Source organism: Enterobacter sp. Sphag1F, from assembly GCF_014193275.1.
Lineage (GTDB): Bacteria > Pseudomonadota > Gammaproteobacteria > Enterobacterales > Enterobacteriaceae > Pantoea > Pantoea symbiotica.
In genome coordinates this window covers 1-51,407 of sequence record NZ_JACHZD010000011.1, presented here as the reverse complement: position 1 = coordinate 51,407, position 51,407 = coordinate 1, and the positions used below count along the sequence as shown (strand labels likewise).

General features: G+C 52.5%; 73 protein-coding genes (1 of these 73 running past the window's edge). 59 read left to right on the top strand and 14 right to left on the bottom strand.

Going from position 1 to position 51,407, the window contains the following annotated elements; all coding sequences use genetic code 11:
* Both FHW71_RS23555 and FHW71_RS23550 read left to right on the top strand, forming a co-directional pair.
* Nucleotides 1-457, top strand: the 3' portion of a protein-coding gene (locus tag FHW71_RS23555) for an aminodeoxychorismate synthase component II (RefSeq protein WP_179453217.1). The gene continues 119 nt to the left of window position 1, outside the view; 457 of the gene's 576 nt are visible here — the last part of the coding sequence; its start codon lies off the left edge, out of view; it ends in the stop codon at nt 455-457.
* A gap of 87 nt (nt 458-544) precedes the next feature.
* Nucleotides 545-1,765: an aspartate aminotransferase family protein gene (locus FHW71_RS23550; protein WP_061719716.1), complete on the top strand. Its 1,221-nt coding sequence runs from the start codon at nt 545-547 to the stop codon at nt 1,763-1,765.
* Here the strand turns inward: FHW71_RS23550 and FHW71_RS23545 are convergent.
* Nucleotides 1,762-3,840, bottom strand: a complete 2,079-nt coding sequence (locus FHW71_RS23545) for a YccS/YhfK family putative transporter (protein ID WP_179453216.1) — start codon at nt 3,838-3,840, stop codon at nt 1,762-1,764. The two genes, FHW71_RS23550 and FHW71_RS23545, sit on opposite strands and share 4 nt — an antisense overlap.
* 58 nt (nt 3,841-3,898) lie before the next feature.
* Entirely contained in the window at nt 3,899-4,531 is a 633-nt protein-coding gene (gene crp / locus FHW71_RS23540; protein ID WP_003852956.1) for a cAMP-activated global transcriptional regulator CRP, read from the bottom strand.
* A 304-nt stretch (nt 4,532-4,835) separates the two neighbouring features.
* On the opposite strand from crp, the gene FHW71_RS23535 reads away from it, so the two are divergent.
* Nucleotides 4,836-5,240: an OsmC family protein gene (locus FHW71_RS23535; protein WP_179453215.1), complete on the top strand. Its 405-nt coding sequence runs from the start codon at nt 4,836-4,838 to the stop codon at nt 5,238-5,240.
* A 51-nt stretch (nt 5,241-5,291) separates the two neighbouring features.
* Here the strand turns inward: FHW71_RS23535 and FHW71_RS23530 are convergent, their stop codons facing one another.
* From FHW71_RS23530 to FHW71_RS23520, 3 genes are all read right to left on the bottom strand, one after another.
* Nucleotides 5,292-6,161, bottom strand: coding sequence for a phosphoribulokinase (locus FHW71_RS23530; protein ID WP_008101816.1), 870 nt, complete (start codon nt 6,159-6,161; stop codon nt 5,292-5,294).
* A 61-nt stretch (nt 6,162-6,222) separates the two neighbouring features.
* Nucleotides 6,223-6,441: a YheU family protein gene (locus tag FHW71_RS23525; RefSeq protein WP_008101818.1), complete on the bottom strand. Its 219-nt coding sequence runs from the start codon at nt 6,439-6,441 to the stop codon at nt 6,223-6,225.
* Nucleotides 6,438-7,460, bottom strand: coding sequence for a hydrolase (locus FHW71_RS23520; protein ID WP_179453214.1), 1,023 nt, complete (start codon nt 7,458-7,460; stop codon nt 6,438-6,440). The genes FHW71_RS23525 and FHW71_RS23520 overlap by 4 nt, the downstream gene beginning before the upstream one ends.
* 60 nt (nt 7,461-7,520) lie before the next feature.
* Between FHW71_RS23520 and FHW71_RS23515 the strand changes: the two genes are divergently transcribed.
* Nucleotides 7,521-8,123, top strand: a complete 603-nt coding sequence (locus tag FHW71_RS23515; RefSeq protein WP_179453213.1) for a LysE family translocator — start codon at nt 7,521-7,523, stop codon at nt 8,121-8,123.
* Nucleotide 8,124: 1 nt separating this feature from the next.
* Here the strand turns inward: FHW71_RS23515 and FHW71_RS23510 are convergent, their stop codons facing one another.
* Complete coding sequence (locus tag FHW71_RS23510; protein WP_008101823.1) at nt 8,125-9,105, bottom strand: LacI family DNA-binding transcriptional regulator; 981 nt, start codon at nt 9,103-9,105, stop codon at nt 8,125-8,127.
* A gap of 236 nt (nt 9,106-9,341) precedes the next feature.
* Here FHW71_RS23510 and tauA point away from each other — a divergent pair, with 236 nt between their 5' ends.
* From tauA to tauD, 4 genes are read left to right on the top strand one after another with little or no spacing between them, the layout of a single operon-like run.
* Nucleotides 9,342-10,319, top strand: a complete 978-nt coding sequence (tauA, locus tag FHW71_RS23505; protein ID WP_179453212.1) for a taurine ABC transporter substrate-binding protein — start codon at nt 9,342-9,344, stop codon at nt 10,317-10,319.
* 11 nt (nt 10,320-10,330) lie between these two features.
* On the top strand, nt 10,331-11,098 hold the full coding sequence (gene tauB, locus FHW71_RS23500) for a taurine ABC transporter ATP-binding subunit (protein ID WP_179453211.1): 768 nt from the start codon (nt 10,331-10,333) through the stop codon (nt 11,096-11,098).
* A complete protein-coding gene (gene tauC / locus FHW71_RS23495) occupies nt 11,095-11,922 on the top strand; it encodes a taurine ABC transporter permease TauC (RefSeq protein ID WP_179453210.1) in 828 nt (275 codons plus the stop codon). The genes tauB and tauC overlap by 4 nt, the downstream gene beginning before the upstream one ends.
* A complete protein-coding gene (gene tauD / locus FHW71_RS23490) occupies nt 11,919-12,758 on the top strand; it encodes a taurine dioxygenase (RefSeq protein WP_154157202.1) in 840 nt (279 codons plus the stop codon). The genes tauC and tauD overlap by 4 nt, the downstream gene beginning before the upstream one ends.
* Before the next feature lie 85 nt (nt 12,759-12,843).
* Here the strand turns inward: tauD and FHW71_RS23485 are convergent, their stop codons facing one another.
* Nucleotides 12,844-14,748: an ABC transporter ATP-binding protein gene (locus FHW71_RS23485; RefSeq protein ID WP_179453209.1), complete on the bottom strand. Its 1,905-nt coding sequence runs from the start codon at nt 14,746-14,748 to the stop codon at nt 12,844-12,846.
* A 114-nt stretch (nt 14,749-14,862) separates the two neighbouring features.
* On the opposite strand from FHW71_RS23485, the gene kefG reads away from it, so the two are divergent.
* The 4 genes from kefG to slyD all read left to right on the top strand — a co-directional run bounded on the left by kefG (nt 14,863) and on the right by slyD (nt 18,202).
* Nucleotides 14,863-15,414 carry a glutathione-regulated potassium-efflux system ancillary protein KefG gene (gene kefG / locus FHW71_RS23480; protein ID WP_061719708.1) on the top strand — a complete coding sequence of 184 codons (552 nt, stop codon included), beginning with the start codon at nt 14,863-14,865 and terminating at the stop codon, nt 15,412-15,414.
* Nucleotides 15,414-17,216, top strand: coding sequence for a glutathione-regulated potassium-efflux system protein KefB (gene kefB, locus FHW71_RS23475; protein WP_008101837.1), 1,803 nt, complete (start codon nt 15,414-15,416; stop codon nt 17,214-17,216). Before kefG ends, kefB begins: the two co-directional genes overlap by 1 nt.
* A 45-nt stretch (nt 17,217-17,261) precedes the next feature.
* A complete protein-coding gene (locus FHW71_RS23470; protein ID WP_179453208.1) occupies nt 17,262-17,456 on the top strand; it encodes a YheV family putative zinc ribbon protein in 195 nt (64 codons plus the stop codon).
* A 191-nt stretch (nt 17,457-17,647) separates the two neighbouring features.
* The gene (slyD, locus tag FHW71_RS23465; protein ID WP_049851962.1) at nt 17,648-18,202 is read left to right on the top strand and encodes a peptidylprolyl isomerase; all 555 of its coding nucleotides are present in this window, start codon (nt 17,648-17,650) and stop codon (nt 18,200-18,202) included.
* 43 nt (nt 18,203-18,245) lie between these two features.
* On the opposite strand, the gene FHW71_RS23460 is transcribed toward slyD, so the two are convergent.
* Nucleotides 18,246-18,464 carry a protein SlyX gene (locus FHW71_RS23460; RefSeq protein ID WP_008102200.1) on the bottom strand — a complete coding sequence of 73 codons (219 nt, stop codon included), beginning with the start codon at nt 18,462-18,464 and terminating at the stop codon, nt 18,246-18,248.
* Between the two features lie 280 nt (nt 18,465-18,744).
* On the opposite strand from FHW71_RS23460, the gene fkpA reads away from it, so the two are divergent.
* From fkpA to FHW71_RS23250, 42 genes are all read left to right on the top strand, one after another.
* Nucleotides 18,745-19,575 (top strand): FKBP-type peptidyl-prolyl cis-trans isomerase, encoded by an 831-nt coding sequence (fkpA, locus tag FHW71_RS23455; RefSeq protein ID WP_008102198.1) that lies wholly within the window; start codon nt 18,745-18,747, stop codon nt 19,573-19,575.
* 174 nt (nt 19,576-19,749) lie between these two features.
* Nucleotides 19,750-20,472, top strand: a complete 723-nt coding sequence (locus tag FHW71_RS23450; protein ID WP_007886240.1) for a transcriptional regulator — start codon at nt 19,750-19,752, stop codon at nt 20,470-20,472.
* Complete coding sequence (gene tusD, locus FHW71_RS23445) at nt 20,472-20,858, top strand: sulfurtransferase complex subunit TusD (protein WP_179453207.1); 387 nt, start codon at nt 20,472-20,474, stop codon at nt 20,856-20,858. Before FHW71_RS23450 ends, tusD begins: the two co-directional genes overlap by 1 nt.
* Nucleotides 20,858-21,217, top strand: coding sequence for a sulfurtransferase complex subunit TusC (gene tusC / locus FHW71_RS23440; RefSeq protein ID WP_179453206.1), 360 nt, complete (start codon nt 20,858-20,860; stop codon nt 21,215-21,217). Before tusD ends, tusC begins: the two co-directional genes overlap by 1 nt.
* 9 nt (nt 21,218-21,226) lie before the next feature.
* Nucleotides 21,227-21,514 (top strand): sulfurtransferase complex subunit TusB, encoded by a 288-nt coding sequence (gene tusB, locus FHW71_RS23435; RefSeq protein WP_061719703.1) that lies wholly within the window; start codon nt 21,227-21,229, stop codon nt 21,512-21,514.
* Between the two features lie 126 nt (nt 21,515-21,640).
* Nucleotides 21,641-22,015, top strand: coding sequence for a 30S ribosomal protein S12 (gene rpsL / locus FHW71_RS23430; RefSeq protein ID WP_006120575.1), 375 nt, complete (start codon nt 21,641-21,643; stop codon nt 22,013-22,015).
* A 96-nt stretch (nt 22,016-22,111) separates the two neighbouring features.
* Nucleotides 22,112-22,582 (top strand): 30S ribosomal protein S7, encoded by a 471-nt coding sequence (gene rpsG / locus FHW71_RS23425; RefSeq protein WP_007886246.1) that lies wholly within the window; start codon nt 22,112-22,114, stop codon nt 22,580-22,582.
* Between the two features lie 93 nt (nt 22,583-22,675).
* Nucleotides 22,676-24,790, top strand: coding sequence for an elongation factor G (fusA, locus tag FHW71_RS23420; protein ID WP_008102189.1), 2,115 nt, complete (start codon nt 22,676-22,678; stop codon nt 24,788-24,790).
* 69 nt (nt 24,791-24,859) lie between these two features.
* On the top strand, nt 24,860-26,044 hold the full coding sequence (gene tuf, locus FHW71_RS23415) for an elongation factor Tu (RefSeq protein WP_179453205.1): 1,185 nt from the start codon (nt 24,860-24,862) through the stop codon (nt 26,042-26,044).
* 178 nt (nt 26,045-26,222) lie between these two features.
* Entirely contained in the window at nt 26,223-26,417 is a 195-nt protein-coding gene (gene bfd / locus FHW71_RS23410) for a bacterioferritin-associated ferredoxin (protein ID WP_008104746.1), read from the top strand.
* A 103-nt stretch (nt 26,418-26,520) separates the two neighbouring features.
* Nucleotides 26,521-27,003, top strand: coding sequence for a bacterioferritin (bfr, locus tag FHW71_RS23405; protein WP_179453204.1), 483 nt, complete (start codon nt 26,521-26,523; stop codon nt 27,001-27,003).
* A 321-nt stretch (nt 27,004-27,324) separates the two neighbouring features.
* Nucleotides 27,325-27,636: a 30S ribosomal protein S10 gene (gene rpsJ / locus FHW71_RS23400; protein WP_006120582.1), complete on the top strand. Its 312-nt coding sequence runs from the start codon at nt 27,325-27,327 to the stop codon at nt 27,634-27,636.
* Nucleotides 27,637-27,668: 32 nt separating this feature from the next.
* Nucleotides 27,669-28,295 carry a 50S ribosomal protein L3 gene (gene rplC / locus FHW71_RS23395; protein WP_008104741.1) on the top strand — a complete coding sequence of 209 codons (627 nt, stop codon included), beginning with the start codon at nt 27,669-27,671 and terminating at the stop codon, nt 28,293-28,295.
* A gap of 10 nt (nt 28,296-28,305) precedes the next feature.
* Entirely contained in the window at nt 28,306-28,911 is a 606-nt protein-coding gene (gene rplD / locus FHW71_RS23390) for a 50S ribosomal protein L4 (RefSeq protein WP_007891650.1), read from the top strand.
* The gene (rplW, locus tag FHW71_RS23385) at nt 28,908-29,210 is read left to right on the top strand and encodes a 50S ribosomal protein L23 (protein WP_007891652.1); all 303 of its coding nucleotides are present in this window, start codon (nt 28,908-28,910) and stop codon (nt 29,208-29,210) included. The genes rplD and rplW overlap by 4 nt, the downstream gene beginning before the upstream one ends.
* Nucleotides 29,211-29,227: 17 nt before the next feature.
* Nucleotides 29,228-30,049, top strand: coding sequence for a 50S ribosomal protein L2 (gene rplB / locus FHW71_RS23380; RefSeq protein WP_007891654.1), 822 nt, complete (start codon nt 29,228-29,230; stop codon nt 30,047-30,049).
* A 16-nt stretch (nt 30,050-30,065) separates the two neighbouring features.
* Entirely contained in the window at nt 30,066-30,344 is a 279-nt protein-coding gene (rpsS, locus tag FHW71_RS23375; RefSeq protein WP_001138115.1) for a 30S ribosomal protein S19, read from the top strand.
* A 13-nt stretch (nt 30,345-30,357) separates the two neighbouring features.
* Entirely contained in the window at nt 30,358-30,690 is a 333-nt protein-coding gene (gene rplV, locus FHW71_RS23370; protein WP_007891659.1) for a 50S ribosomal protein L22, read from the top strand.
* 17 nt (nt 30,691-30,707) lie between these two features.
* Nucleotides 30,708-31,406, top strand: coding sequence for a 30S ribosomal protein S3 (gene rpsC, locus FHW71_RS23365; protein WP_007891660.1), 699 nt, complete (start codon nt 30,708-30,710; stop codon nt 31,404-31,406).
* Between the two features lie 12 nt (nt 31,407-31,418).
* Entirely contained in the window at nt 31,419-31,829 is a 411-nt protein-coding gene (gene rplP, locus FHW71_RS23360) for a 50S ribosomal protein L16 (RefSeq protein ID WP_002438716.1), read from the top strand.
* Nucleotides 31,829-32,017 (top strand): 50S ribosomal protein L29, encoded by a 189-nt coding sequence (rpmC, locus tag FHW71_RS23355; protein WP_007891662.1) that lies wholly within the window; start codon nt 31,829-31,831, stop codon nt 32,015-32,017. The genes rplP and rpmC overlap by 1 nt, the downstream gene beginning before the upstream one ends.
* On the top strand, nt 32,017-32,271 hold the full coding sequence (rpsQ, locus tag FHW71_RS23350) for a 30S ribosomal protein S17 (RefSeq protein ID WP_008104738.1): 255 nt from the start codon (nt 32,017-32,019) through the stop codon (nt 32,269-32,271). The genes rpmC and rpsQ overlap by 1 nt, the downstream gene beginning before the upstream one ends.
* A 169-nt stretch (nt 32,272-32,440) precedes the next feature.
* Nucleotides 32,441-32,812: a 50S ribosomal protein L14 gene (rplN, locus tag FHW71_RS23345; protein ID WP_006120590.1), complete on the top strand. Its 372-nt coding sequence runs from the start codon at nt 32,441-32,443 to the stop codon at nt 32,810-32,812.
* 10 nt (nt 32,813-32,822) lie between these two features.
* A complete protein-coding gene (gene rplX / locus FHW71_RS23340) occupies nt 32,823-33,137 on the top strand; it encodes a 50S ribosomal protein L24 (RefSeq protein WP_007891664.1) in 315 nt (104 codons plus the stop codon).
* A 14-nt stretch (nt 33,138-33,151) separates the two neighbouring features.
* A complete protein-coding gene (gene rplE / locus FHW71_RS23335; protein ID WP_007891665.1) occupies nt 33,152-33,691 on the top strand; it encodes a 50S ribosomal protein L5 in 540 nt (179 codons plus the stop codon).
* A gap of 14 nt (nt 33,692-33,705) precedes the next feature.
* Nucleotides 33,706-34,011, top strand: coding sequence for a 30S ribosomal protein S14 (gene rpsN / locus FHW71_RS23330; RefSeq protein ID WP_007891666.1), 306 nt, complete (start codon nt 33,706-33,708; stop codon nt 34,009-34,011).
* A gap of 32 nt (nt 34,012-34,043) precedes the next feature.
* On the top strand, nt 34,044-34,436 hold the full coding sequence (rpsH, locus tag FHW71_RS23325) for a 30S ribosomal protein S8 (RefSeq protein ID WP_007891668.1): 393 nt from the start codon (nt 34,044-34,046) through the stop codon (nt 34,434-34,436).
* A 13-nt stretch (nt 34,437-34,449) separates the two neighbouring features.
* Nucleotides 34,450-34,983: a 50S ribosomal protein L6 gene (gene rplF, locus FHW71_RS23320; protein ID WP_008104735.1), complete on the top strand. Its 534-nt coding sequence runs from the start codon at nt 34,450-34,452 to the stop codon at nt 34,981-34,983.
* Nucleotides 34,984-34,992: 9 nt separating this feature from the next.
* Nucleotides 34,993-35,346, top strand: a complete 354-nt coding sequence (gene rplR / locus FHW71_RS23315) for a 50S ribosomal protein L18 (protein ID WP_008104733.1) — start codon at nt 34,993-34,995, stop codon at nt 35,344-35,346.
* Nucleotides 35,347-35,360: 14 nt separating this feature from the next.
* A complete protein-coding gene (gene rpsE / locus FHW71_RS23310) occupies nt 35,361-35,861 on the top strand; it encodes a 30S ribosomal protein S5 (protein WP_007891679.1) in 501 nt (166 codons plus the stop codon).
* A gap of 5 nt (nt 35,862-35,866) precedes the next feature.
* Nucleotides 35,867-36,046 (top strand): 50S ribosomal protein L30, encoded by a 180-nt coding sequence (gene rpmD, locus FHW71_RS23305; RefSeq protein WP_007891681.1) that lies wholly within the window; start codon nt 35,867-35,869, stop codon nt 36,044-36,046.
* 3 nt (nt 36,047-36,049) lie between these two features.
* On the top strand, nt 36,050-36,484 hold the full coding sequence (rplO, locus tag FHW71_RS23300; protein ID WP_007891684.1) for a 50S ribosomal protein L15: 435 nt from the start codon (nt 36,050-36,052) through the stop codon (nt 36,482-36,484).
* 7 nt (nt 36,485-36,491) lie between these two features.
* Nucleotides 36,492-37,823: a preprotein translocase subunit SecY gene (secY, locus tag FHW71_RS23295; RefSeq protein ID WP_007891686.1), complete on the top strand. Its 1,332-nt coding sequence runs from the start codon at nt 36,492-36,494 to the stop codon at nt 37,821-37,823.
* A 32-nt stretch (nt 37,824-37,855) separates the two neighbouring features.
* Nucleotides 37,856-37,972: a 50S ribosomal protein L36 gene (gene rpmJ, locus FHW71_RS23290; RefSeq protein WP_004160566.1), complete on the top strand. Its 117-nt coding sequence runs from the start codon at nt 37,856-37,858 to the stop codon at nt 37,970-37,972.
* A 146-nt stretch (nt 37,973-38,118) separates the two neighbouring features.
* Nucleotides 38,119-38,475 carry a 30S ribosomal protein S13 gene (gene rpsM / locus FHW71_RS23285; protein ID WP_034830736.1) on the top strand — a complete coding sequence of 119 codons (357 nt, stop codon included), beginning with the start codon at nt 38,119-38,121 and terminating at the stop codon, nt 38,473-38,475.
* 16 nt (nt 38,476-38,491) lie between these two features.
* Nucleotides 38,492-38,881, top strand: coding sequence for a 30S ribosomal protein S11 (gene rpsK / locus FHW71_RS23280; RefSeq protein ID WP_004160563.1), 390 nt, complete (start codon nt 38,492-38,494; stop codon nt 38,879-38,881).
* Nucleotides 38,882-38,913: 32 nt separating this feature from the next.
* Nucleotides 38,914-39,534 carry a 30S ribosomal protein S4 gene (rpsD, locus tag FHW71_RS23275; RefSeq protein ID WP_007891687.1) on the top strand — a complete coding sequence of 207 codons (621 nt, stop codon included), beginning with the start codon at nt 38,914-38,916 and terminating at the stop codon, nt 39,532-39,534.
* A 25-nt stretch (nt 39,535-39,559) separates the two neighbouring features.
* A complete protein-coding gene (rpoA, locus tag FHW71_RS23270) occupies nt 39,560-40,549 on the top strand; it encodes a DNA-directed RNA polymerase subunit alpha (protein ID WP_007891688.1) in 990 nt (329 codons plus the stop codon).
* Between the two features lie 40 nt (nt 40,550-40,589).
* Nucleotides 40,590-40,976: a 50S ribosomal protein L17 gene (gene rplQ, locus FHW71_RS23265; RefSeq protein ID WP_008104728.1), complete on the top strand. Its 387-nt coding sequence runs from the start codon at nt 40,590-40,592 to the stop codon at nt 40,974-40,976.
* Between the two features lie 112 nt (nt 40,977-41,088).
* Entirely contained in the window at nt 41,089-41,460 is a 372-nt protein-coding gene (locus tag FHW71_RS23260) for a DUF1992 domain-containing protein (protein WP_179453203.1), read from the top strand.
* A 1-nt stretch (nt 41,461) separates the two neighbouring features.
* Entirely contained in the window at nt 41,462-41,899 is a 438-nt protein-coding gene (gene zntR, locus FHW71_RS23255; RefSeq protein WP_008104724.1) for a Zn(2+)-responsive transcriptional regulator, read from the top strand.
* A 50-nt stretch (nt 41,900-41,949) separates the two neighbouring features.
* Nucleotides 41,950-42,201, top strand: a complete 252-nt coding sequence (locus tag FHW71_RS23250) for a ribosome alternative rescue factor ArfA (RefSeq protein ID WP_179453202.1) — start codon at nt 41,950-41,952, stop codon at nt 42,199-42,201.
* On the opposite strand, the gene mscL is transcribed toward FHW71_RS23250, so the two are convergent.
* The 5 genes from mscL to def all read right to left on the bottom strand — a co-directional run bounded on the left by mscL (nt 42,186) and on the right by def (nt 46,928).
* Complete coding sequence (gene mscL, locus FHW71_RS23245; protein ID WP_008104721.1) at nt 42,186-42,599, bottom strand: large-conductance mechanosensitive channel protein MscL; 414 nt, start codon at nt 42,597-42,599, stop codon at nt 42,186-42,188. The two genes, FHW71_RS23250 and mscL, sit on opposite strands and share 16 nt — an antisense overlap.
* A 110-nt stretch (nt 42,600-42,709) precedes the next feature.
* Nucleotides 42,710-44,086: a Trk system potassium transporter TrkA gene (gene trkA, locus FHW71_RS23240; RefSeq protein ID WP_007891694.1), complete on the bottom strand. Its 1,377-nt coding sequence runs from the start codon at nt 44,084-44,086 to the stop codon at nt 42,710-42,712.
* Between the two features lie 31 nt (nt 44,087-44,117).
* Nucleotides 44,118-45,404, bottom strand: coding sequence for a 16S rRNA (cytosine(967)-C(5))-methyltransferase RsmB (rsmB, locus tag FHW71_RS23235; RefSeq protein WP_179453201.1), 1,287 nt, complete (start codon nt 45,402-45,404; stop codon nt 44,118-44,120).
* A 45-nt stretch (nt 45,405-45,449) separates the two neighbouring features.
* A complete protein-coding gene (fmt, locus tag FHW71_RS23230) occupies nt 45,450-46,394 on the bottom strand; it encodes a methionyl-tRNA formyltransferase (protein ID WP_179453200.1) in 945 nt (314 codons plus the stop codon).
* Nucleotides 46,395-46,415: 21 nt separating this feature from the next.
* Entirely contained in the window at nt 46,416-46,928 is a 513-nt protein-coding gene (gene def / locus FHW71_RS23225) for a peptide deformylase (protein WP_008104717.1), read from the bottom strand.
* 115 nt (nt 46,929-47,043) lie between these two features.
* On the opposite strand from def, the gene dprA reads away from it, so the two are divergent.
* The 5 genes from dprA to aroE are packed head-to-tail and all read left to right on the top strand — an operon-like array spanning nt 47,044 to nt 50,592.
* Entirely contained in the window at nt 47,044-48,168 is a 1,125-nt protein-coding gene (dprA, locus tag FHW71_RS23220; protein ID WP_008104714.1) for a DNA-protecting protein DprA, read from the top strand.
* Complete coding sequence (gene smg / locus FHW71_RS23215; protein WP_179453199.1) at nt 48,140-48,613, top strand: DUF494 family protein Smg; 474 nt, start codon at nt 48,140-48,142, stop codon at nt 48,611-48,613. Before dprA ends, smg begins: the two co-directional genes overlap by 29 nt.
* Nucleotides 48,614-48,640: 27 nt before the next feature.
* Entirely contained in the window at nt 48,641-49,195 is a 555-nt protein-coding gene (locus FHW71_RS23210; protein WP_061719694.1) for a type I DNA topoisomerase, read from the top strand.
* The gene (gene tsaC, locus FHW71_RS23205; RefSeq protein WP_179453198.1) at nt 49,192-49,767 is read left to right on the top strand and encodes an L-threonylcarbamoyladenylate synthase type 1 TsaC; all 576 of its coding nucleotides are present in this window, start codon (nt 49,192-49,194) and stop codon (nt 49,765-49,767) included. Before FHW71_RS23210 ends, tsaC begins: the two co-directional genes overlap by 4 nt.
* Nucleotides 49,768-49,770: 3 nt before the next feature.
* Nucleotides 49,771-50,592 (top strand): shikimate dehydrogenase, encoded by an 822-nt coding sequence (gene aroE / locus FHW71_RS23200; protein WP_179453197.1) that lies wholly within the window; start codon nt 49,771-49,773, stop codon nt 50,590-50,592.
* Between the two features lie 9 nt (nt 50,593-50,601).
* Here aroE and FHW71_RS23195 read toward each other — a convergent pair whose 3' ends face one another.
* Nucleotides 50,602-51,156 (bottom strand): gamma carbonic anhydrase family protein, encoded by a 555-nt coding sequence (locus FHW71_RS23195; protein WP_179453196.1) that lies wholly within the window; start codon nt 51,154-51,156, stop codon nt 50,602-50,604.
* Nucleotides 51,157-51,407: the final 251 nt, after the last annotated feature.

Sequence of the window (51,407 nt, the reverse complement as noted above, 5' to 3'; positions counted from 1 at the left end):
AGCGCTGCCGCTGACGCATCTGGTGATTTCGCCGGGTCCGTGTACGCCGGATCAATCTGGCATCTCGCTCGCGGCGATTCGCCATTTCGCCGGACGCGTGCCGATCCTCGGCGTTTGCCTTGGGCATCAGGCGATTGCGCAAGCTTACGGTGCGCAAGTGGTGCGCGCGCGCCAGGTGATGCACGGCAAAACCTCGCTGATCCAGCACACTAATCAAGGTGTGTTTCGCGATCTGAATAATCCGCTTACCGTGACGCGCTATCACTCATTGATTGTGGCGCGCGATACGCTGCCCGCTGAGTTTGAAGTCACCGCGTGGACCCTGCGCGACGACCAGCCGGATGAGATCATGGGTTTCCGCCATCGCACTTTGTCGCTGGAAGGCGTGCAGTTCCATCCGGAAAGCATCCTCAGTGAGCAAGGGCATCAGCTGCTGGCTAATTTCCTCAACGCGTAACTTATGTTTGCCTTCGTGTGATTTTTTATGCATATTTTGTGATTATATTTTCACATCAGCTCAACAAATAACCCGATGAGGTCATCAATGGCAGCGGAAAAACTAGCGGTAACCCGGGAAACGTTCGATAACGTTATTTTGCCTGTTTATGCACCTGCGCAGTTTGTGCCGGTAAAAGGTAAAGGCAGCCGAGTGTGGGATCAGCAGGGCAAAGAGTATATCGATTTCTCTGGCGGGATCGCGGTGACTGCATTGGGCCATTGTCATCCGGCGCTGGTGGAAACGCTGAAAGCGCAGGGCGAAACGCTGTGGCACACCAGCAACGTGTTCACCAACGAACCGGCGCTGCGTCTGGCGAGTAAATTGATTGCCGCGACCTTTGCCGATCGGGTGTTTTTCGGTAACTCCGGCGCTGAAGCCAACGAAGCGGCATTCAAGTTGGCGCGTTATTACGCCTGCAAAAAACACAGCCCGTTCAAAAGCAAAATCATCGCCTTCCATAACGCTTTCCACGGCCGCACGCTGTTCACCGTGTCGGTTGGCGGCCAGCCGAAATACTCCGATGGCTTCGGTCCAAAACCGGCGGATATCGTGCATGTGCCGTTCAACGATCTCGATGCGGTGAAAGCGGTGATTGATGATCACACCTGCGCCATCGTGGTCGAGCCGATTCAGGGTGAAGGCGGCGTGATGCCGGCCACGCCAGAGTTTATGCAAGGTCTGCGCGCGCTGTGCGATGAACATAATGCACTGCTGGTACTCGATGAAGTGCAGAGCGGCATGGGACGTAGCGGCAAACTGTTTGCGTATGAGCATTACGGTATCAAGCCCGATATTATTACCAGCGCGAAAGCGCTGGGCGGCGGTTTCCCGGTGAGTGCGATGTTGACCACCAACGAAATCGCCTCAGTAATGGCGCCAGGCGTACACGGCACCACTTACGGCGGTAATCCGCTGGCCTGTGCCATCGCTGAAACTGCGCTGGATATCATCAATACGCCAGAAGTGCTGGAAGGTGTGGAAGCGCGTCGTCAGCAGTTTGTTGAAGCGCTGCAAGCCATCGATAGTAAGTTCGATATCTTCAGCGAGATTCGCGGCAAAGGTCTGCTGATTGGTGCCGCGCTGAAGCCGCAGTTCGCCAGCAAGGCGCGTGACATCCTCAATGCTTCCGCCGCAGAAGGATTGATGATTCTCACCGCCGGCACCGACGTGATTCGTTTTGTGCCGTCGCTGGTGATTGAACCTACCGATATCGCTGAAGGCATGACGCGTTTCGCCAGCGCGATTGAAAAGGTGCTGGCTGCTTAATCCGCTTTCGGACGTAACACCTTGAGCCAGCGACCATGATGTGGTCGCTGGCTCCACGCCAGCGATGAGATGGTATGCATCACGCTGAGGTGCTGCAAAATCCGCTTCACATGCTGTTCGACAATCGTCACCGGCCCTTCATTGAGATTCTCCGGCGCTTCCAGAATATTGCTGTCGTTGCCTGGCCCGTCATACGCCAGCCGCTGCTGACAACGCTGCAGCGCGATTTCACAGGATTGCAGATAACGTTCCGCCAGCTTGGCCGTCAACATGGTGTGCTCACGCGCCAGAATCGTCATGGCGTTAATATGCTCGACGATAAATTGACTGTGCGTGACCCACATGCGCATATCTTTCAGGTATTGCAGGTTAAAGCCCGGCTCGCTCGATGCCTGGTTCAATGAGTTGAACAGCGCGTTGTGCGCCTGATTGACCTTCATGCGCTGATATGCCAGTTTCTCCGGCGACTGTTCCGGGCCTAACAGCATTCGCAGCGCTTCCTGATAGGCTTCCAGCGCATCGTGCGCGTTCTTGCGCAGCAGCCCGCTTTGCCACTGCGGCCACAGCCAAATCATCCCGGCGAAGGCAATCAAACAACCCATCAAGGTATCCATCATGCGCGGCAGCAGAAACTGTGCACCGTTGAGCGACAGCAGCTGCAGCGAATACACCGCCGTGACGGTGAAGCCAATCATCGACCAGCCGTAATATTTCCGCGTGATCAGATAACTCGCCAGCGTGATCCCCAGCATAAACAGCAGCGTGATTGATTCCGGCACCGCCAGCCGTAACGAGGCGGCGGCGATCAGCAAACCGGCAAAGGTGCCTAGCGCACGGTGCTGGATGCGCACGCGCGTCGCGCTGTAACCGTTCTGGCTGACGAACATGATGGTCATCAGAATCCAGTAAGGTTTGGGGATGTTGAAGAACAGCGCCAGTGAGCTGCCAAACATCAGCATCACGGCGAAGCGTGCCGCGGTGCGTAACGCGGTGGATTTGAATGACAAATAACTGCGCAGCGCCGGTAACAGCGGCAAACGGCGCTGGCGATCGGCCATCAGGTCACGCGTATAGAGCGGCTTCTGCGTACGCAACACGCGGGCGATGCGGCTGAAGTGATACAGGCAGAAGTTGCCGACCGGATTATCCGGATGCTGGCGCGCAATTTTCTCCAGCGCGCCGAGCTGTTTCTCCATGTGGAAACGGTCTGGCAGCTGATGGTAGAGAATCGCATCCGCCAGCACGCGCAGCCGCGCCGAGATGATTTTGGCGTTCCAGCGAATCACCGCTTCGGCGTGGCTCTCTTCAACCAGCTTCTGCACCTCTTCCGGCTGATGCAAACTCACCGAGATGTGTTCCTGTAAATCCAGCGCCACCTGGAAAGCGCGCGTCAGGCGTTTGTGGCTGTTATCGCGGCTGGCCGACAGCATATGCATTTGCTGGTAACAGGTGGTGATGAGATCGACCGCCTTTTGCTGACGTGCTAGCAGCGGCGGCAGCGCTTTTTCCGGATCGGTCAGCTGCGTCAGTAAGGTGTATTTGGCATCGCAATAATCCGCCAGTTCGCGGAACAGCAGGCTAAGCGATTCGCGCATCGGCTGCTCTTTCCACAGCCAGAACCAGAACCAGTTGAATAAGCCGTACCACAGCGTGCCGCCAATGTAGAGCAACGGCGGCACCCACATCGGCATGCGTCCCACTAAGCTGAGCGTAAAGATAGCGGCGATGAGCGTTGCGGGCAGCAAGCGCGCATGCAGCGGACCGATTTCACCGGTCACGCCAATCAGCAGCGGCAGCGCCAGCAAAATCAGCGGCAGCGGAATCTGGTAGGCGGTAAGGATTTGCATCAGGAAACTGCCGGTGGCAAACAGCGAACCACCCACAATCAGGCGTTTGAAGAAGCGTTTGTGCGGCGTATCCAGCCCCGCCATGTTGCAGCAGGCAGGCACTAACGAGAACAGCAGACCTTTTTGCAGATCGCCAAACAGCCAGCCGAGAGCCACAGGCAGGCACAGCACCAGCGTTTGCCGCAGCGCATAGTTAACTTCGGGATGATAGATGATTCGACGCCACATCAGCTCATCGCAAATAGAAACGGCGCGATGTTGCCATCACGCCGTGGGTGAGAAGAAATTAGCGGGTGCCGTAAACGACGATGGTTTTACCGTGTGCGGAGATCAGGTTCTGATCTTCCAGCATTTTCAGGATACGACCCACGGTTTCGCGTGAGCAGCCCACGATCTGACCAATCTCCTGGCGGGTGATTTTGATTTGCATCCCGTCTGGGTGGGTCATCGCATCTGGCTGTTTGGCCAGATTTAGCAGCGTTTGCGCGATACGTCCGGTTACATCGAGGAAGGCAAGGTTGCCCACTTTCTCAGATGTGACTTGCAGACGACGCGCCATTTGCGACGAAAGTCGCATTAAAATATCCGGGTTTACCTGAATCAGCTGACGGAATTTTTTGTATGAAATTTCAGCCACTTCGCAGGCAGACTTCGCACGTACCCAGGCACTACGTTCCTGGCCTTCTTCGAAAAGACCGAGTTCGCCGATGAAATCTCCCTGATTGAGGTAGGAGAGAATCATCTCTTTGCCTTCTTCATCTTTAATCAGTACCGCTACGGAACCTTTTACGATGTAGTACAGCGTTTCCGCTTTCTCACCCTGATGGATGAGCGTGCTTTTGGATGGATATTTGTGAATATGGCAATGGGACAGGAACCATTCGAGTGTAGGGTCTGTTTGCGGTTTGCCGAGAACCATTCGCTATTATCCTCTGTTGTAATCGTGCCCAAAATACAGGGGGCATTTTTCCCTGTCAGGCGGTTTAATCGTCGAGCGTTTCCAGTAAAGGAAAAATTATTCCGGGTGGACTCTTAAGCTACGCTTTTGATTCTTCCGGCCTTCGTCTGTGATGACGAAAATATTTTCAGCACTGTTTGTAGCACAGCTTTTGCGAGCTGTCTTGTGTTGTCTCGCTTCAGCAGAAGGGGGATTACTCTGGATTGCTGTTTGTCAGGTGAAAGCGTACTCTGGCGGCAAAACCGCCGCTTCAGGAGAGAGAATAATGCAGGCACGAGTGAAATGGGTGGAAGGTCTTACCTTTCTCGGAGAATCCTCATCTGGCCATCAAGTATTAATGGACGGTAATTCCGGTGATAAAGCGCCAAGTCCAATGGAGATGGTGCTGATGGCCGCAGGCGGTTGTAGTGCCATTGATGTGGTTTCGATCCTGCAAAAAGGGCGCAGCGATGTGGCCGATTGCGAAGTGAAGCTCACCTCAGAACGCCGTGAAGAAGCGCCACGCATTTTTACCACCATCAACCTGCATTTTATTGTCAGCGGCAAAGCGTTGAGCGATAAAGCGGTTGCGCGCGCGGTTGACTTGTCGGCGGAAAAATATTGCTCGGTGGCGATCATGCTTGGTAAAAGCGTGGAAATTACCCACAGCTATGAGGTTGTCGAGTTGTAATCGGTCGTAGGGGAGGCATTCATGCCTCCCTTTTCACAGCCCGCACCAAGCCTATTCAATTCGCTTCCCTTCAATCAGTCTCTGCACCAGCGGCAGCATAATCAGCTCCATCGCCAATCCCATTTTGCCGCCCGGCACCACCAGCGTATTGATGTGGGAAATAAACGATCCCTGAATCATCGCCAGCAGATAGGGGAAGGCGATGCCTTCCAGACCACGGAAATGAATCACCACGAAGCTTTCATCGAGCGACGGAATTTCGCGGGCGGCAAACGGGTTTGAGGTATCAACGGTCGGCACGCGCTGGAAGTTAATGTGGGTGCGCGAGAACTGTGGCGTGATGAAGTTAATGTAATCCTCCATCGAACGTACCACCGAATCCATTACTGCTTCGCGTGAATGGCCGCGCTCGCCGGTGTCACGCACCAGCTTCTGAATCCACTCAAGGTTAACAATCGGCACCACGCCAACCAGCAGATCGACATGCTCCGCCACATTTTGCTGCTGCGTGACCACGCCGCCGTGCAAGCCTTCATAAAACAGCACATCGGTGTTTTCCGGCAGCGGCTGCCACGGCGTGAAAGTGCCCGGCACCTGATTCCACGGCACCGCTTCATCGTAGGTGTGCAGATATTTGCGTGATTCGCCGAGGCCGGTTTGGCCGTAATGTTTGAACGTCTGCTCAAGCAGGCCGAAGTCGTTGGCTTCCGGGCCGAAGTAGCTGATGTGGCGACCGAGATCGCGCGCTTTGCGGATCGCCATGTCCATTTCCGGACGCGTGAAGCGATGGAAACTGTCGCCCTCGAGTTCCGCCGCATGCAGGTTCAGCTGCTGGAAAATCTTGCGGAAGGCGAGGCTGGTGGTGGTGGTTCCGGCGCCGCTGGAACCGGTGACGGCAATAATTGGATGCCTGGCTGACATAACAGAGCTCCCTGTGAAGTCCGGCGATGAGCATTGTTACCACGAATTGCCGCGGGGCGCATCAGCCGCGGAATTCACCCTTTGGCATAATATTGATCGATTCATGCAGTTCCGACCACACCAGCACCACGTCGCCGCGCTCCAGCTGGCGGCGCACGTCGGCGACTTTTTGCAGCAAACTGCGTTCCTGCTCGCCGTAATCGGTGCCTTCACGTAACACGAAGGTTTCAATCAGGTTTTCCAGCGTCTCCGCTTCGAGTTCTTGCCAGGGAATAATCACAATTCAACATCCAGATAGGTTGAGAGCCAGTCGGGCACGCGCTGTTCCAGCCACATTTTCGGTTTAAGCAAGGTGCCGCCGACGAAACCGACGTGGCCGCCTTGCTGCGTCAGCTGATACTGAATGGAGGCTGACAGCTGGTCAGGTTGCGGGATCACGGCATCGGTCATAAAGGGATCGTCTTGCGCATGAATGATCAGCAGCGGTTTACGCACGCCGGTGAGCAGCGGCATCGCGCTGGCTCGTTGATAATAGTCGCTGGCGTCAATAAAACCGTGCGCACGTGCGGTTATCGCATCATCAAATTCGCGTAAGCGACGGAAAGCGCGTAACTGGCTAAGATCAACCGGCAGCGTGCCGGGCCAGGCGTGCAGTTTGCGCGTAGCGTTCTTTTTTAGCCGCGTCAGCAAATAGTGCTGATAGAAGCGCGAAAAGCCAACATCCAGTTTGCCGCTGCACGGCTCCAGTGCCAGCGGCGCTGAGATGGCGATGGCGGCATCAATCGGCACATCGTGACCTTGCTGACCCAGCAGACAAGCGAGCATGTTGCCGCCCAGCGAAACGCCGACAGCGGCGGTCGGCACGCTGCCCCATTCTCGCTGCAGCCAGTTAAGGAAGTAGGTGGCGTCTTCGGTTTCACCGGAGTGATAGATGCGCTTTAAGCGATTAGGCTCGCCGCTGCAGCCGCGAAAGTGCATCACCACCGCCAGCCAGCCACGCGCCTGACACGCCTGCATTAGGCCGTGCGCATACGGGCTGCGAAAGCTGCCTTCCAGGCCGTGAAACATCACCATGCGCGGTTTATGACGCGCCTGCGCCGGATCTTCACTCCACGCTAAATCGACAAAATCGCCGTCCGGCAGGTCAAGACGCTGCCAGTGCGGACGCAACGTGACGCGGCGGCGCAGAATGCGCGGCAGCAGCGTTTGCAGATGCGCGTTACTGAATCCGCGCAGTGGTTTAAAGCGCTCGCCGCTGGGGCGATCAAAATAGCTTTGGTAAAGGCTTGTCTGATGCATAAGTCGCTGATAGCTTCGATGGGTTGTTCGCTTTACTGGGTGAGGAGCACCCGAATATACATGGAACTGAGTCTTTTTTTATCAATGTTAGGTTTTCTTTGGGTCGCGGCCATCACGCCCGGGCCCAATAATATGTTACTTACCGCCTCGGGTGCTAATTTTGGCTTCCTGCGCACCATACCGCTGCTCATTGGTATCATGATTGGTATGCAAGTCATGTTGCTGATGGTGGCATTTGGCATCGGCGGCCTCATCCTGCTTTATCCTTCGCTGCATCTGGTCCTGAAGATTGCCGGTAGCCTTTATCTGCTGTGGCTGGCGTGGAAAATCGCCAGTGCCGAGTATGAAAAGCTGGAAACCGATGATGTGACGGTAAAGCAGATGCCGTTCTGGCAAGGCGGCTTGCTGCAGCTAATCAACCCAAAAGCCTGGCTTATGGCGCTCGGTGCGGTGGCCAGCTTCAGCCTGGCGGGCAGCGAATATCTGCATTCGGTGCTGGCGATCAGCCTCGGCATGTTCATGGTAAATGTGGTTTCCGGGGTGATTTGGATGGGCTTTGGCTCGCTGATTGGACGTCTGCTGCGCAGCCCACGCGCGTGGAAAATGTTCAATCTGGCGATGGGCTTGCTCACCGCTGCGTGCGTATTGCTGATTTGGCGCTGAGTTAACTGGAAGCGCGTTCAACGCGCTTCCACGGCAACACTTCATGTACTACCGACGAGTTGGGCTGGCGGATGCGTTGCAGCAGCAGCTGTACGCTGCGCACACCCATGCGATTCATCGGCTGCTCAATCGTCGTCAGCGGTGGATTCAGGCTGCTGGTAAAGTTGATGCCATCAAATCCCACCACCGCTAAATCTTCCGGCACGCGTAAACCCGCTTCCAGCGCTGCGTGTATTACGCCAACCGCCAACACATCCGACACCGCAAACACTGCATCCGGCCGTTCCGGCTGCGTCAGCAGTTCGCGCAAGGCCGCACTGCCCGACTCGCAGGTGACATTCTCGGCGTAGGCCACGCCGCACCAGCTGAGTTCGAGTTGCTCCAGCGCCGCGCGATATCCCTCTTCACGCTTATGCGAATAGAGGTAGCGCATATCACAGTTGACCAGCGCAATACGGCGTCGGCCTTTGCTCGCCAGATAACGCACGGTTTCGAAAGCCGCTTCTTTATTATCAATCGCCACGCTTGAGGCGGCGATCGCCGGATCGTATTCGGCGCACTGCACCCAAGGCGCATCGCCAATCAATTCCTTTAGCTCCTGCAAACTGCTGGCGGCATCCATGGTGATCACGCCGTCGACCACTTTGCCGGTGAGCAGGGCGATGTAGGCCGCTTCGCGCCGCAGCTGCGATCCTGAGTTACACAGCAGAATATGGTAACCCTGCGCTTCCGCTTCGGCTTCAATGCCCTGAACCACGCGCGAGCAGAACGGATTGGTGATGTCAGGGATCAGCACTAACAACATATGGCTTTGCGAGGTGCGTAGCTGGCGCGCCAGTAAGTTGGGCTGATAGTCGCAGATGTCGATGGCCGCCAGCACTTTGGCGCGCGTATCCGGGCGCACGCCGGGATTCTGGTTCAATACCCGTGAAACGGTGGCTTTGGACACGCCAGCCAGGTGCGCGACTTTCTCAATCGACATGGATTCAGGACCGCTCGTTAAGAGTGAAAAATGAGATGTCTATCAATATCACAGCTGCTATGTGAGCGCGTGACATATTTACCGATTTCCCTTTTCTTTCCATTTGCACTTTCTGCATAGCCTTGCCCGATGTTGATCTAAGAACGGATCGTCATTAGGGATAATTTTTAATTCCTTTATGAAATTACTCTTGCTGGAGAAACTGCGCAGACAAAAACACATTGGGGTGAATGATGATGGCGATGAAAAAAACAATAACGGCAGTCGCAGCGGCTCTGGCCCTGATGGCGTTCCAGGCGCAAGCGGTCAACGTTACCGTGGCGTATCAGACGTCGGCGGAACCGGCCAAAGTGGCGCAGGCGGATAACACCTTTGCCAAAGAGAGCGGTGCTACCGTCGACTGGCGCAAATTTGATAGCGGAGCCAGCGTGTTGCGTGCTCTGGCATCGGGCGACGTCCAGATTGGCAATATCGGTTCCAGCCCGCTGGCGGTCGCCGCTACGCAAAAGCTGCCGATTGAAGCTTTCCTGCTGGCCTCACAGCTCGGTAACTCCGAAGCGCTGGTGGTGAAGAAAACCATCAAAGATCCTAAAGACCTGATTGGCAAGCGCATCGCCGTGCCGTTCATCTCGACGACGCACTATAGCTTCCTCGCTGCGCTCAAGCATTGGGGCATCAAGCCTTCGCAAGTGACCTTAGTCAACCTGCAGCCACCGGCGATTATTGCCGCCTGGAAGCGCGGTGACATCGACGGTGCTTACGTCTGGTCGCCGGCGGTAAATGAGCTGGAAAAAGATGGCAAGGTGCTGACGGATTCCTCGCAGGTTGGCAAGTGGGGCGCGCCAACGCTTGATGTGTGGGTGGTGCGTAAAGACTTTGCACAGCAGCATCCAGAAATCGTCACCGCCTTTGCCCGCAGCGCCGTCGAAGCGCAGCAAGCTTACATTGCCAATCCGGATCAATGGCTGAAGCAGTCAGACAATCTGAGCAAGCTGGCGCGCCTGAGCGGTGTACCCGAAGCGGATGTGCCGGTGCTGGTGAAAGGCAACACCTATCTCACCGCGCAGCAACAGGTGGAGCAGCTCGGCAAGCCGGTGAACAAGGCGATTGTCGATACCGCCGGCTTCCTGAAAGAGCAGGGCAAAGTGCCAGAAGCAGATAGCGATTACAGCAGCTTCGTTACCACGCGCTTCGTTGCACCCTTAGCGAAATAACCGGAGGCCGTATGCTTAACATCACCAATCTCAATGCGCGTTACGCCGGACAACCCGCGCTGCAGGACATTAACCTGCAGCTGGGCAGCCGAGACCTGCTGGTGGTGTTAGGCCCTTCCGGCTGTGGCAAAACCACGCTGCTGAACCTCATCGCCGGCTTTCTGCCGCTGGAATCCGGCAGCATTACGCTGGATGGCAAAAAGGTAGAAGGGCCGGGCGCGGAGCGCGGCGTGGTGTTTCAGAATGAAGGCTTGCTGCCGTGGCGCAACGTGATTGATAACGTGTCGTTCGGCTTGCAACTGGCGGGGATGGCGAAGGCGGAGCGCCATACCCTTGCACGCCGTTTGATCCGCAAAGTAGGACTGGAAGGTGCAGAAAAGCGTTTTATCTGGCAGCTCTCTGGGGGTCAACGTCAGCGCGTGGGCATTGCGCGTGCGCTGGCGGCTGATCCTCAGTTGCTGCTGTTAGATGAGCCGTTCGGTGCGCTGGACGCCTTTACCCGCGAACAGATGCAAACCCTGCTGCTAACGCTGTGGCGTGATACCGGCAAACAGATTCTGCTGATCACTCACGACATCGAAGAAGCGGTGTTCCTCGCCAGCGAACTGATGCTGCTGTCGCCGGGACCGGGCCGCATAGTGGAACGTTTGAAACTCGACTTCGGTCAGCGCTTCGCCGCCGGGGAACCGTGCCGCAGCATCAAATCCGATCCGGCGTTTATCGAACGTCGCGAATATGTACTGAATCAGGTGTTTTCCCAGCGTGAGGCGTTTATATGAGTGCGGTGATTGATGAGAAAACCCAAGCGCGTCGTCGCGCTCTGCGCTGGCCGTTCTCGCGCCAGTTCTCACTTAGCCTGCTCAGCGTTGGTCTGTTGCTGCTGTTGTGGTGGGCGATAACCGCGCTCGGTTTAGTGGCGCCGCTGTTTTTACCGCCGCCGCAAGTGGTGCTGCAGAAGCTGATATTGATTGCCAGCCCGCAAGGCTTTATGGATGCCACGCTTTGGCAGCATCTGGGTGCCAGTTTGGCGCGTATGCTGGTGGCGCTGTTCTTTGCCGCGCTGATTGGCATTCCGGTCGGGATTGCCATGGGTCTGAGCCCGGCGATTCGCGGCTTGCTTGATCCGCTGATCGAACTCTATCGCCCGGTGCCGCCGCTGGCCTATCTGCCGCTGATGGTGATTTGGTTTGGCATCGGCGAAACCTCGAAGATTTTACTGATTTATCTGGCGATTTTCGCGCCGGTGACCTTATCGACGCTGGCAGGCGTGAAGAATGCCCAGCAGGTACGCATTCGCGCGGCACAGGCGCTGGGCGCATCGCGCTGGCAGCTGCTGCGCTTCGTGATTCTGCCCGGCGCGCTGCCGGAAATCCTCACCGGCTTGCGCATTGGTCTCGGCGTAGGTTGGTCAACGCTGGTGGCGGCGGAATTGATTGCCGCTACGCGTGGACTCGGCTTTATGGTGCAGTCGGCCGGTGAGTTCCTCGCCACCGACGTGGTGCTGGCCGGTATCGCCGTGATTGCCCTGATTGCCTTTGGCTTAGAACTGGGTCTGCGCGCCTTGCAGCGCCGACTGACGCCCTGGAATGGAGAACAGCAATGAACGAACGACTTTCTTTTACCGCTTTGGGCCCGAATATCGGGGCGCAGGTTAGCGATGTCGATCTCAGCCGTCCGCTGAGCGATGCCCAGTTTGAACAGCTTTATCATGGCCTGCTGCGCCATCAGGTGCTGTTCCTGCGCAATCAGGTGATCACCCCGGAACAGCAGCGCGCGCTGGCGATTCGCTTTGGCGATCTGCATATCCATCCTGTCTATCCGCATGCGGAAGGCGTGGAAGAGATCATCGTGCTGGATACCCATCAGGATAATCCGCCGGATAATGACAACTGGCACACCGATGTCACCTTTATTCAAACACCGCCGGCGATTGCGATTCTGGCTTCCAAGCTATTGCCGGAGAGCGGCGGCGATACCTTGTGGTCAACCGGCATTGCGGCCTATGAAGCGCTTTCTGAGCCGTTTAAGACGCTGTTGAATGGGCTGCAGGCGGAGCACGACTTTAAGAAGTCGTTCCAGGAGTACAAATACCGTAAAACTGAGGAAGAGCATCAGCGTTGGCAGCAAGCGGTGGCGAAGAATCCGCCGGTGCAGCATCCGGTGATTCGTACCCATCCGGTCAGCGGACGCAAGGCGCTGTTTGTCAACGAAGGTTTTACCACGCGTTTGCTGGGTTTGAGCGAAAAAGAGAGCGATGCGCTGCTTAACTTCCTGTTCTGGCATAGCGCTAAACCGGAGTTCCAGGTGCGCTGGCGCTGGCAGGAGAATGATGTGGCGATCTGGGATAACCGCGTGACGCAGCATTATGCCAATGCGGATTATTATCCGGCGCGGAGAGTAATGCATCGTGCGACGGTGTTGGGGGATAAGCCGTTTTGATGAGTCCAGGTCGGCATGAATGCCGACCCTACAACTGCCTGCGGGCGCGTAGGGTCAGCATTTATGCTGACCGGAAAGACTGCACTTAACCCGCCAGCATCTGCTCCAGCTGTTCCTGCGCATCCAGCCACGCCATTTCGACCTCTTCCAGCGCGGCTTTACTCTCGGCCTGACGCTGCAGCGCCACGTTCAAGTCGGCTTTGCGGCTCTGATCGTAAATCGCGCTGTCGGCTAACTGCGCTTCGGCATCGCTGAGCTGGCCCTGCCACTTCGCCATCTGCTTCTCAAGCTTTTCGATCTCTTTGCGCAGCGGCTGTGTTTGTGCACGCAGTTCGGCGTCGCGGCGTTTCTGGTCTTTACGCGATTGCGCGCTGTTGCCGTTATCCTGCTTCGGCGCGGCATCCTGTTGCGCTTGCTGCTTCTGCAGATCGCTCAGCCACTGCTGATAATCTTCCAGATCGCCCTCAAACACATCGACCTTGCCGTCGTGCACCAGATAGAGATCGTCAGTGGTGGCGCGCAGCAGATGACGATCGTGCGAGACCACCACCAACGCGCCTTCGAAATCAATCAGCGCTTCGGTCAGCGCCTGACGCATATCGAGATCGAGGTGGTTAGTCGGTTCATCAAGCAGCAGCAGATTCGGACGCTGCCAGACAATCAATGCCAGCACCAGACGCGCTTTTTCGCCGCCGGAGAAACGTTCGGTGATTTCGCTGACTTTATCGCCCTGGAAGCCGAAGCCGCCAAGATAGTCGCGCAGCTGCTGCTCAAGGACTTTCGGCGCGATGCGTGATAAATGCTGCAACGGTGATTCATCGGCGCGCAGATATTCCAGCTGATGCTGGGCGAAGTAACCGAGCTTGATGCCTTTCGCCAGGCCAACTTTGCCATCCAGCGCCTCGAGCTCACCGGCGAGCAGTTTGATTAGCGTCGATTTACCCGCGCCGTTACGGCCCAGCAAGCCAATACGCGAACCCGGCACAAGGTTGAGTTTGATGGCGTCGAGAATGATGCGTTCGCCATAACCGGCGGTGACGCGCTCCATCTTCAATAACGGATTCGGCAAGCTTTCTGGCGCGCGGAAACTGAAGCTGAACGGGTTATCGACGTGCGCCGGCGCAATCAGCTCCATGCGCTCCAGCATTTTAATGCGGCTCTGCGCCTGTTTCGCTTTGGTGGCCTGCGCGCGGAAGCGATCAATATACTTCTGCAGGTGCGCCACTTTTTCCTGCTGGCTCTGGAACAGCGCCTGCTGTTGCGCCAGCTTGGCGACGCGTTGACGTTCGAACGAGCTGTAGTTGCCGGTGTATTCAAACATCGTTTGCTGTTCGATGTGGATGATCTTATCGACCACCGGATCGAGAAAGTCGCGGTCGTGCGAAATCAGCACCAGCGTGCCTTCGTAGCTTTTCAGCCAGCGTTCAAGCCAGATCACTGCATCGAGATCGAGGTGGTTGGTCGGTTCATCGAGCAGCAGCAGATCGGAACGGCACACCAGCGCCTGCGCAAGGTTAAGGCGCATGCGCCAGCCACCGGAGAAGTCACTCACCGGCCGCATTAATTGTTCCTGGCTAAAGCCCAAACCGTGCAACAAACTTGAGGCGCGAGCAGGTATGCTCCAGGCCTGAATCGCGTCCAGCTTGCCGTGCACCAAGGCGATGGCGTTGCCATCGTTGCGCGCATTGGCGTCGGCTAATTCGGATTCAAGCTGACGATATTCACGGTCGCCGTCGATAACATACTCCAGCGCGGGTTTGCTCAGCGCCGGGGTTTCCTGATTGACCCACGCCAACGCCCAGTTGCTCGGGAAGGTGGCGTTACCTGCATCGCTGCTGATTTCGCCCTTCAGCAATGACAGCAGCGTTGATTTGCCGCAACCATTTTTGCCCACTAGACCAACTTTCTGGCCTGGGTTAATGGTGGCTGTTGCGTTATCCAGCAGCACGTTGGTGCCGCGGCGAATTTGTAGTGCTGAAAAGACAATCATAAGCGCCGTATCGTCAGAATATGTTAATTTACCGGCAACATAATTCGAGAAAATTTGTTGCGTCGAGCATGGTAGCGGAATTCCTGTGCCGTGACGACGCTTTGGAGGGGAACGATGTCGCAGCCACCCAAAATATTGCTGCTTTACGCCCATCCGGAATCACAGGATTCGATTGCTAATCGGGTTTTGCTGCAGTCGGCTATGGAACTGGACCACGTCACGGTGCACGATTTATACGCCCACTATCCGGATTTCTTTATTGATATTCACTATGAGCAACAATTGCTGCGCGAACATCAAATCGTTGTATTCCAACATCCACTTTATACCTACAGCTGCCCGGCGCTCCTGAAGGAGTGGCTGGATCGTGTGCTGTCGCGCGGCTTTGCCAGCGGTCCGGATGGCAATGCGCTGGAAGGCAAATACTGGCGCAGCGTGGTGACCACCGGCGAACCAGAAGCGGCATATCACCATAGCGGCCTGAATCGCTATCCGATGAGTGACATTATGCGTCCGTTTGAGCTGACGGCGCAGATGTGTCGCATGCACTGGATGACGCCGATGGTGATTCACTGGGCACGTCGGCAGACGCCGGAAGTGATGCGTAATTTTGCGCGAGCGTACGGCGACTGGCTAGCTTCACCGCTGCCGCAAGGAGGTGTGTGATGGAAGGCGAAACGTTACTGACGGCGGGCGTCATTTATCTGGTTGCGGCGGTGCTGATTGTGCCGATTGCGGCGCGTCTCGGCATTGGCGCGGTGCTGGGCTATTTGCTGGCCGGTATTGCGATTGGTCCGTGGGGTTTGGGTTTCATCAGCGACGTTGAGGAGATTCTGCACTTCTCCGAACTCGGCGTGGTGTTTCTGATGTTCATCATCGGGCTGGAACTGAACCCGTCGAAACTCTGGGCGCTGCGCCGTTCTATCTTTGGCGTGGGTGCCGCTCAGGTGCTGATCTCCGCCGCCATTCTCGGCGGATTGCTGTGGCTAACCGACTTTAGCTGGCAGGCGGCGGTGATTGGCGGTATTGGCCTGGCGATGTCATCTACGGCGATGGCGCTGCAGCTGATGCGCGATAAAGGCATGAACCGCAGTGAATCGGGACAGCTCGGTTTCTCGGTGTTGCTGTTCCAGGATTTGGCGGTGATCCCCGCGTTGGCGCTGGTGCCGCTGCTGGCAGGCGGCGACAGCGGTCACGTTGACTGGTTGAAAGTCGGTATGAAAGTGCTGGCGTTCGGCGGGATGCTGATTGGTGGCCGTTATCTGCTGCGCCCGATTCTGCGCTTTATTGCCGCATCCGGTGTACGCGAAGTGTTTACTGCCGCGTCGCTGCTGCTGGTGCTGGGTTCGGCGCTGTTTATGGACGCGCTCGGCCTGTCGATGGCGCTCGGTACTTTTATCGCCGGTATTCTGTTGGCGGAAAGTGAATATCGTCACGAGTTGGAAGTGGCCATCGAACCGTTCAAAGGCTTGCTGTTGGGCTTGTTCTTTATTTCGGTTGGCATGGCGCTGAATCTCGGCGTGCTTTATACCCACATCACTGAAATTTTGTTGGGCGTGCTGATTCTGGTGACAGTGAAAACGCTGGTGCTGTACGTGCTGGGCCGTATTTATGGCCTGCGCAGCTCGGAGCGTCAGCAGTTTGCCGGTGTGTTAAGCCAGGGCGGCGAGTTTGCCTTTGTGCTGTTCTCGGCGGCGTCTTCGGCCAAAATGTTCAGCGGCGACCAAATGCCGCTGCTGCTGGTGACGGTGACGCTGTCGATGATGACCACGCCGCTGCTGATGAACGGCATCGACCGTTTACTGGCGCATCGTTTTAATGAACCCGATGAAAATGCCGAGAAGCACTTTGTCGAAGACGATCAGCCGCAGGTCATTGTGGTGGGCTTTGGTCGTTTTGGTCAGGTGGTTGGTCGTTTGCTGATGGCGAACAACAAACGCATTACGGTGCTGGAGCGCGACATCTCTGCAGTGAGCCTGATGCGTAAATATGGCTATAAGGTTTACTATGGCGACGCCACCGAGCTGGAGCTGCTGCGTGCAGCGGGCGCGGAGAATGCGCAATCCATCGTCATTACCTGTAACGATCCGGAAGATTCGATGACCATCGTGCAGCTGTGTCAGCAGCATTTCCCGCAGCTGGAAATCCTGGCGCGCGCGCGTGGACGTGTTGAGGCGCATGAACTGTTGCAGGCTGGCGTCACGCTGTTCTCACGTGAGACGTTCTCCAGTGCGCTGGAGCTGGGCCGTAAAACGCTGATCTCGCTGGGCATGCATCCGCATCAGGCGCAGCGCGCACAGCAACATTTCCGTCGTCTGGATATGCGCATGCTGCGTGAACTGGTGCCAAGCCATGATGACAGCGCGCAGGTTTCACGTGTGCGTGAGGCTCGGCGCGAGCTGGAGGATATCTTCCAGCGCGAAATGCAACACGAAAAACGCCAGTTCGACGGCTGGGATGACGAGTAGATCTATACTTACTTAATCCGTTCATTAACGACGGCAGGAAACAGTATGCGTAAACGCTTTATAGCCGGTGCGGTTTGTCCAAAGTGCCAGGCAAAAGATACCTTGGCGTTGTGGCGTGAAAACAACGTTGAAGTGGTGGAATGTGTTCAGTGCGGCCATCAGATGCGTGAAGCTGACAAGCAGGTGCGCGATCAGGTTCGCACTAACGAGCAAGTGATCGGGATTTTTCATCCTGAGTAGCGCAATGGCGCAGCTTTTTTTAAGCTTGAACTTACAGCGGGATTGAATTCCGCTACAATCGGCGCCATTAACGCTGAGCAGTATGCCGCAACACTATTGGCATCCTCAGTCTTGAACCTTTCTGGTTGGTTTATTGCACGCAAAATTGACCAATGGGACGGGATCTTAGTTCTCAACGGTTAGGAGATATCATGAAAGTAGCAAAAGACCTGGTGGTGAGCCTGGCGTATCAGGTTCGTACCGAAGACGGTGTGTTGGTTGACGAGTCACCGGTGAGTGCACCGTTGGACTATCTGCACGGTCATGGTTCCCTGATTTCTGGTCTGGAAAAAGCGCTGGAAAATCATGATGTAGGCGATAAGTTTGACGTGCATATCCCGGCGAATGACGCTTACGGTCAATACGATGACAACCTCGTACAGCGCGTACCTAAAGACGTGTTTATGGGCGTTGATGAACTGCAGGTTGGCATGCGCTTCCTGGCAGAAACCGATCAAGGTCCAGTACCGGTTGAAATCACCGAAGTTGAAGATGAGCACGTAGTGGTTGATGGTAACCACATGCTGGCGGGTCAGAACCTGAACTTCAACGTGGAAGTTGTGGCGATTCGCGCAGCGACCGAAGAAGAGCTGGCGCACGGTCATGTGCATGGCGCTGATGGGCATCATCACGATCATGACCACGACCATGGTCACGATCACGGCCAGGGCGGTTGTGGCACTGGCGGTTGCGGCTGCAGCCACTAATCAGTGTTACGCTGGCGAGGCCACCTTCGGGTGGCCTTTTCTTTTAGTAATGTGGCGGCGGCGTTTCTTCTGATTGCGAGGCAATCATCGACGGCGCGCTATCTTTCACTTTATCGATTAACAGACGGACCTGCTCACGCAGTCTGATCATCTCCAGCTCATGCTGAACCACCGTTTGATTGAGCTGATCGATGGTGTATTCCTGAAAAGCCAGCTTGCTCTCCAGCGCCTCAAGGCGTTGTTCCCATTCTGTTGGTTGCATGATCTTTCCTCATCTTGCGGTGCTGCGCGTTAGTCTGTTTCGGGCGTGATTCTACGGCCTTTCACTTCAGAATCACCTGATATTTTACCTTTCCGCGTCATGCTGCATTGAAACGGCGCATAACGCCTATATCTCTGATGAAACTTCCTGAAGCAAAAAAGGTCGGAGGTTGAACGGGTAATTACATTGTGGGAGTGTTCGCCGCTGCCACGTAAAGTTATAGTGTGGGCCTCAGTCCGCAATGATTCCCGAGGTTAGAGGCTTCGGTTTTGGAGAAAGGATGAATTCACTGTTTAAAGTCACATTGTTAGCTACCACCATGGCCTTCGCGCTGAATGCACCGCTGGCAATGGCAGCAGAAACCGCCGCTGCTCCAGCAGACGCCGCTCAGGCTGCGCCGCAAGCACCGAAAAATGCTGCCTTCAAAAACGAAGACCAGCAATCAGCCTATGCACTTGGCGCGTCCCTTGGTCGCTACATGGACAACTCTCTGAAGGAACAAGAGAAGCTGGGCATCAAACTGGATAAAGATCAGTTGATCGCGGGTGTTCAGGACGCCTTTGGCGGCAAGAGCAAACTTTCTGATCAAGAGATCGAGCAAACCCTGCAGGCCTTTGAAGGCCGCGTGAAAGGTGCAGCTCAGGCGAAGATGGAAAAAGACGCGAAAGAGAACTCCGATAAGGGCTCTGCTTACGCTGACAAGTTCGCCAAAGAAAAAGGCGTGAAGAAAACTGAATCTGGCCTGCTGTATCAGGTAGAGAAAGAAGGTACTGGCGATGTGCCTAAAGACAGCGACACTGTGGTTGTGAACTACAAAGGTACGCTGATCGACGGTACTGAGTTCGATAACTCGTATACTCGTGGCGAGCCGCTGTCGTTCCGTCTGGACGGTGTGATTCCTGGCTGGACTGAAGGTCTGAAGCACGTGAAGAAAGGCGGCAAGATCAAGCTGGTGATCCCACCGAACCTGGCTTACGGCAAAAATGGCGTTCCGGGTATTCCGGCTAACTCCACGCTGGTGTTCGATGTTGAACTGCTCGACATCAAACCCGCGCCGAAAGCGGATGAAAAAGCGCAAGCTCCAGTCGCTGGCGATCAGAAAGCGCAGTAATCTGAACTTTCTGCACCACGCCGCCTACGGGCGGCGTTTTTATTTCGGAGATAGAGGTAAAGGTCTGGCTAAAGACCATGACATTTGCCAGACTAACGCCTGCTTAACTATCACCACATGAGTCTGCCCCAATGCTGTCGAGACAGGCTCCAGCCATTTAGGGTAATGTCTTCGATGTCTAATCCATTCAATCCCGGCGAACTGACTGACTTCGATTTACTGGAGCAACGTCCGTTCGAGCAAGCAGACTACGATATCCTCAAATCATACGAAGCCGTTGTCGATGGCCTGGCGATGCTGATTGGCTCGCACTGCGAAATCGTGTTGCACTCGCTGGAAGATTTGAAGTGTTCTGCGGTGCGTATCGCCAACGGTGAACATACCGGGCGTAAAGTGGGTTCGCCGATTACCGATTTGGCCCTGCGTATGCTGCACGATATGCACGGTGCAGATAGCAATGTCTCCAGAGCCTACTTCACGCGCGCGAAAAGCGGCGTGCTGATGAAATCGGTCACTATCGCGATTCGTAATCGTCAGCAGCGCGTCATTGGCTTGCTGTGCATCAATATGAACCTCGACGTTCCATTCTCGCAAATTATGTCGACCTTTATGCCGCCGGAAATGCAGCAGGTGGATTCCAACGTCAACTTTGCCAGCTCGGTGGAAGACCTGGTGATGCAGACGCTTGAGTTCGCAATAGAAGAAGTGAGCGCTGACCGTAACGTTTCTAACAATGCCAAGAATCGCCAGATCGTGCTCAATATGTATGAAAAGGGCATCTTCGACATTAAAGACGCGATTAACCAGGTGGCTGACCGCCTCAATATCTCCAAGCACACGGTTTACCTCTACATTCGCCAGTTTAAAAGCGGTGATTTTCAGGGGCAGGATCGCTAATGCGCTACACCTTGCTGGTCACCGGACCGGCATACGGCACGCAACATGCCAGTAGCGCGCTGCTGTTTGCGCGTGCGTTAGTCAAGGCCGGACATCAGCTGGAAAGCGTGTTCTTCTATCGTGAAGGCGTGTTGAACGCCAACCAACTGAGCGCGCCGGCCAGCGATGAAGTGGATATGGTGCGTGAATGGCAGCAACTGCGCGCTGAAAGTGGCGCCGCGTTGAATATCTGCGTGGCCGCAGCACTTCGTCGTGGAGTAACCAACGCGCAGGAAGCCGCGCGCTTACAACTGGCGGGCAGCAATTTACAGCCAGGTTTTGAACTCAGCGGTTTGGGCGCATTGGCTGAAGCCGCGCTCGGCTGCGATCGTCTGGTGCAATTCTAATGAACCGCGTGGCGTTTCTTTTTACTCAGGCACCGCACGGAAGTAGTGCGGGCAGGGAAGGGCTCGATGCGGTACTTGCGACGGGCGCGCTAAGCGAAGATATCGGTCTGTTCTTTATCGGTGATGGCGTGCTGCAGCTCAATCGCGACCAGCAACCCGAGCAGATTCTGGCGCGCAACTACATCGCTACCTTTGGCGTGCTTGCGCTGTACGATATCGACCAGTGTTTTGTCTGCGCCGATTCGCTGCTGGCGCGCGGACAAAGTTTAGCGGCTGAACGTGTGTTGGCTGCTGAGGCGCTGGATGCTGCATCGCTACGTGAGAAGCTGGCTACCTATCATCGTGTTATTCGATTCTGAGAACTGATCATGCTCTACACGTTGCTGCAATCTCCCTGGCAATGCGATATCGATAGCCTGCTGCTTTTATTGCAGGAAGGCGACGATCTGCTTTTATTGCAGGATGGCGTGACTGCCGCTTTGGCCGGTAGCCAGATGTTAACCAGGCTCAGCGCATCGCCGGCTACGCTGTGGGTATTAGAAGAAGATGTGGCGGCGCGCGGCCTGACTGAGCAAATTTCGACCAAGGTAGCACGTTTAGACTATACTGGTTTCGTTGCGTTGACAGCGAAGCACCAACAACAAGTGGCCTGGTAAGAGCGAAAACCTGGTTATTTCTTGACACCCTTTTGACACAGCCCTAAAATTCTGCCTCCTCGTAGTAATACGAGGCGATTTATTACGTGTTTACGAAGCAAAAAGCTAAATCCCAGGAGCTATTTAATGGCAACAGTTAACCAGCTGGTTCGCAAACCACGCGTACGCAAAGTTGCAAAGAGCAACGTGCCTGCGCTGGAAGCTTGCCCGCAGAAACGTGGTGTATGTACTCGTGTGTACACCACTACCCCTAAAAAACCAAACTCAGCACTGCGTAAAGTTTGCCGTGTGCGTTTGACTAACGGTTTTGAAGTTACCTCCTACATCGGCGGTGAAGGTCATAACCTGCAGGAGCACTCAGTGATCCTGATCCGTGGCGGTCGTGTTAAAGACTTGCCAGGTGTGCGTTACCACACCGTTCGTGGCGCGCTGGACTGCTCAGGTGTTAAAGACCGTAAGCAGTCACGCTCCAAATACGGCGTGAAGAAGCCAAAGGCTTAATGGTTCTCCGTTAAGTAAGGCCAAACGTTTTAACTTAAATGTCAAACTAAACTCGTAGAGTTTTGGACAATCCTGAATTAACAACGGAGTATTTCCATGCCACGTCGTCGCGTCATTGGTCAGCGTAAAATTCTGCCGGATCCTAAGTTCGGATCAGAGCTGCTGGCTAAATTTGTAAATATCCTGATGGTAGATGGTAAAAAATCTACTGCTGAATCTATCGTCTATACCGCGCTTGATACCCTGGCTCAACGCGCTGGTAAAGATGGCCTGGAAGCGTTCGAGGTTGCTCTCGAAAACGTACGTCCGACTGTCGAAGTTAAGTCACGTCGCGTTGGTGGTTCTACCTACCAGGTTCCAGTTGAAGTCCGTCCGGTTCGTCGTAATGCCCTGGCAATGCGTTGGATCGTAGAAGCTGCTCGTAAACGCGGTGATAAATCTATGGCTCTCCGCCTGGCGAACGAACTTTCTGATGCTGCAGAGAACAAAGGTACTGCAGTTAAGAAACGTGAAGACGTTCACCGCATGGCTGAAGCCAACAAGGCGTTCGCACACTACCGCTGGTAACAGCAACGTAGTTGTTATAAACCCAGCGGGCGTCCCAGTGACTCACCTGCTGGGCTTTTTTAACTTAGAACGTCTAAGAATCAGAGGAATCAAATGGCTCGTAAAACACCCATTGAGCGCTACCGTAACATTGGTATCAGTGCGCACATCGACGCCGGTAAGACTACAACTACCGAACGTGTTCTGTTCTACACCGGTGTAAACCACAAAATCGGTGAAGTTCATGACGGCGCAGCAACCATGGACTGGATGGAGCAGGAGCAGGAACGTGGTATTACCATCACGTCCGCTGCGACTACCTGTTTCTGGTCTGGTATGGCTAAGCAGTTTGAACCACACCACGTAAACATCATCGACACCCCGGGACACGTTGACTTCACCATCGAAGTTGAGCGTTCTATGCGTGTGCTTGATGGCGCAGTAATGGTTTACTGTGCAGTTGGTGGTGTTCAGCCACAGTCTGAAACCGTATGGCGTCAGGCTAACAAATATAAAGTTCCACGCATCGCGTTCGTTAACAAAATGGACCGTATGGGTGCTAACTTCCTGAAAGTTGTTGACCAGATGAAAGTGCGCTTGGGTGCAAACCCAGTTCCACTTCAGCTGGCTATCGGCGCAGAAGAAGGTTTCACCGGTGTTGTTGACCTGGTGAAAATGAAAGCGATCAACTGGAACGATGCCGATCAGGGCGTTACCTTCGTTTACGAAGATATCCCAGCTGATATGCAGGAACTGGCTGAAGAGTGGCGTGCAAATCTGGTTGAAGCCGCTGCTGAAGGTTCTGATGAGCTGATGGAGAAATTCTTCGGCGGTGAAGAACTGACAGAAGAAGAGATCAAAACTTCTCTGCGTAAGCGCGTTCTGAAAAACGAAATCATCCTGGTTACCTGTGGTTCTGCATTTAAGAACAAAGGTGTTCAGGCGATGCTGGATGCGGTAGTTGAATACCTGCCAGCACCGACTGACGTTACCGCGATTAACGGTATGCTGGACGACGGTAAAGACACGCCGGCTGAGCGTCATTCCGATGACAAAGAGCCGTTTGCTGCACTGGCGTTCAAAATCGCTACCGACCCGTTTGTTGGTAACCTGACCTTCTTCCGCGTTTACTCTGGTGTTGTTAACACCGGTGACACCGTGTACAACCCGGTTAAGTCAAACCGTGAGCGTCTGGGCCGTATCGTTCAGATGCACGCGAACAAACGTGAAGAAATCAAGGAAGTTCGTGCAGGCGATATCGCCGCTGCGATCGGTCTGAAAGACGTAACTACTGGTGACACCCTGTGTGACCCAGACAACGTCATCATTCTTGAGCGTATGGAATTCCCTGAGCCGGTAATCTCTATCGCCGTTGAGCCGAAAACCAAAGCTGACCAGGAAAAAATGGGTCTGGCTCTGGGTCGTCTGGCGAAGGAAGATCCATCATTCCGCGTATGGACTGATGAAGAAACCAACCAGACCATCATCGCTGGTATGGGTGAGCTGCACCTCGACATCATCGTTGACCGCATGAAGCGTGAATTCAACGTTGAAGCGAACGTCGGTAAACCTCAGGTTGCTTACCGTGAAGCGATTCGCGCGAAAGTTACCGATATCGAAGGTAAACACGCCAAGCAGTCTGGTGGTCGTGGTCAGTACGGTCATGTTGTTATCGACATGTACCCACTGGAGCCAGGTGTTAACCCGAAAGGTTACGAATTTGTCAACGATATCAAGGGCGGTGTGATTCCAACTGAATACATCCCTGCGGTTGATAAAGGTCTCCAGGAGCAGCTGAAATCAGGTCCACTGGCTGGTTATCCGGTAGTTGATCTGGGTGTTCGTCTGCACTTCGGTTCATACCATGATGTCGACTCCTCTGAGCTGGCGTTTAAACTGGCTGCATCTTTGGCCTTTAAAGATGGCTTTAAGAAAGCACAACCAGTGCTGCTTGAGCCAATCATGAAGGTTGAAGTAGAGACTCCGGAAGAGAACACCGGTGACGTTATCGGTGACCTTAGCCGTCGTCGTGGTATGCTCAAAGGACAGGAATCTAACGCTACTGGCGTTCAGATCCATGCTGAAGTTCCGCTGTCTGAAATGTTCGGATATGCAACCCAGCTGCGTTCTCTGACCAAAGGCCGTGCTTCTTACTCCATGGAGTTCCTGAAGTACGATGATGCGCCGAACAACGTCGCTCAGGCCGTTATTGAAGCTCGTAGCAAATAAGCTACGGTTTAAAAATTGTGAACTGATGCCTTCATGACTCATGAAGGCACAACGTAAGGAATTATCGCCATGGCGAAAGAGCAATTTCAGCGTAACAAACTGCACGTAAACGTCGGCACCATCGGTCACGTTGACCATGGTAAAACCACTCTGACTGCAGCAATCACCACCGTTCTGGCTAAAACCTACGGCGGTAAGGCAAGCAAATTCGACGAGATCGATAAAGCGCCAGAAGAGAAAGCACGTGGTATCACCATCAACACTTCTCACGTTGAATATGAAACCCCGAATCGCCACTATGCGCACGTTGACTGCCCAGGCCACGCCGATTATGTGAAAAACATGATCACCGGTGCTGCACAGATGGATGGCGCTATCCTGGTTGTTGCTGCGACTGATGGCCCAATGCCACAGACCCGTGAGCACATCCTGCTGGGTCGTCAGGTTGGCGTTCCTTACATCATCGTGTTCCTGAACAAGTGCGACATGGTTGATGATGAAGAGCTGCTGGAACTGGTAGAGATGGAAGTACGTGACCTGCTGTCAGCATATGACTTCCCAGGCGACGACACTCCAATCGTACGTGGTTCTGCTCTGAAAGCGCTGGAAGGCGACGCTGAGTGGGAAGCTAAGATCATTGAACTGGCTGGTCATCTGGATACCTATATCCCAGAGCCAGTACGTGCAATCGACAAGCCGTTCCTGCTGCCAATCGAAGACGTATTCTCAATCTCTGGCCGTGGTACTGTTGTTACCGGTCGTGTTGAGCGCGGTATCGTTAAAGTGGGCGACGAAGTTGAAGTTGTTGGCCTGAAAGATACTGTTAAATCAACCTGTACTGGCGTTGAAATGTTCCGCAAACTGCTGGACCAGGGTCAGGCAGGCGAGAACTGTGGTGTTCTGCTGCGTGGTATCAAGCGTGAAGACATCGAGCGTGGTCAGGTTCTGGCTAAGCCGGGTTCAATCAAGCCACATACCCAGTTCACTTCAGAAGTTTACGTTCTGTCTAAAGATGAAGGCGGCCGTCATACTCCGTTCTTCAAAGGCTACCGTCCTCAGTTCTACTTCCGTACTACTGACGTGACCGGTGACGTTCAACTGCCAGAAGGCGTTGAAATGGTAATGCCAGGCGACAACGTAAAAATGACCGTAACTTTGATCAAGCCAATCGCTATGGATCAGGGTCTGCGTTTCGCAATCCGTGAAGGCGGCCGTACTGTTGGTGCGGGTGTTGTTGCTGAAATTATCGCTTAATTGCGTTAATGTCGATGGCTGTTTCGGCAGTCATCGCAGCATGAAAAAGAGCACTTCGGTGCTCTTTTTTTATGTCTGAATTTTGCCGTTTCGATTAATCCCACATAAAAGCTGCGTTTGAAATAAAAACCATTCTCATTTACAATTTGATCATAAATTGTACGGGAGTCCGCAGTAAATGTACGTCTGCTTGTGTAATGCCGTGAGTGATAAAACTCTGCGCGAAGTGGTTCGCCGCTATCAACCCAAATCGATTCAACAATTGCGCCAGTTGGTGCCCATTGGCAAGCAATGTGGGAAGTGCGTGCGCTTTGCGCGGGAAATTATGGAAGATGAACTGCAAAACGTGCCGCTCTACAAAGAGATAGCCTGATAACTTAATCCTGCACTTCACAATACCCACAATAACCGTCGCGTTTTTTGACTTCCTTTCATCCGCATCTACGCTCTATTTAGTTGGAAGCGGAGGAAGCAAAATGAAGGGCGACGGTAAAATCATAAATCATCTCAACAAATTGCTGGGGAATGAACTGGTTGCGATTAATCAGTACTTCCTTCATGCGCGTATGTTCAAAAATTGGGGTCTGACCCGGCTCAATGACGTTGAGTATCATGAGTCGATCGATGAAATGAAGCATGCGGACAAGTACATCGAACGCATTCTTTTTCTCGAAGGGATTCCTAACCTGCAAGATCTCGGTCGATTACGCATCGGTGAAGACGTGCCGGAGATGCTGCAGTCTGACCTGGCATTAGAACTGGAAGGCGCCAAGGATTTGCGCGAGGCAATAGCCTATGCCGACAAGGTTCATGATTACGTCAGCAGAGACATGATGATTGAAATTCTCACGGAAGAGGAGGGGCACATAGACTGGCTGGAAACTGAACTCGATCTGGTGAACAAAGTCGGCCTGCAAAATTATCTTCAGTCTCAATTAAAAGATCAGAACGAACATTAGTCTTATGTCCAACCAGCAATGTTATGCAAGCCCGCGCCAGTCAAAAACGATTGCTGCGGGTTTTTTTGGGCTAAAGCCAGATAGATGTGGTTAAAAACACAACACGGGTTGCTTCCTAAACAGATTTACGTATAATGCGCGGGCCTGCCGATATTGGTGCGGCGCGATTCGAGCAGAATCGCAGGGGATAGCTGTCTATGTATCGCCTAACAATACTCCCAATTGGGGAGTTATATGCTGAACGATTACACTCCTCCATCAATCGTAATGGATGTGGGTAGTAATTCTTTTCGTTTATAAAATGTTTGGAGCCTTGGTCTCATGTCGAACCAAAGAATCCGTATCCGTCTTAAAGCGTTTGATCATCGCCTGATCGATCAATCAACCGCGGAAATCGTTGAGACTGCCAAGCGCACTGGTGCGCAGGTACGTGGTCCGATCCCGCTGCCAACCCGCAAAGAGCGTTTTACCGTTCTGATCTCTCCGCACGTTAACAAAGACGCGCGTGATCAGTACGAAATCCGCACTCACAAGCGTCTGGTAGACATCGTTGAGCCAACTGAAAAAACCGTTGATGCTCTGATGCGTCTGGACCTGGCTGCCGGTGTTGACGTGCAGATCAGCCTGGGTTAATCAGGTCATCGAGCGATTGAGAGGTTGATACAATGATTGGTTTAGTCGGTAAAAAAGTGGGTATGACCCGCATCTTCACTGAAGATGGCGTTTCAATCCCAGTAACCGTTATCGAAGTTGAAGCAAACCGCGTTACTCAGGTCAAAGGCCTGGACAACGATGGTTACCAAGCTATCCAGGTTACCACCGGTGCTAAAAAAGCAAGCCGTGTGAGCAAGCCTGAAGCAGGTCATTTTGCTAAAGCTGGCGTTGATGCTGGCCGTGGTCTGTGGGAATTCCGCACCGAAGGTGAAGATTTCTCTGTTGGCCAGAGCATCAGTGTTGAGATTTTCGCTGACGTTAAAAAAGTAGACGTTACCGGTACCTCTAAAGGTAAAGGTTTCGCAGGTACCGTTAAGCGCTGGAACTTCCGTACCCAGGACGCTACACACGGTAACTCCTTGTCACACCGCGTTCCGGGTTCTATCGGTCAGAACCAGACTCCGGGCAAAGTGTTCAAAGGCAAGAAAATGGCTGGTCAGCTGGGTAATGAGCGCGTAACCGTTCAGAGCCTGGAAGTAGTACGTGTTGACGCTGAGCGCAACCTGCTGCTGGTCAAAGGTGGCGTCCCGGGTGCAACTGGGTGCGATCTGATTGTTAAACCAGCTGTGAAGGCGTAAGGGGATAGCAATGGAATTAGTACTGAAAGACGCGCAGAGCGCGCTGACTGTTTCCGAAACTACCTTCGGTCGTGATTTCAACGAAGCGCTGGTTCACCAGGTTGTTGTTGCTTATGCCGCTGGTGCTCGTCAGGGTACTCGTGCGCAGAAGACTCGTGCTGAAGTTACTGGTTCAGGTAAAAAGCCTTGGCGCCAGAAAGGTACCGGCCGTGCGCGTTCAGGTTCTGTAAAGAGCCCGATCTGGCGTTCAGGTGGCGTGACCTTCGCTGCACGTCCACAGGACCACAGTCAAAAAGTTAACAAAAAGATGTACCGCGGCGCGCTGAAAAGCATCCTGTCCGAGCTGGTACGTCAGGACCGTCTGATCGTTGTCGAGACGTTCTCTGTAGAAGCGCCTAAAACTAAGCTGCTGGTACAGAAACTGAAAGACATGGCGCTGCAAGATGTGCTGATCATCACCGGTGAACTGGATGAGAATCTGTTCCTGGCTGCGCGTAACCTGTACAAGGTTGACGTGCGTGATGCAGCGGGCATCGACCCAGTTAGCCTGATCGCCTTCGACAAAGTCGTTATGACTGCGGAAGCAGTTAAGCAAGTTGAGGAGATGCTGGCATGATCCGTGAAGAACGTCTGCTGAAAGTAGTGCGTGCACCGCACGTATCAGAAAAAGCATCTACTGCGATGGAAAAAACCAATACCATCGTTCTCAAAGTTGCTAAAGACGCGACCAAAGCAGAGATCGTTGCTGCTGTTGAGAAGCTGTTCGAAGTGGAAGTTAAAGACGTAAACACCCTGGTAGTTAAAGGGAAAGTTAAGCGTCACGGACAGCGTATCGGTCGTCGTAGCGACTGGAAAAAAGCTTACGTCACCCTGAAGGAAGGCCAGAATCTGGACTTCGTCGGCGGCGCTGAGTAAGTCGGAGGAGAAAGACAATGGCAGTTGTTAAATGTAAACCGACATCTCCGGGTCGTCGCCACGTAGTTAAAGTGGTGAACCCAGAGCTGCACAAGGGCAAACCATTTGCTCCGCTGGTAGAAAAAAACAGCAAATCCGGTGGTCGTAACAACAATGGTCGTATCACTACCCGTCATATCGGTGGTGGTCACAAGCAGGCTTACCGTATTGTTGACTTCAAACGCAACAAAGATGGTATCCCAGCAGTTGTTGAGCGTCTTGAGTACGATCCGAACCGTTCTGCGAACATCGCACTGGTTCTGTACAAAGATGGCGAGCGCCGTTACATCCTGGCCCCTAAAGGCCTGAAAGCCGGCGATCAGATTCAATCTGGCGTTGATGCTGCGATTAAAGCAGGTAACACCCTGCCGATGCGTAACATCCCGGTGGGTTCTACCGTTCATAACGTAGAAATGAAACCAGGCAAAGGCGGTCAGATTGCTCGCTCAGCTGGTACTTACGTGCAGATCGTTGCGCGTGAAGGTTCCTACGTTACCCTGCGTCTGCGTTCAGGCGAAATGCGCAAAGTTGAATCCGAATGTCGTGCAACTCTCGGCGAAGTCGGCAACTCTGAGCACATGCTGCGCGTACTGGGTAAAGCTGGTGCAACCCGTTGGCGTGGTGTTCGTCCTACCGTTCGCGGTACTGCGATGAACCCAGTCGATCACCCGCACGGTGGTGGTGAAGGTCGTAACTTTGGTAAGCACCCGGTAACTCCGTGGGGCGTTCAGACCAAAGGTAAGAAGACCCGTAGCAACAAGCGTACTGATAAATTTATCGTACGTCGCCGTAGCAAATAATTTTAGAGGATAAGCCATGCCACGTTCTCTCAAGAAAGGTCCTTTTATTGACCTGCACTTGCTGAAGAAGGTAGAGAAAGCGGTGGAAAGCGGTGACAAGAAGCCCCTGCGCACTTGGTCCCGTCGTTCAACGATCTTCCCTAACATGATCGGTTTGACCATCGCTGTCCATAATGGTCGTCAGCACGTTCCTGTCTTTGTTTCCGACGAAATGGTCGGCCACAAACTGGGTGAATTTGCACCGACACGTACTTATCGCGGCCATGCTGCAGATAAGAAAGCCAAGAAGAAATAAGTAGGAGGAAGAGATGGAAACTATTGCTCAACATCGCCATGCTCGTTCTTCTGCTCAGAAGGTTCGCCTGGTGGCAGACCTGATTCGCGGTAAGAAAGTGTCGCAGGCTCTGGATATTCTGACCTACACCAACAAGAAAGCTGCTGTGTTGGTTAAGAAAGTCCTGGAATCTGCCATTGCGAACGCCGAACACAACGATGGCGCTGATATCGACGATCTGAAAGTCGCGAAAATCTTCGTAGACGAAGGCCCAAGCATGAAGCGCATTATGCCGCGTGCGAAAGGTCGTGCAGATCGCATCCTGAAGCGCACCAGCCACATTACTGTGGTTGTGTCCGATCGCTGAGACTCTGGAGACTAGCAATGGGTCAGAAAGTACATCCTAATGGTATTCGCCTGGGTATTGTAAAACCATGGAACTCTACCTGGTTTGCGAACACCAAAGAATTCGCTGACAACCTGGACAGCGATTTTAAAGTCCGTCAGTTCCTTACTAAGGAACTGTCTAAAGCGTCTGTATCTCGTATCGTTATCGAGCGTCCGGCTAAGAGCATCCGTGTGACTATTCACACTGCTCGCCCGGGTATCGTTATCGGTAAGAAAGGTGAAGACGTAGAAAAACTGCGTACGGTCGTCGCGAAAATCGCTGGCGTTCCTGCACAGATCAACATCGCCGAAGTGCGTAAGCCGGAACTGGACGCTAAATTGGTTGCTGATAGCATCACTTCACAGCTGGAGCGTCGTGTGATGTTCCGTCGTGCTATGAAGCGTGCTGTACAGAACGCAATGCGTCTGGGCGCGAAGGGTATTAAAGTTGAAGTCAGCGGCCGTTTGGGCGGTGCCGAGATCGCACGTACCGAATGGTACCGTGAAGGTCGCGTACCGTTGCACACACTGCGTGCAGACATTGACTACAACACCTCTGAAGCGCACACCACTTATGGTGTAATCGGCGTTAAGGTATGGATCTTCAAAGGCGAGATCCTGGGTGGTATGGCTGCTGTTGAACAACCGGAACCGGCTGCTCAACCTAAAAAGCAGCAGCGTAAAGGCCGTAAGTAAGGAGAGTCGCTGATGTTACAACCAAAGCGTACGAAATTCCGTAAAGTGCACAAAGGCCGCAACCGTGGTCTGGCGCAAGGTACGGATGTCAGCTTCGGTACTTTCGGTCTGAAAGCTGTTGGCCGTGGTCGTCTGACTGCTCGTCAGATCGAAGCAGCACGTCGTGCTATGACCCGTGCAGTTAAGCGTCAAGGTAAAATTTGGATCCGTGTATTCCCGGACAAACCAATTACCGAGAAGCCGCTGGAAGTGCGTATGGGTAAAGGTAAGGGTAACGTGGAGTATTGGGTTGCCCTCATTCAACCGGGTAAAGTCCTGTATGAAATGGACGGCGTTCCGGAAGAGCTGGCCCGTGAAGCCTTCAAGCTGGCAGCAGCAAAACTGCCTATCAAAACCACCTTTGTTACTAAGACGGTGATGTAATGAAAGCAAATGAGCTGCGTGAAAAAAGCGTTGAAGAGCTGAACACTGAGCTTCTTAACCTGCTGCGTGAGCAGTTTAACCTGCGCATGCAAGCAGCATCCGGCCAACTTCAGCAAACCCATCTGCTGAAAGAAGTTCGTCGTAATGTTGCACGTGTTAAGACTTTACTGACTGAGAAGGCGGCGTAATGACCGATAAAATCCGTACTCTGCAGGGTCGTGTTATTAGTGACAAAATGCAGAAATCTGCAGTTGTTGCTATCGAACGTGTCGTGAAACACCCGATCTACGGTAAATTCATCAAGCGTACGACTAAGCTGCACATCCATGACGAGAACAACGAATGTGGTATTGGTGACGTGGTAGAAATCCGCGAAACCCGTCCACTGTCTAAGACTAAGTCTTGGGCGTTGGTTCGCGTTGTAGAGAAAGCGGTTCTGTAATAGAATCCGCTTCCTCTAAAAAATAAAATGAACGGCTCGTCTGAGCCGTTCATTTTTTCTACCCATGTGCGAGAACCGGTGTTATAATGCCGCGCCCTCAATTATGGGGCTTTTTAACGACCTGAGGTTTGGGTCCCGAAGTAGTAGTTGACATTAGCGGAGCACTAAAATGATCCAAGAACAGACTATGCTGAACGTCGCCGACAACTCCGGTGCACGTCGCGTAATGTGTATCAAGGTTCTGGGTGGCTCGCACCGTCGCTACGCAGGCGTCGGCGATATCATCAAAGTGACCATCAAGGAAGCAATTCCTCGTGGCAAGGTGAAAAAAGGTGATGTCCTGAAAGCGGTAGTGGTGCGCACCAGGAAGGGTGTTCGTCGCCCGGACGGTTCTGTCATTCGCTTCGATGGTAATGCATGCGTTATTTTAAACAATAACAGCGAGCAACCTATCGGTACGCGTATTTTTGGGCCGGTAACTCGTGAACTTCGTACTGAAAAGTTCATGAAAATTATCTCTCTGGCACCAGAAGTACTCTAAGGAGCGAGCAATGGCAGCGAAAATCCGTCGTAACGACGAAGTTATCGTGCTTACCGGCAAAGACAAAGGTAAACGCGGTAAAGTAAAGAACGTCCTGACTTCTGGTAAAGTCATCGTTGAAGGTATCAACCTGGTTAAGAAACATCAGAAGCCGGTTCCGGCCCTGAACCAACCAGGTGGCATCGTTGAGAAAGAAGCTGCTATTCAAGCTTCCAACGTTGCACTCTTCAATGCGGCAACCGGCAAGGCTGACCGTGTAGGCTTTAGATTCGAAGACGGCAAAAAAGTCCGTTTCTTCAAGTCTAATAGCGAAACTATCAAGTAATTTGGAGTAGTACGATGGCGAAACTGCATGATTACTACAAAGACGAAGTAGTCCAGAAACTCATGACAGAGTTCGGCTACAATTCTGTCATGCAAGTCCCTCGGGTCGAGAAGATCACCCTGAACATGGGTGTTGGTGAAGCGATCGCTGACAAGAAACTGCTGGATAACGCAGCAGCTGACCTGGCAGCAATCTCCGGTCAAAAACCGCTGATCACCAAAGCACGCAAATCAGTTGCAGGCTTCAAAATCCGTCAGGGCTATCCGATCGGCTGTAAAGTAACTCTGCGCGGTGAGCGTATGTGGGAGTTCTTTGAGCGTCTGATCACTATTGCTGTACCACGTATTCGTGACTTCCGCGGTTTATCTGCGAAGTCGTTCGATGGTCGTGGTAACTACAGCATGGGCGTTCGTGAGCAGATCATCTTCCCAGAAATCGATTATGACAAAGTCGATCGCGTTCGTGGTTTGGATATTACCATTACCACTACTGCGAAATCTGATGATGAAGGCCGTGCTCTGCTGGCTGCCTTTGAATTCCCATTCCGCAAGTAAGGTAGGGTTACTTAATGGCTAAGCAATCGATGAAAGCACGCGAAGTTAAGCGTGTGAAATTAGCAGACAAGTTCTTCGCCAAGCGCGTAGAACTGAAAGCGATCATTTCTGATGTGAACGCATCCGACGAAGATCGTTGGGATGCCGTTCTCAAGCTGCAGAGTCTGCCGCGTGATTCCAGCCCTTCCCGTCAGCGTAACCGCTGCCGTCAGACAGGTCGTCCGCACGGTTTCTTGCGGAAGTTTGGGTTGAGCCGTATCAAGGTCCGTGAAGCCGCAATGCGCGGTGAAATCCCGGGTCTTAAAAAGGCTAGCTGGTAATTGTCACCATTTGAATCACGGGAGTAACACAGATGAGCATGCAAGATCCGATCGCGGATATGCTGACCCGTATCCGTAACGGTCAGGCCGCGAACAAAGTTGCGGTCTCTATGCCTTCCTCCAAGCTGAAAGTGGCAATTGCCAACGTGCTGAAGGAAGAAGGCTATATTGAAGATTTTAAAATCGAAGGCGATATCAAGTCTGAGCTGGAAGTTACTTTAAAGTATTTCCAGGGCAAGGCTGTGGTAGAGAGCATTCAGCGTGTTAGTCGTCCAGGTCTGCGCATCTATAAGAAAAAAGATGAGCTGCCAAAAGTAATGGCTGGTCTGGGCATCGCTGTAATCTCTACCTCTAAAGGTGTCATGACTGATCGTGCAGCGCGCCAAGCTGGTCTTGGTGGCGAAATTATCTGCTACGTAGCGTAATCGGAGGAATAAAATGTCTCGTGTTGCAAAAGCACCTGTCGTTGTTCCTGCGGGCGTAGAGGTAAAACTCAGCGGTCAGGAAGTTTCGATCAAAGGCAAAAACGGCGAGCTGACTCGTACTATCAACAGTGCTGTAGAAGTTAAGCATGCAGACAACGCCCTGACTTTCGCTCCACGCGAAGGTTATGCGGATGGTTGGGCACAAGCAGGTACTGCTCGTGCGCTGCTGAACGGCATGGTTATCGGTGTTACCGAAGGCTTCACCAAGAAGCTGCAACTGGTTGGTGTTGGTTATCGTGCAGCTGTTAAAGGCAACTCTGTGAGCTTGGCCCTGGGCTTCTCTCACCCTGTTGACCATGCACTGCCGGCCGGCATCACTGCTGAATGTCCAACTCAGACTGAGATCGTGCTGAAAGGCGCTGATAAACAGCTGATTGGTCAGGTTGCAGCTGATCTGCGCGCCTACCGTCGTCCTGAGCCTTATAAAGGCAAGGGTGTTCGTTACGCCGACGAAGTCGTGCGTACCAAAGAGGCTAAGAAGAAGTAAGGTAACACTATGGATAAGAAATCTGCTCGTATCCGTCGTGCGACCCGTGCACGTCGCAAGCTCAAAGAGCTGGGTGCTACTCGCCTGGTGGTACATCGTACCCCGCGTCATATTTACGCACAGGTGATCGCCCCGAACGGTTCCGAAGTTCTGGTTGCTGCTTCTACTGTAGAAAAAGCTATTGCCGAACAACTGAAGTATACCGGTAACAAAGACGCCGCTGCAGCTGTAGGTAAAGCTCTGGCTGAGCGCGCTGTTGAGAAAGGCATTACTAATGTCTCTTTCGACCGTTCCGGGTTCCAATATCATGGTCGTGTCCAGGCACTGGCAGATGCTGCCCGTGAAGCTGGCCTTCAGTTCTAAGGTAGAGGTCTAAGATGTCAAACATCGAGAAACAAGCTGGCGAACTGCAGGAAAAACTGATCGCGGTAAACCGTGTATCTAAAACTGTAAAAGGTGGTCGTATTTTCTCCTTCACCGCACTGACTGTAGTGGGTGATGGTAACGGCCGCGTTGGTTTTGGTTACGGTAAAGCGCGTGAAGTTCCAGCAGCGATCCAGAAAGCGATGGAGAAAGCCCGTCGCAATATGATTAACGTCGCGCTGACTCACGGCACCCTGCAGCACCCTGTTAAAGGTGCTCACACAGGTTCTCGTGTGTTCATGCAGCCAGCTTCTGAAGGTACCGGTATCATCGCCGGCGGTGCAATGCGCGCTGTTTTAGAAGTTGCTGGAGTACATAACGTTCTGGCTAAAGCGTATGGTTCTACTAACCCGATTAACGTGGTTCGTGCAACTATCGATGGCCTGGGCAATATGAATTCTCCGGAAATGGTCGCTGCCAAGCGTGGTAAATCCGTTGAAGAAATTCTGGGGTAATCACGATGGCTAAGACAATTAAAATTACACAAACCCGCAGTTCAATCGGCCGCCTGCCTAAGCATAAAGCGACTCTGGTTGGCTTGGGTCTGCGTCGCATCAATCACACCGTTGAGCGTGAAGACACGCCTGCTGTACGCGGTATGATTAACGCGATTTCCTACATGCTGAAAGTGGAGGAGTAAGAGATGCGTTTAAACACTCTGTCTCCGGCCGAAGGGTCTAAACACGCTTCTAAGCGTCTGGGTCGTGGTATCGGTTCTGGCCTCGGTAAAACTGGTGGTCGTGGTCACAAAGGTCAGAACTCTCGTTCTGGTGGTGGCGTACGTCGCGGTTTCGAGGGTGGTCAGATGCCTCTGTACCGTCGTCTGCCGAAATTCGGTTTCACCTCTCGCAAAGCAATGATCACGACAGAAGTTCGTCTGTCTGATCTGGCGAAAGTTGAAGGCGGTATTGTTGACCTGAATACGCTGAAAGCGGCCAATATTATCGGTGTTCAGATTGAATTCGCGAAAGTGATTCTTTCTGGTGAAGTTTCTGCACCGGTAACGGTTCGCGGTCTGCGTGTCACCAAAGGTGCTCGTGCTGCAATCGAAGCTGCTGGCGGTAAAATCGAGGAATAAGTAGCAGATGGCAAAGCAACCGGGATTAGATTTTCAAAGTGCCAAAGGTGGCTTTGGTGAACTGAAGCGCAGACTGTTGTTTGTAATCGGTGCACTCATTGTCTTCCGAATTGGCTCTTTTATTCCAATCCCCGGTATCGATGCCACTGTACTTGCCAAACTGCTTGAGCAACAGCGTGGCACCATCATTGAAATGTTTAACATGTTCTCTGGTGGTGCTCTCAGTCGTGCCTCAATCTTCGCACTGGGTATTATGCCGTATATTTCGGCTTCTATTATTATCCAGCTGCTGACGGTGGTTCATCCAGCGTTAGCTGAGATTAAGAAAGAGGGTGAAGCTGGTCGTCGTAAGATTAGCCAGTACACTCGCTACGGCACACTGGTTCTGGCTGTATTCCAGTCGATCGGTATTGCTACCGGTTTACCGAATATGCCTGGAATGCAGGGACTGGTAATGAATCCAGGCTTTGCATTCTACTTTACCGCTGTTGTAAGTCTGGTTACCGGGACAATGTTCCTGATGTGGCTGGGCGAACAGATTACTGAACGAGGTATTGGTAACGGTATCTCGATCATTATCTTCGCAGGTATTGTTGCGGGCCTCCCGCCGGCCATTGGCCATACCATCGAGCAAGCGCGGCAAGGTGACCTGCACTTCCTTCTGTTGCTGTTGGTTGCAGTTCTAGTATTTGCAGTGACGTTCTTTGTTATTTTCGTCGAGCGTGGCCAGCGCCGCATTGTGGTCAACTACGCTAAACGTCAGCAAGGTCGTCGTGTATATGCTGCACAGAGCACACATTTACCGTTGAAAGTGAACATGGCGGGCGTAATCCCAGCTATTTTTGCTTCCAGCATTATTCTGTTCCCGGCGACCATAGCATCATGGTTCGGGGGCGGTACCGGTTGGAACTGGCTGACAACAATTTCGCTGTATTTGCAACCAGGACAGCCGCTTTATGTGCTACTCTATGCGACTGCAATCATCTTCTTCTGTTTCTTCTACACGGCGTTGGTCTTCAACCCACGTGAAACAGCAGATAACCTGAAGAAGTCTGGTGCATTCGTACCGGGAATTCGTCCGGGAGAGCAAACGGCGAAGTACATCGATAAAGTGATGACACGTCTGACCTTAATTGGCGCACTGTATATTACCTTTATCTGCCTGATCCCGGAGTTCATGCGTGATGCTATGAAAGTTCCATTCTACTTTGGCGGCACATCGCTGCTCATTGTAGTGGTCGTCATCATGGACTTTATGGCTCAAGTGCAAACTCTGATGATGTCAAGTCAGTACGAGTCTGCATTGAAGAAAGCTAACCTGAAAGGCTACGGCCGTTAATTCGGGTGCTTGAGAAGTTACGGAGAGTAAAAATGAAAGTTCGTGCTTCCGTCAAGAAATTATGTCGTAACTGCAAAATCATTCGCCGCGACGGTGTCGTACGTGTGATCTGCAGCGCCGAGCCAAAGCATAAACAGCGCCAAGGCTGATATTGTCACATATTTTTCTTGCAAAGTCGGGTTGAGCTGGCTAGATTAGCCAGCCAATCTTTTGTATGTCGATGCGTTACCATTTGAGTATCCTGAAAACGGGCTTTTCAGCATGGGACGCATTTGTTTAATTATAGGAGTGCATAGTGGCCCGTATAGCAGGCATTAACATTCCTGATCAAAAACATACCGTTATCGCATTAACTTCGATTTTCGGTATCGGTAAAACTCGTTCTAAAGCCATCTGCGCTTCAACGGGTATTGCTGAAAATGTTAAGATCAGAGAGCTGTCTGAAGAACAAATTGAACAGCTGCGTGAAGCAGTTGGTAAATTCGTTGTTGAAGGTGATCTGCGCCGTGAAATCACCCTGAGCATCAAGCGTCTGATGGACCTTGGTTGCTATCGTGGTTTACGCCATCGTCGTGGTCTGCCAGTTCGCGGTCAGCGTACTAAGACCAATGCACGTACCCGTAAGGGTCCGCGTAAACCGATCAAGAAATAATCGGGGTGAGTAAATAATGGCAAAGGCACCAGTTCGTGCACGTAAGCGTGTAAGAAAACAAGTCTCAGATGGCGTGGCTCATGTCCATGCATCTTTTAACAACACCATCGTTACCATTACTGATCGTCAGGGTAACGCACTGGGTTGGGCAACCGCCGGTGGTTCCGGTTTCCGCGGTTCACGTAAATCTACTCCGTTTGCTGCTCAGGTAGCTGCAGAGCGCTGTGCAGAAGCAGTGAAAGATTACGGTATTAAGAATCTGGAAGTTATGGTTAAGGGTCCGGGTCCGGGTCGCGAATCAACAATTCGTGCTCTGAACGCTGCTGGTTTCCGCATCACTAATATTACTGATGTGACTCCAATCCCTCACAACGGTTGTCGTCCGCCGAAAAAACGTCGCGTTTAATCGCCCGTTTTTAGGTTAGTTGGAGAAAGAAAATGGCAAGATATTTGGGTCCTAAGCTCAAGCTGAGCCGTCGTGAGGGTACCGACTTATTCCTTAAGTCTGGCGTTCGCGCGATCGATACCAAGTGCAAAATTGAACAACCACCTGGTCAGCATGGTGCGCGTAAACCGCGTCTGTCTGACTACGGCGGCCAGTTGCGTGAAAAGCAGAAAGTTCGTCGTATGTACGGCGTGCTGGAGCGTCAGTTCCGCAACTACTATAAAGAAGCAGCACGTCTGAAAGGCAACACAGGTGAAAACCTGCTGGCCCTGCTGGAAGGTCGTCTGGATAACGTTGTTTACCGTATGGGCTTTGGCGCCACTCGTGCAGAAGCACGTCAGCTGGTTAGCCATAAATCTATCCTGGTGAACGGTCGCGTTGTTAACATCGCTTCTTATCAGGTATCTCCGAATGATGTCGTAAGCATCCGTGAGAAAGCCAAACAGCAATCTCGCGTGAAGGCCGCTCTGGAGCTGGCTGAGCAGCGTGAAAAGCCAACCTGGCTGGAAGTTGATGCTACTAAGATGGAGGGTGTGTTCAAGCGTATTCCTGAACGTACTGATCTGTCTGCGGACATTAACGAACACCTGATCGTCGAGCTTTACTCTAAGTAAAGCTTAGTACCAAAGAGAGGACACAATGCAGGGTTCTGTGACAGAGTTTCTAAAACCGCGCCTGGTAGATATCGAGCAAGTGAGTTCGACGCACGCCAAGGTGACCCTTGAGCCGTTAGAGCGTGGCTTTGGCCATACTCTTGGTAACGCACTGCGCCGTATTCTGCTTTCTTCCATGCCGGGTTGCGCGGTGACCGAGGTTGAGATTGATGGTGTGCTTCATGAGTACTCCACCAAAGAGGGCGTACAGGAAGATATCCTGGAAATCCTGCTTAACCTGAAAGGGTTGGCGGTAAGAGTTCAAGGTAAAGATGAAGTCATCCTTACTCTGAATAAATCTGGCATTGGCCCTGTGACTGCAGCCGACATCACCCACGACGGTGATGTTGAAATCGTCAAGCCGCAGCATGTGATCTGCCATCTGACCGATGAAAACGCATCTATTAGCATGCGTATCAAAGTTCAGCGTGGTCGTGGTTATGTGCCGGCTTCTGCCCGAATTCATTCGGAAGAAGATGAGCGCCCAATCGGCCGTCTGTTGGTTGACGCTTGCTACAGCCCTGTAGACCGTATCGCCTACAATGTTGAAGCAGCGCGTGTAGAACAGCGTACCGACCTGGACAAGCTGGTCATCGAAATGGAAACCAACGGCACAATCGATCCTGAAGAGGCGATTCGTCGTGCGGCAACCATCCTGGCAGAACAACTGGAAGCTTTCGTTGATTTACGTGATGTACGTCAGCCGGAAGTGAAAGAAGAGAAACCAGAATTCGATCCGATCCTGCTGCGCCCTGTTGACGATCTGGAATTGACTGTCCGCTCTGCTAACTGCCTTAAGGCAGAAGCTATCCACTACATCGGTGATCTGGTACAGCGTACCGAGGTTGAGCTGCTTAAAACGCCTAACCTGGGTAAAAAATCTCTTACCGAGATTAAAGATGTGCTTGCTTCACGTGGTTTGTCTCTGGGCATGCGCCTGGAAAACTGGCCACCAGCAAGCATTGCTGATGAATAACCCGATCACAGGTTAAGGTTTCACTGAGAAGGATAAGGTCATGCGCCATCGTAAGAGTGGTCGTCAACTGAACCGCAACAGCAGCCATCGTCAGGCTATGTTCCGCAACATGGCTGGTTCTCTGGTTCGTCATGAGATCATTAAGACGACTCTGCCGAAAGCCAAAGAGCTGCGCCGCGTAGTTGAGCCGCTGATTACTCTTGCCAAGACCGACAGCGTAGCTAATCGTCGTCTGGCATTCGCCCGCACTCGTGATAACGAGATCGTGGCAAAACTGTTTAACGAGCTGGGCCCGCGTTTCGCGAGCCGTGCCGGTGGTTACACTCGCATTTTGAAGTGTGGCTTCCGTGCTGGTGACAACGCTCCGATGGCTTACATCGAGCTGGTTGATCGTCCAGAAGCTCAAGCAGAAGCTACTGCAGAGTAATTTGCAGTATCGTAGAAAACCCGCTTCGGCGGGTTTTTTATTGTCTTAATTCCTTCCCATTTACTCCCCTTTCGCTATGCTGATGGCAGATATACCCGTCAGGAACGCTCTTATGTGGCTAATTGATCAACTTGTTGAGCAGCGCATCCGTGAAGCTCAGGAAAAAGGTGAACTGAGTAATCTGCCCGGCGAAGGCGCGCCTTTAAAGATAGATGATGACAGCGGAGTGCCGGTTGAACTGCGCACGGCATATCGTCTATTGAAAAACTCTGGTCACTTACCGCCGGAACTTGAAATGCGTCGTGAAGCGTTAGCGTTAAATGATCTGCTTCGCGACCTGAATCCTGACGATGGCAAGGCGCGTGAATTATCGAAACGCTTAGCGCTGCTAGAAATCAAACTCCAGCAAGCCGGAATCAGTACCGACTTCTTGCGAGGCGATTATAGCGACGTCATCCATCATCATTTGCAGCGGGAGATATAGCATGTATCGAATTGGCCAGCTGGCAAAAATGGCGGATGTTACGCCAGACACTATCCGCTTTTATGAAAAACAGCAGATGATGAATCACGAGGTACGCACTGAGGGCGGCTTTCGCCTTTATAGTGAAGATGATTTACAGCGGCTGCGTTTTATTCGCTATGGTCGCCAACTCGGCTTCAGCTTAGAATCAATTCGTGGTTTATTGTCGATCCGCATCGATCCTGAACATCACACATGCCAGGAATCCAAAGCCATTGTGGCGAAGCGTTTAGATGAAGTTAATGGCATGATCGCTGAACTGCAGACGATCCAGCGTTCATTGCATCGTTTGGCTGATACCTGCTGCGGCGACGCACATAGCAGCGCCTGCTGTTCAATACTTGAAGCTCTGGAAAGAGGTGAAGAGCCGCAGCCTGAAATTTGTTGCAGCAAGGATTGAATTTTGCGCTGGAAGGAATATAGTTGCGCCGTTAATAACCGGAGGACGAGATGACTCGCTATCAGCACCAAAAAGGTAAAATCAACGACAATGCACTTGAAGCATTATTACATGATCCACTGTTTAGGCAGCGCGTTGAGAAGAATCAGAAAGGAAAAGGCAGCTACCAACGTAAAAACAAACATGCTAAAGGACGTAACTGGGAGGCCAGTGATAAGCAGAAGAGTTTATCACTGGTCTTCTTCTTTAGAGACAAAAAAGCCGCCTTATTTGGGCGGCTTTTTCATCATAATTTATCGTGATTTTGTTGTTTTAACAGGTCACGGATTTCAGTAAGCAGTAACTCTTCATTTGTTGGCTTAGGGGCAGCTTTCTCAACTTCTTTTTTCTGATAAAGCTTATTCATTACTTTAATTGCCAGGAAGATTGCGAAGGCAACAATAACGAAATCAAATACAGTCTGAATAAAGTTACCGTACTCCATCACTACAGCAGGAATATCACCTTCTGCTGGCTTTAGTACCCACTTGAACTGTTTGAAATCGACGCCACCAATCAGCAAGCCAAGTGGCGGCATGATGATATTGGCAACCAGTGAAGAAACAATCTTACCAAAAGCGGCACCGATGATGACACCGACTGCCAGGTCAACCACGTTCCCACGCATTGCAAAATCACGAAACTCTTTGAATAAACTCATTGTTATCTCCTTGCCTTGGCCAATGGCTAAAGTCTAACAAACCTTTCTGCAATTGCCATTAGAACAATGGATTAAGCAAAACTTTCACGGCGGGCTTTCGCCCGCAGCTTTTACAGGAAGAATGGACTTGGCTGGAACAGACGCTCAACATCGGGCACAAACTTCTTATCCGTCAGGAACATAATTACGTGATCGCCCTGTTCAACACGCACATTATCATTGGCGATGATCACTTCATCACCGCGCACCACAGCACCGATAATGGTTCCCGGCGGCAGCTTAATATCTTCTATAAGGCGTCCAACCACGCGAGATGTTGTTTCATCGCCATGTGCGATAGCTTCGATGGCTTCTGCAATACCGCGGCGTAGTGAAGAAACGCCAACGATATCTGCTTTACGGACGTGGCTAAGCAGCGCCGAGATGGTGGCTTGTTGTGGCGAAATCGCAATGTCGATCACGCTGCCTTGAACAAGATCGACATAGGCGCGGCGCTGGATCAGCACCATCACTTTCTTAGCGCCCATTTTCTTGGCCAGCATGGCCGACATAATATTAGCTTCATCATCATTAGTGACCGCAATGAAGAGATCCACCTGATCGACATGCTCTTCGGCCAGCAATTCCTGATCCGAAGCATCGCCGTAAAACACGATGGTATCGTGTAATCGTTCTGCTAGTTCCGCCGCACGCTGTTGATTACGTTCAATCAATTTCACGCTGTACTGTTTTTCGAGGCGCTGCGCCAATCCAAAGCCGATATTTCCGCCGCCAACCAGCATGATGCGCTTATACGGTTTTTCCAGACGCTGCATTTCGCTCATTACCGCTCGAATATGCTGGCTCGCGGCAATAAAGAACACTTCATCGCCGGCTTCCACAATCGTAGAACCCTGCGGCCGAATTGGGCGATCCTGGCGGAAAATCGCCGCGACTCGCGTATCAATATGCGGCATATGTTCCCGCATGATCGACAAAGGATTCCCGACCAGCGGACCGCCATAATAGGCTTTGACCACTGCGAGGCTCACTTTGCCTTCGGCAAAATTCACCACCTGAAGTGCGCCAGGATACTGAATCAAACGGTAGATATTATCGATCACCAACTGCTCAGGAGAGATCAAATGATCAATCGGCACGGCTTCCGGCACAAACAGCTTTTCAGCATCGCGTAAGTATTCTGCGGCACGAATACGCGCGATACGATTGGGCGTATTGAAAAGCGAATACGCAATCTGACAAGCCACCATATTGGTTTCATCGGAGTTGGTTACCGCCACCAACATATCCGCATCTTCAGCACCGGCTTCACGCAAAATACGCGGATGGGATCCGTGACCATGCACTACGCGCAGATCAAATTTGTCCTGCAACACGCGCAAACGCGTGGCATCGCTGTCGACGACGGTAATATCGTTATTTTCCCCGACCAAATTTTCTGCCAGGGTTCCGCCGACCTGGCCGGCGCCGAGGATAATGATTTTCATGGCTTAGATGCTCTTGTCAGCGTGCGCAGCACTATTTTTTCATCAGCTTAGCGTAGAAGAAGCCGTCGCCGCCATCGATGGTCGGGAAAACCTGCCAGCCATTGGTTTGTCCCTGTGGCAACTTCTCAGCCACGGCGTCGCTGTGCGCTGCCAAAAAGGCGCTGATTTGGTTGTGGTTCTCTTCCGGCAATATTGAGCAGGTGGCATAAATCATCGTGCCGCCAGATTTCAGACGCGGCCAAACGGCCTCAAGAATTTCACGCTGCAGATTCGCCAGCTCAGGAATATCACGATCGCGACGCAACCACTTGATGTCTGGATGACGACGAATTACGCCTGTGGCAGAGCAGGGTGCATCGAGCAGGATGCGATCAAACTGCATATCACCGCACCATTCTGCCGGTGTGCGGCCATCGCCCTGACGCACTTCAGCCTGCATGCCTAAGCGCTGCAAGTTCTCATGCACGCGGAGTAGGCGTTGCGGGTCAACATCGACAGCCAATACTTTGGCCTGCGGCGCGATTTCGAGGATATGTGTGGTTTTACCACCCGGAGCAGCGCAGAGATCGAGAATCGATTCCCCATCTTTTGGCTCAAGCAGCAGTGCGCAACGTTGTGCTGAAAGATCCTGCACCGTTACCCAACCCTGATCGAAGCCCGGCAGCTGGCTAACTGGAGCAGGTGATTCCAGACGCAATGCATCTTGCGCATCGCCAGGAAAAGCCACTTTCTCTTCTGCCTGCAATAGTGCCAGCCAGGCATCACGACTGTGATGCTGGCGATTGACGCGCAGCCACATCGGCGGTCGCTGATTGTTGGCTTCAACAATCTGTTGCCACTGTTCTGGCCATGCTGCTTGCAGACGTTTCAGCAACCAGCTTGGGTGCCAGTAACGTTGCGAGCCCTGATCGACTTCGGCTAACAGCGCTTCTTGCTGACGCAGGAACTGGCGCAACACGCCATTTAACAGGCCTTTCAAAGCCGTACGCTTTAGCACTTCAGCACCCGCCACGGTTTCTGCCAGCGCCGCATGGGCCGGCACGCGGGTATAAAGTAGCTGATAAAGGCCAACCATCAACAGATAATGCAACACTCGCTGCTTACCGGTTAAGGTGCGTTCCATCAGTTTGCCGATTAAGGCTTCCAGCTGCGGCAGTGTGCGCATCACGCCAAAACAGAGCTCTTGCAGCAGCGCGCTATCTTTATCGGATAAGGTCTTTTGCGCGCCCGGCAAAATGGCACTTAGCGACTCGCCTTTGTCCACAACGCGTTCAATGAGTTGCGCGGCCAGGCTGCGCAAGTTGGTAGCTTTTTTCATGTTATTTCATCAAACAAAAAGCCCGGTTAAACCGGGCTTGGAAGATCAGGCCAGAACGGTTCCAGGTACGAACCATTCGCGGCGCGAATTGAGCAGGTCCTGAGCGGACATGGCTTTTTTACCGGCAGGTTGCAGCGATACCAGATTCAGCACACCATTGGCCGTTGCAATCTGAATGCCTTGTTTATCAGCATGAACGATTTCACCGGGTTGTTTGTTCTGATGCGGCAAAACCGTTGCCCGCCAGACTTTTACCGGTTGCTCTTCAATCATGAAATAGCTCATTGGCCATGGATTGAAGGCACGAATACAACGTTCCAACTGCGCTGCTGAAAGTGACCAATCGAGACGCGCTTCTTCTTTACTCAGCTTCTCGGCATAAGAGACCAGCGCTTCATCCTGAACTTCAGGCTTGGCATTACCACTTGCCAGCAGATCCAGCGTTAACAGCATGCCTTGTGGACCGAGTTGCGCCAGTTTCTCATACAGCGAAGCGCTGGTATCTTCAGCCGTAATTGGGCAGGAGAGTTTATGCAGCATGTCGCCGGTATCAAGGCCAACATCCATCTGCATGATGGTGACACCGGTTTCGGTATCGCCGGCCCAGAGAGAGCGTTGGATTGGGGCCGCACCGCGCCAGCGTGGCAGCAGCGAACCATGCACATTAATACAACCCAGGCGCGGCATCGCCAACACGGCTTTCGGCAGGATCAAGCCATAAGCGACCACCACCATGATATCGGCCTGCAGATCGGCAACCAGATGCTGATTCTCTTCAGGCTTCAGGGATTTCGGCTGAAATACGGGAATATCGTGAGCCTGTGCCAGTACTTTGACCGGGCTTGGCGTAAGCTTGTTTCCGCGTCCGGCTGGACGATCGGGCTGGGTAAAGACGCCAACAACCTGATGCTCAGAAGCAAGCAGCGCGTCTAAATGACGCGCTGCAAAGTCAGGTGTACCGGCAAAGATAATTTTGAGCGGTGCAGACACAGTTTAACCTTCTATTAGCACTTAATCTTCGCGTGCGTTAAGGCGGGCCAATTTTTCCAGCTTCTGTTTGATACGCTGACGTTTCAGTGGCGACAGATAATCAATGAAAAGTTTGCCATCGAGATGATCGATTTCATGCTGGATACAAATCGCCAGCAGACCGTCGGTTTCCAGCTCAAAGCTTTTACCGTCGCGATCCTGCGCACGCACTTTTACCCACTCTGCACGCGGCACAAAAGCACGTTGTTCAGGGATGGAAAGGCAGCCTTCTTCAATACCGGTTTCACCGCTTTTTTCCAGCAGTTCCGGATTGATCAGCACCAAACGCTCGTCACGGTTTTCTGAAACATCAATAACAATGATGCGCTGATGAATATCGACCTGAGTCGCCGCTAAACCAATACCTTCTTCGGCGTACATGGTTTCAAACATGTCGTCGACAATACGCTGCACGTCTGCGTTTACGGTTGCCACCGGCGCAGCGATTTTGCGAAGGCGATCATCAGGGAAATGTAATACCTGCAAAACTGACATAAATATCCAGATCTGTATGCGTTAAAGAAAAGATTACTGCCTCATATTGTAGACTTTTTGATGCCTGATTGACAGCATTGCACCGCATGATAGCGCGGCTGACAGGGAGTGCAGCATGGAGAGAATTGAATGGATGCTTAGGCTGGCAAATGTGAAAGGCTTAAGCGGTCAGGTTGTCAGACATTTAGCTCATGCATTGCAGAGTAATGCTCAGGTTGATGACGATCTTTTACAGGATCAGGGATTAAACGAAACCCAGCGACAACAGTTTAAAGTGCTGTGTCCACGCCAGTTAGAACGAACGCATCTGTGGCTGGAGGATGAACAGCATCAGCTAGTTTCCTGTATCGATGAACATTATCCCTCGACGTTAGCGGAAATCAGTCGAAGACCCTCATTGCTGTATGTCGCTGGAAGTTTGGATGCTTTGCAGACGCCCCAAATCGGTGTCGTGGGCAGCCGTCATTGCACGCATTATGGTAAGCAGTGGGGAAGCTGGTTTACACAGCAATTGGCGCTGAGTGGATTGACCATCACCAGCGGCCTGGCGCGTGGAATTGATGGCGTGGCGCATCGTGCCGCGCTAGAAGCGCAGGGTAAAACTGTGGCGGTGTTAGGTAGCGGACTACAGCATATTTACCCTAAAAGTCATCAAGCGCTGGCACGCGAGATCATCACCGGCGGTGGCGCACTGATCTCGGAATTCCCCCTTGATACGGCACCGCATGCGGTGAATTTTCCCCGACGTAATCGCATCATCAGTGGTTTAAGCCTTGGCGTATTAGTGATTGAGGCCACTTTGAAAAGCGGATCGCTGGTGACGGCACGCTACGCTTTGGAACAAAATCGTAACGTTTATGCGTTACCCGGCGCGCTAGGCAATCCCGGCAGTGAAGGAACGCACTGGCTTATCCAGCAAGGCGCGCTGCTGGTGGCGCATCCCAACAATATCCTTGAAGATTTACATTCAACACTTCAATGGTTGCCTGATAGCAGTTCAGAAACAATATATTCACAACACAGTGACGATGTGCCATTGCCATTTGCAACTGTGTTGGCTAACGTAGGTGATGAGGTTACACCTGTTGACGTTGTCGCTGAACGTGCCGGCCAACCTGTGCCAGTTATCGCAGCTCACCTGCTGGAGCTGGAGTTAGCAGGATGGATCGCAGCTGTACCCGGCGGCTATGTCCGATTGAGGAGGGCATGCCATGTTCGACGTACTTATGTACTTGTTTGAGACGTATATCCACAACGAAGCTGAAATGCGCGTTGATCAGGATAAATTGACCGATGATTTAGCCGATGCCGGTTTTCATCGTGAAGATATCTACAATGCGTTGAATTGGCTTGAACGGTTAGCGGATTATCAGGAAGGCTTGGTTGCGCCTGTACTCATGGCAAACGATCCGCTCTCAATGCGAATCTACACCGAAGAGGAAAACCAGCGCTTAGATGCAGAATGTCGCGGTTTTATTTTGTTCCTGGAACAGGTCCAGGTGCTGAATATGGAAACGCGCGAAATGGTCATCGAACGTGTAATGGCCCTTGATACCCTCGAATTCGATCTTGAAGATCTCAAATGGGTGGTGTTGATGGTGCTGTTTAACATCCCAGGATGTGAAAACGCCTATCAGCAAATGGAAGAACTGTTATTCGACGTCAATGAAGGTATGCTGCATTAATAATCTGCGATTGATGCAACCGGTAATATGAGTAAATCAGCACTATTTTCCGTGCCTAAACACGATCCCTGCCCCGCTTGCGGGGCAGAATTAGTTATACGTTCTGGCAAACACGGCCCTTTTCTGGGGTGTGTGAATTATCCCACCTGCGATTACATCCGCCCGCTGAAAAGTCAGGGAGATGGTCATGTCGTTAAAGTACTGGAAGGCCATGCGTGCCCTCAGTGTGGCGCAGACAAAGTTCTGCGTCAGGGACGATTTGGCATGTTCGTGGGTTGCAGTCATTATCCGGAATGTGATTACACCGAAACCATCGATAAGCCAGATGAAACAGCTATCGCCTGTCCGCAATGTCAGAACGGTAAACTAGTACAACGGCGCTCGCGCTATGGCAAAACCTTCTACTCCTGCGATCGCTATCCAGATTGTCAGTTTGTCCTTAACGCAGCGCCGGTTGAAGGCGTTTGCCCGTATTGCCAGTTCCCATTATTAATAGAGAAGAAAACCGCAAAAGGCATGAAGCGCTTCTGCGCCAGCAAACGCTGCGGTAAGCCCATCGTCCAGGATGAATCATCATCATGAAGCCAAGTCAGTATTCAGCGGGTAGTCTCGATTATTGCATTGAGAAGCTACAGCAACAGGAAGTTATCGCCTATCCAACCGAAGCCGTATTTGGATTGGGCTGCGATCCCGATAGCGAAGAGGCCGTAATGGCGCTTTTGGCGCTCAAGCAGCGCCCAGTCGAGAAGGGACTCATTTTGATTGCGTCCGATTACGCGCAGCTGGAACCTTATATCGCGGATCGTGAACTCTCGGTGCTGCAGCGCGAGCGTATGTTTGCAAGTTGGCCAGGCCCGGTGACCTATGTGGTGCCCGCCTCGCCACATACGCCGCGCTGGTTAACCGGGCGTTTCGACTCACTGGCCATTCGCGTTAGCGATCATCCGGACGTAAAGGCTTTGTGTCGTGGTTTTGGTAAACCTCTGGTTTCGACCAGCGCCAATCTTTCCGGCGAACCGCCATGCCGTAATGCGGATGAGGTTGCTAAGCAATTTGGTCCGCAGTTCCCGGTCTTGCATGCTGAAACAGGTGGGCGACTGAATCCTTCTGAAATCCGCGACGTCATTAGCGGTGAACTTATCCGTCAGGGCTAATACATGGAAAATTTTGCCGTTTTTGGTCATCCGATTGCGCACAGCAAATCTCCTTTCATTCACCGCCTGTTCGCTGAGCAAACTGGCATTGAGCATCAATATGGCAAGGAGTGCGCGCCACTTGAGGGATTTCCACAGTCGATCGCGGATTTCTTTGCGCAAGGCGGTAAAGGTGCCAATGTCACACTGCCTTTTAAACAGCAGGCGTGGGAATTTGCTGATGAGCTCAGCGAGCGCGCGGCATTATCTGGTGCGGTTAATACCTTAAAGAAAGATGCGCAGGGCAAGATCTTCGGGGATAACACGGATGGCATCGGCTTGCTCAGCGATCTGGAACGATTGCAGATGATCCATCCCGGCGATCAAATTCTGCTGGTGGGCGCCGGTGGTGCTGCGCGTGGCGTGATCCTGCCTCTGCTTTCATTCGGATGTTCGCTGGTGGTGGTGAATCGCACCGTGGAACGCGCCGAGCAGCTGGCAGAGATTTTCCAGCATAGCGGAGATATTAAAGCGGCCAGCTTTGAGCAATTAGCAGATCAGCAATTTGATCTGATCATTAATGCGACCTCAAGTGGTGTTGATGGCAAAGTTCCGGCGTTGGCCACATCGCTAATTCATGCGCAAACGCGGTGCTACGACATGTTTTATCAACAAGGTTTGACGCCATTCTTAATGTGGTGTCAGCAGCAGGGCGCGCAGCAGCTGGCGGATGGCGTTGGTATGTTAGTGGGTCAAGCCGCTCATGCTTTCCATTTATGGCATGGCGTGATGCCAGAGATCACGCCAGTGATTGCCAAACTAAAGCAGTCGATGCAGCAGGTATAAGGTTGGCGTTCAGGGATGAGTTTGGCTTTCCTGATCGAGATATTCATTCTTCCAATCCACATAGTTGTTGGACGAATAAAGCAGCCCGGCAATCTCCGCTTCACTGAGCGGGCGCACTTGTTTAACCGGGCTGCCTAAATACAGGTAGCCACTTTCCAGCCGTTTACCCGGCGGCACCAAACTGCCAGCGCCAATCATCACATCATCTTCAACGATCACGCCGTCCAGTAGAATGGATCCCATACCAACCAATACGCGATTGCCGATAGTACAGCCGTGCAGCATCGCCTTATGCCCTACTGTGACATCTTCGCCGACAATCAGCGGATAACCTTCTGGGTTGCTGGTGGACTTGTGAGTGACATGCAGTACGCTGCCATCCTGAATATTGCTTCTTTTACCTATCACGACTTTATTGACGTCACCGCGAATCGCAACCAGCGGCCAGATGCTTACGTCATCGGCAAGTTGTACTTCACCCACCACCACGCTGCTGCTGTCGATCATCACGCGATCGCCTCGTTGTGGAAAATGGTTCTTATAAGGCCGTAGGGCTGTAGACATGATCTTCTCCTTTTACGTTTTTACCCAAGCCTGCGGCTTAATAGGCGGATAAACAAGATGATTTTTGAGCGGATCGCTCGCGATCGCAGCGAAAAGAGTGAAAACTCGCCAGTCGATTAAAAAGATCGAAAAAAGGGGTTGTGCAAAAAATTCGGATCCCTATAATGCGCCACCACTGAGACGGCAAAGCGGCAACGCAGACGGCTCAGCAGGGAGTGAAGAAATTCATCCCGCCGGATGAAAACGCTGAA

Excerpts from the sequence above, each read along its gene's own strand:
- rplC (WP_008104741.1), top strand. The coding sequence starts at position 27,669 with ATGATTGGTTTAGTCGGTAAAAAAGTGGGTATGACCCGCATCTTCACT.
- rplF (WP_008104735.1), top strand. The coding sequence starts at position 34,450 with ATGTCTCGTGTTGCAAAAGCACCTGTCGTTGTTCCTGCGGGCGTAGAG.
- rpmC (WP_007891662.1), top strand. The coding sequence starts at position 31,829 with ATGAAAGCAAATGAGCTGCGTGAAAAAAGCGTTGAAGAGCTGAACACT.
- rpsJ (WP_006120582.1), top strand. The coding sequence starts at position 27,325 with ATGTCGAACCAAAGAATCCGTATCCGTCTTAAAGCGTTTGATCATCGC.
- rpsH (WP_007891668.1), top strand. The coding sequence starts at position 34,044 with ATGAGCATGCAAGATCCGATCGCGGATATGCTGACCCGTATCCGTAAC.
- zntR (WP_008104724.1), top strand. The coding sequence starts at position 41,462 with ATGTATCGAATTGGCCAGCTGGCAAAAATGGCGGATGTTACGCCAGAC.
- rplB (WP_007891654.1), top strand. The coding sequence starts at position 29,228 with ATGGCAGTTGTTAAATGTAAACCGACATCTCCGGGTCGTCGCCACGTA.
- fkpA (WP_008102198.1), top strand. The coding sequence starts at position 18,745 with ATGAATTCACTGTTTAAAGTCACATTGTTAGCTACCACCATGGCCTTC.
- rplD (WP_007891650.1), top strand. The coding sequence starts at position 28,306 with ATGGAATTAGTACTGAAAGACGCGCAGAGCGCGCTGACTGTTTCCGAA.
- tauD (WP_154157202.1), top strand. The coding sequence starts at position 11,919 with ATGAACGAACGACTTTCTTTTACCGCTTTGGGCCCGAATATCGGGGCG.
- fusA (WP_008102189.1), top strand. The coding sequence starts at position 22,676 with ATGGCTCGTAAAACACCCATTGAGCGCTACCGTAACATTGGTATCAGT.
- aroE (WP_179453197.1), top strand. The coding sequence starts at position 49,771 with ATGGAAAATTTTGCCGTTTTTGGTCATCCGATTGCGCACAGCAAATCT.
- dprA (WP_008104714.1), top strand. The coding sequence starts at position 47,044 with ATGGAGAGAATTGAATGGATGCTTAGGCTGGCAAATGTGAAAGGCTTA.
- tauA (WP_179453212.1), top strand. The coding sequence starts at position 9,342 with ATGGCGATGAAAAAAACAATAACGGCAGTCGCAGCGGCTCTGGCCCTG.
- rpsE (WP_007891679.1), top strand. The coding sequence starts at position 35,361 with ATGTCAAACATCGAGAAACAAGCTGGCGAACTGCAGGAAAAACTGATC.
- FHW71_RS23510 (WP_008101823.1), bottom strand. The coding sequence starts at position 9,105 with ATGTCGATTGAGAAAGTCGCGCACCTGGCTGGCGTGTCCAAAGCCACC.
- rplX (WP_007891664.1), top strand. The coding sequence starts at position 32,823 with ATGGCAGCGAAAATCCGTCGTAACGACGAAGTTATCGTGCTTACCGGC.
- FHW71_RS23515 (WP_179453213.1), top strand. The coding sequence starts at position 7,521 with ATGGAACTGAGTCTTTTTTTATCAATGTTAGGTTTTCTTTGGGTCGCG.
- tuf (WP_179453205.1), top strand. The coding sequence starts at position 24,860 with ATGGCGAAAGAGCAATTTCAGCGTAACAAACTGCACGTAAACGTCGGC.
- FHW71_RS23470 (WP_179453208.1), top strand. The coding sequence starts at position 17,262 with ATGCGTAAACGCTTTATAGCCGGTGCGGTTTGTCCAAAGTGCCAGGCA.
- FHW71_RS23530 (WP_008101816.1), bottom strand. The coding sequence starts at position 6,161 with ATGTCAGCCAGGCATCCAATTATTGCCGTCACCGGTTCCAGCGGCGCC.
- rplP (WP_002438716.1), top strand. The coding sequence starts at position 31,419 with ATGTTACAACCAAAGCGTACGAAATTCCGTAAAGTGCACAAAGGCCGC.
- rpsC (WP_007891660.1), top strand. The coding sequence starts at position 30,708 with ATGGGTCAGAAAGTACATCCTAATGGTATTCGCCTGGGTATTGTAAAA.
- FHW71_RS23250 (WP_179453202.1), top strand. The coding sequence starts at position 41,950 with ATGACTCGCTATCAGCACCAAAAAGGTAAAATCAACGACAATGCACTT.
- FHW71_RS23450 (WP_007886240.1), top strand. The coding sequence starts at position 19,750 with ATGTCTAATCCATTCAATCCCGGCGAACTGACTGACTTCGATTTACTG.
- rpsK (WP_004160563.1), top strand. The coding sequence starts at position 38,492 with ATGGCAAAGGCACCAGTTCGTGCACGTAAGCGTGTAAGAAAACAAGTC.
- rpsN (WP_007891666.1), top strand. The coding sequence starts at position 33,706 with ATGGCTAAGCAATCGATGAAAGCACGCGAAGTTAAGCGTGTGAAATTA.
- FHW71_RS23545 (WP_179453216.1), bottom strand. The coding sequence starts at position 3,840 with ATGTGGCGTCGAATCATCTATCATCCCGAAGTTAACTATGCGCTGCGG.
- bfd (WP_008104746.1), top strand. The coding sequence starts at position 26,223 with ATGTACGTCTGCTTGTGTAATGCCGTGAGTGATAAAACTCTGCGCGAA.
- rplQ (WP_008104728.1), top strand. The coding sequence starts at position 40,590 with ATGCGCCATCGTAAGAGTGGTCGTCAACTGAACCGCAACAGCAGCCAT.
- bfr (WP_179453204.1), top strand. The coding sequence starts at position 26,521 with ATGAAGGGCGACGGTAAAATCATAAATCATCTCAACAAATTGCTGGGG.
- rpsL (WP_006120575.1), top strand. The coding sequence starts at position 21,641 with ATGGCAACAGTTAACCAGCTGGTTCGCAAACCACGCGTACGCAAAGTT.
- FHW71_RS23460 (WP_008102200.1), bottom strand. The coding sequence starts at position 18,464 with ATGCAACCAACAGAATGGGAACAACGCCTTGAGGCGCTGGAGAGCAAG.
- rplO (WP_007891684.1), top strand. The coding sequence starts at position 36,050 with ATGCGTTTAAACACTCTGTCTCCGGCCGAAGGGTCTAAACACGCTTCT.
- tauB (WP_179453211.1), top strand. The coding sequence starts at position 10,331 with ATGCTTAACATCACCAATCTCAATGCGCGTTACGCCGGACAACCCGCG.
- rpsS (WP_001138115.1), top strand. The coding sequence starts at position 30,066 with ATGCCACGTTCTCTCAAGAAAGGTCCTTTTATTGACCTGCACTTGCTG.
- FHW71_RS23195 (WP_179453196.1), bottom strand. The coding sequence starts at position 51,156 with ATGTCTACAGCCCTACGGCCTTATAAGAACCATTTTCCACAACGAGGC.
- FHW71_RS23485 (WP_179453209.1), bottom strand. The coding sequence starts at position 14,748 with ATGATTGTCTTTTCAGCACTACAAATTCGCCGCGGCACCAACGTGCTG.
- def (WP_008104717.1), bottom strand. The coding sequence starts at position 46,928 with ATGTCAGTTTTGCAGGTATTACATTTCCCTGATGATCGCCTTCGCAAA.
- smg (WP_179453199.1), top strand. The coding sequence starts at position 48,140 with ATGTTCGACGTACTTATGTACTTGTTTGAGACGTATATCCACAACGAA.
- kefB (WP_008101837.1), top strand. The coding sequence starts at position 15,414 with ATGGAAGGCGAAACGTTACTGACGGCGGGCGTCATTTATCTGGTTGCG.
- mscL (WP_008104721.1), bottom strand. The coding sequence starts at position 42,599 with ATGAGTTTATTCAAAGAGTTTCGTGATTTTGCAATGCGTGGGAACGTG.
- tusB (WP_061719703.1), top strand. The coding sequence starts at position 21,227 with ATGCTCTACACGTTGCTGCAATCTCCCTGGCAATGCGATATCGATAGC.
- FHW71_RS23260 (WP_179453203.1), top strand. The coding sequence starts at position 41,089 with ATGTGGCTAATTGATCAACTTGTTGAGCAGCGCATCCGTGAAGCTCAG.
- rpsQ (WP_008104738.1), top strand. The coding sequence starts at position 32,017 with ATGACCGATAAAATCCGTACTCTGCAGGGTCGTGTTATTAGTGACAAA.
- rplE (WP_007891665.1), top strand. The coding sequence starts at position 33,152 with ATGGCGAAACTGCATGATTACTACAAAGACGAAGTAGTCCAGAAACTC.
- slyD (WP_049851962.1), top strand. The coding sequence starts at position 17,648 with ATGAAAGTAGCAAAAGACCTGGTGGTGAGCCTGGCGTATCAGGTTCGT.
- rplN (WP_006120590.1), top strand. The coding sequence starts at position 32,441 with ATGATCCAAGAACAGACTATGCTGAACGTCGCCGACAACTCCGGTGCA.
- rplV (WP_007891659.1), top strand. The coding sequence starts at position 30,358 with ATGGAAACTATTGCTCAACATCGCCATGCTCGTTCTTCTGCTCAGAAG.
- rplR (WP_008104733.1), top strand. The coding sequence starts at position 34,993 with ATGGATAAGAAATCTGCTCGTATCCGTCGTGCGACCCGTGCACGTCGC.
- tauC (WP_179453210.1), top strand. The coding sequence starts at position 11,095 with ATGAGTGCGGTGATTGATGAGAAAACCCAAGCGCGTCGTCGCGCTCTG.
- crp (WP_003852956.1), bottom strand. The coding sequence starts at position 4,531 with ATGGTTCTCGGCAAACCGCAAACAGACCCTACACTCGAATGGTTCCTG.
- tusD (WP_179453207.1), top strand. The coding sequence starts at position 20,472 with ATGCGCTACACCTTGCTGGTCACCGGACCGGCATACGGCACGCAACAT.
- rpoA (WP_007891688.1), top strand. The coding sequence starts at position 39,560 with ATGCAGGGTTCTGTGACAGAGTTTCTAAAACCGCGCCTGGTAGATATC.
- rplW (WP_007891652.1), top strand. The coding sequence starts at position 28,908 with ATGATCCGTGAAGAACGTCTGCTGAAAGTAGTGCGTGCACCGCACGTA.
- rpsD (WP_007891687.1), top strand. The coding sequence starts at position 38,914 with ATGGCAAGATATTTGGGTCCTAAGCTCAAGCTGAGCCGTCGTGAGGGT.
- rpsG (WP_007886246.1), top strand. The coding sequence starts at position 22,112 with ATGCCACGTCGTCGCGTCATTGGTCAGCGTAAAATTCTGCCGGATCCT.
- rpmJ (WP_004160566.1), top strand. The coding sequence starts at position 37,856 with ATGAAAGTTCGTGCTTCCGTCAAGAAATTATGTCGTAACTGCAAAATC.
- secY (WP_007891686.1), top strand. The coding sequence starts at position 36,492 with ATGGCAAAGCAACCGGGATTAGATTTTCAAAGTGCCAAAGGTGGCTTT.
- trkA (WP_007891694.1), bottom strand. The coding sequence starts at position 44,086 with ATGAAAATCATTATCCTCGGCGCCGGCCAGGTCGGCGGAACCCTGGCA.
- FHW71_RS23210 (WP_061719694.1), top strand. The coding sequence starts at position 48,641 with ATGAGTAAATCAGCACTATTTTCCGTGCCTAAACACGATCCCTGCCCC.
- tsaC (WP_179453198.1), top strand. The coding sequence starts at position 49,192 with ATGAAGCCAAGTCAGTATTCAGCGGGTAGTCTCGATTATTGCATTGAG.
- FHW71_RS23535 (WP_179453215.1), top strand. The coding sequence starts at position 4,836 with ATGCAGGCACGAGTGAAATGGGTGGAAGGTCTTACCTTTCTCGGAGAA.
- rpmD (WP_007891681.1), top strand. The coding sequence starts at position 35,867 with ATGGCTAAGACAATTAAAATTACACAAACCCGCAGTTCAATCGGCCGC.
- rsmB (WP_179453201.1), bottom strand. The coding sequence starts at position 45,404 with ATGAAAAAAGCTACCAACTTGCGCAGCCTGGCCGCGCAACTCATTGAA.
- FHW71_RS23550 (WP_061719716.1), top strand. The coding sequence starts at position 545 with ATGGCAGCGGAAAAACTAGCGGTAACCCGGGAAACGTTCGATAACGTT.
- tusC (WP_179453206.1), top strand. The coding sequence starts at position 20,858 with ATGAACCGCGTGGCGTTTCTTTTTACTCAGGCACCGCACGGAAGTAGT.
- FHW71_RS23520 (WP_179453214.1), bottom strand. The coding sequence starts at position 7,460 with ATGCATCAGACAAGCCTTTACCAAAGCTATTTTGATCGCCCCAGCGGC.
- kefG (WP_061719708.1), top strand. The coding sequence starts at position 14,863 with ATGTCGCAGCCACCCAAAATATTGCTGCTTTACGCCCATCCGGAATCA.